Origin of the sequence: Halomonas sp. 141 (genome assembly GCF_002810305.1) — a bacterium.
GTDB lineage: Bacteria > Pseudomonadota > Gammaproteobacteria > Pseudomonadales > Halomonadaceae > Vreelandella > Vreelandella stevensii.
On the sequence record NZ_PINZ01000021.1, the window covers coordinates 1 to 50,404 of the forward strand.

A 50,404-nucleotide genomic window follows, 5' to 3' on the forward strand; every position below is an offset into this window, starting at 1 on the left:
ACGTGAATGCGGCCCGGAATATCCTCAGCCTCGGGGCAGGACGTTGCCCTCAAGAAGTTGGAATCCCCGTCCTTTAGGGCGGGGAGGACGTCAAGGGTAGCCAGTGGTTGGTGTGGCAGGCAGCGTTAGCTCGCGACCCGGCACGGCGGCCATTGCGGTTCAAATTGAGCCGAAGGGTGTAATCTGCTATTCTGTCGTCCCATCCTGGTGTGGCTTTCTGTTACGCCTTTTGATCACGTTTCGACAGGTTTTCCATGACACGATATATCTTCGTGACCGGCGGCGTTGTGTCCTCTCTTGGCAAGGGCATCGCGTCGGCCTCGCTGGCGGCGATTCTCGAGGCTCGCGGCCTTAAGGTCACCATGCTCAAGCTCGACCCGTACATCAACGTGGACCCGGGCACCATGAGTCCTTTCCAGCACGGCGAGGTGTTCGTCACCGAGGATGGCGCCGAGACGGATCTGGACCTGGGGCACTACGAGCGCTTCATCCGTACCAAGATGACCCAGCGCAACAACTTCACCACCGGCCGAGTGTACGAGCACGTACTGCGCAAGGAGCGTCGTGGTGACTACCTGGGCGGCACGGTACAGGTCATTCCCCATATTACCGATGAGATCAAGCAGCGTGTCTACGCTGGTGGCGAAGGCTTCGACGTAGCGCTGGTGGAGATCGGTGGCACGGTCGGCGATATCGAGTCGCTGCCCTTCCTGGAATCCATTCGTCAGATTCGCAGTGAGTTGGGCGCCAGCCGCGCCATCTACATGCACCTGACCCTGGTGCCCTATATCAAGACCGCTGGCGAAACCAAGACCAAGCCGACCCAGCACAGCGTCAAGGAGCTGCGCTCCATCGGTATCCAGCCGGACATTCTGATTTGCCGCAGCGAAGTCGAGCTGGAAGAGAGCGAACGTCGCAAGATTGCGCTGTTCACCAACGTGGAAGAGCGTGCGGTGGTGCCGCTGCAAGACGCCGACACCATCTACCGCATTCCGCTGATGCTCCACGAGCACGGTCTGGACGATATCGTCTGCGACAAGCTGCGCCTGGAGGCGGCACCGGCCGATCTGTCCGAGTGGATCAAGGTGCTCGATGCCAAGCTCAACCCGCTGAAATCCATCAGCATCGCCATGGTCGGTAAGTACATGGAGCTGCTGGATGCTTACAAGTCACTGAACGAAGCGCTGATCCACGCCGGTATCCAGGGGCGTATCAAGGTCAACGTGGACTACATCGATTCCGAAGATATCGAGCGTCACGGTACCGAGCGTCTGGCTGGCAAGGACGCCATTCTGGTGCCGGGCGGCTTTGGTGAGCGTGGCGTCGAAGGCAAGATTCTGACCGCCCAGTTCGCCCGTGAAAACAACATCCCCTACCTGGGTATCTGCCTGGGCATGCAGGTGGCGGTGATCGAGTTCGCACGTAACGTGGTAGGCTGGAAAGACGCCAACTCCACCGAGTTCACCCACGACACCCAGCACCCGGTAGTGGGGCTGATTACCGAGTGGATCAACGCCGAAGGCAAGATCGAACTGCGCGATGCGGCCTCGGATCTGGGCGGCACCATGCGTCTGGGGGGGCAGGTATGCCACCTGGCGTCAGGCAGCAAGGCGCGCGAGGCGTACGGTTCTGATGAGATCGTCGAGCGTCATCGCCATCGCTTCGAAGTCAACAACCAGTTCATCGATGAACTGGAGCGTGCAGGCCTGGTGATTTCAGGCAAGAGCGTGGATCAGTCGCTGGTGGAGATGGTCGAGCTTGCTGACCACCCCTGGTACGTGGCGTGTCAGTTCCATCCGGAATTCACCTCCACGCCGCGCGATGGCCACCCGTTGTTCTCCGGGTTCGTCAACGCCGCGCTCGAGTACAAGACGGCACGTACCCGTGCCCACGCCACATCTCAGGAATAAAGGGGGAAGCATGTCTTCTCAATCCCCATTCCCAGAGCATCACATCCACGTTGCCGGCTTAACCGCCGGCAATTCTTTGCCTCTCATGCTGCTGGGTGGCATGAACGTGCTGGAGTCGGCGGAACTGGCCGATGAAGTCGCGCAGGCTTACGTGGCCGTGACGCAAAAGCTGGGCATGCCGTATGTTTTCAAGGCCAGTTTCGACAAGGCCAACCGCAGCTCGATTCACTCATATCGTGGCCCTGGGCTGGAAAAAGGGCTGCAGATCCTGGCCGATATCAAGGCGCGCTACAACGTGCCCATCATTACCGATGTGCACGAGCCCTGGCAGGCTGCGCCAGTGGCCGAGGTAGCCGATATCATCCAGCTTCCAGCTTTTCTGGCGCGCCAGACCGATCTGGTGGTGGCCATGGCCAAGACGGGCGCTGCTATCAACATCAAGAAGCCTCAGTTTCTGGCACCCCATGAAATGCGCCATATCCTCAGCAAGTTTCAGGAAGCGGGCAATGACCGCCTGATGCTCTGCGAGCGCGGCACCAGCTTTGGCTACAACAACCTGGTGGTGGACATGCTGGGCTTTGGCGATATGAAGCACACCGGCTATCCGGTGTTTTTCGACGTGACCCACGCTTTGCAGCGCCCCGGTGGCCGTGCCGACAGCGCCGACGGCCGCCGTGCCCAGGTGGCCGAGCTGGCCCGAGCAGGCGTGGCGGTAGGCCTGGCGGGGCTGTTTCTGGAAGCCCACCCGGACCCGGACAACGCCAAATGCGACGGCCCGTGTGCGCTGCCGCTGGACCAGTTGGAGCCCTTCCTGACGCAGCTGGCGCAGTTGGATGCCTTGGTGAAAGGCTTCGACCCTTTGACCATCCGTTAATCGCTGCGATAAACCGTGGTATACATTGGACCTAACCTCCATCAGACCGACAACCAAAGGACACTGTCATGACCAAAATTGTTGAAATCAGTGCGCTGGAAGTGCTCGATTCGCGCGGCAACCCGACCGTTCAGGCAACCGTGCGTCTGGAAAGCGGTGCCGTAGGCAGCGCCTGCGCGCCCAGCGGTGCCTCTACCGGCTCCCGCGAAGCACTCGAGCTGCGTGATGGCGACAAGGCGCGTTACCTCGGCAAAGGCGTGTTGAAAGCCGTGGACGCCGTGAATGGCAAGATCCGTGATGCGTTGTTGGGGATGGATGCACGGGACCAGCGCGGTCTGGATGACGCCATGCTGGCGCTGGACGGCACCGACAACAAGGCCACTCTGGGCGCCAACGCCATTCTGGCCGTGTCGCTGGCCGCTGCCAAAGCCGCTGCCAACGCCAAGGGCGTACCGCTTTATGCGCACATTGCCGAGCTTTACGGTCAGCCTGGCCAGTACAGCATGCCGGTACCGATGATGAACATCCTCAACGGCGGTGAGCACGCCGACAATAACGTGGATATTCAGGAGTTCATGGTGCAGCCGGTCGGTGCTGCCAACTTCCGTGAAGGCCTGCGCATGGGCGCGGAAATTTTCCACGCGCTGAAGAAAGTGTTGTCTGCCAAGGGGCTGTCTACCTCGGTAGGGGATGAGGGTGGCTTCGCGCCCAACCTGACATCCAACGCCGAGGCACTGGCCGTCATCAAGCAGGCGGTGGCCGATGCCGGTTATACCCTGGGCAGCGATGTCACCCTGGCGCTGGACTGTGCTGCCTCCGAATTCTACAAGGAAGGTCAGTACGACCTGGCCGGAGAAGGCAAGCGTTACGACTCCGCAGGGTTTGCCGACTACCTGGCGGGCCTGTGTGCGGACTACCCCATCGTCTCTATCGAAGACGGCATGGACGAATCCGATTGGGCGGGCTGGAAAGCCTTGACCGACAAGCTGGGCGACAAGGTGCAGCTGGTGGGCGATGACCTGTTCGTGACCAACACCAGGATCCTCAAGCGTGGCATCGACGAGCAGATCGGTAACTCGATCCTGATCAAGTTCAACCAGATTGGCTCGCTCTCCGAAACCCTCGATGCGATCAAGATGGCCCAGGACGCTGGCTTCACGGCGGTCATCTCTCACCGCAGTGGTGAGACCGAAGACACCACCATTGCCGACCTGGCCGTGGGCACTTGTGCAGGACAGATCAAGACCGGCTCGCTATGTCGTTCTGACCGTGTGGCCAAATACAACCGTCTGCTGGTCATCGAAGCAGAGCTGGGGGAAGTGACTTACCCTGGTTTGAAGGCCATCAAGGGCCAATAAGCGAAAAACCAGAGGCGGCGTGTAAGAGATCTCTCAAAAATTTGTAAGAGATCTCTTACAAATGCCGACGACATTCGCTCGGTACCTTGTAAGAAAAAGCGAATTTTTTCACTAATCCAACTTTAAGTGATTGTCTTAGTTGGGTTTTATGAAAAAAAGGCGAGCCCCTTGGGCTCGCCTTTTGCGTATTGGGTCCGCTTGAGAAATTGCGCTGTTCTGCCACAATGCATCCAGGACAAGGGGAGGCAAGGATGCTTCAGGCAGGATGCAACGGGATGTAGGCAGGTGCGCTGGGTGACACAGTGATGTGAGCCTTGGCAAGGAAGTCACCTGAGGAGGTTGACCCAAGGAGTGGTCAGAGGAAGTGCTTGGAGCGGGCGGCCTACGGGCCGCCTTTTTTTGCCTGCGCATCAGTCAGGTCCAAAAAAACCAGCGCGAACGCTGGTTCTCAGGCCATGCCGTGTCGCTGCGATCAGCGCTCCAGCTTTTCGAGCTTGCCAGGCTTGCCGTCCCACTCTTCTGCATCGGGCAGCGGGTCTTTCTTCTCGGCAATGTTGGGCCACACCTCGGCCAGCTCGGCGTTGATCTCGATGAACTGCTCTTGCCCATCCGGTAGCTCGTCTTCCGAGAAAATGGCCTCGGCGGGGCACTCCGGCTCGCAGAGGGCGCAATCGATGCACTCATCCGGGTGGATGACCAGGAAGTTGGGGCCTTCATAGAAACAGTCGACCGGGCAAACTTCCACGCAGTCGGTGTACTTGCATTGGATGCAGTTCTCGGTAACGACAAACGTCATCTCACTATCCCTCTTGCGGGACCGGAGCGTTCTCCGGTCGTGTTTAATCGCGAATGGTTATAGATTAGCCGTTTTTTATAAGCTAAATGTGGCGCCATTTTAGTAGTGCTGCCCCATGGCGGCAAGCGCCAGGCATCAATCTCACCCGTGTTTACAGCATCGAGCGCCACTGGTAGAGCAGATCCAGCGCCTCGCGCGGTGATAAATCGTCGATGTCGGTGCTGGTCAGTGCGTCCACCACCGGATGTGGCGCGCTGGCAAACAGGTCGTTCTGCTGAGGGGCCTGGGAGCCTGACAAGGGCCGCTGCTGGGTGTCCACGTCACGCTGTTCCAGCGTCATCAGCTTCTCCCGTGCGCGACGAATCACCGGCCCCGGTACGCCTGCCAGTTGCGCTACCTGTAGCCCGTAGCTCTGGCTGGCGGGGCCGGCTTCGATGCGGTGCATGAAGACGATGCCATCTCCGTGCTCGGTAGCCGTCAGGTGAATGTTGGCCACCCCCTCGGCCTGCTCGGGCAGCGCGGTCATTTCGAAGTAGTGCGTCGCGAACAGCGTCAGTGCGCGGGCCTGGGCCAAATGTTCGGCGCTGGCCCAGGCCAGCGACAAGCCGTCGAAGGTGCTGGTGCCGCGCCCGATCTCGTCCATCAGCACCAGGCTGTGCTCGGTGGCATTGTGCAGGATATTGGCGGTTTCGGTCATTTCCACCATGAAGGTGGAGCGCCCGCCTGCCAAATCATCGGAGGAACCGATACGGGTGAAAATACGATCGACGGGGCCAACCTCGGCGGCATCGGCAGGCACGAAACTGCCGCTGTGCGCCAGGAGGGCAATGAGGGCCGTCTGGCGCATGTAGGTCGATTTACCCCCCATGTTGGGGCCGGTAATGATCAGCATGTGCTGTTCCGGCGTCAGCATGACATCGTTGGGCACGAACGGTTTGTCGCTGACCTGCTCCACGACCGGGTGGCGGCCCGCGGTAATGGTAATGCCCGTGGTGGCGACCAGCCGTGGGCGCACCCAGTTGAGCGCCTCGGCACGTTCGGCAAAGGCGCACAGCACGTCCAGCTCGGCCAAGGCCCGCGAGGTGGCTTGCAGGGCATGCAGCTGCTCATTCAGGGTGGCCAACAGCTGGTCGTAGAGCCATTTCTCTCGAGTCAGTGCGCGTGACTTGGCGGACAGTGCCTTGTCTTCGAACTCTTTCAGCTCGGGAATGATGAAGCGTTCGGCGTTTTTCAGCGTCTGGCGACGAATGTAGTCTGCGGGCGCCTGCTGGGCCTGGGAGCGGGGCAGCTCAATGAAGTAGCCATGGACGCGGTTATAACCCACTTTGAGGTTGGCCAGGCCGGTGCGCTCGCGTTCGCGCAGTTCGAGCTGGACCAGGTAATCGCCCGCATTTTCGGCCATGCCCCGGTGTTCATCCAGCTCGGCATCGAAGCCATCGGCAATCACGCCGCCGTCACGAATCACCACCGGTGGGTTGTCGACCAGGGCTCGGTTCAGCGTATCGGCCAGCGTCGGGTAGGGGCGGATGTTCGGTGTCAGGCCGTCCAGAGCGCTGCCGGTATCGATATCGGCCAGCAGCGCTTCCAGGGTAGGCAGCGTGGCGAGGGCGTCACGCAGTCTTGCCAGGTCACGTGGGCGAGCGCTGTACAGGGCAACCCGGGCGAGAATCCGCTCCACGTCGCCTACATCGCTCAGCGTCTCGCGCAGGCTCATGTAAGCGGCATCGATGGAGAGCAGGGCAACGCCCGCCTGGCGTCCTTCGACGATGTCTCGTTGGCGCAGGGGGCGGTTCAACCAGCGTTTAAGCAACCGTGAGCCCATGGCGGTGGCGCAGGTATCCAGTACGCTGGCCAGGGTGTTGTCGCCGTTGCCGCCGAGGTTGATGTCGATTTCCAGATTGCGGCGACTGGCCGCGTCGATCACCACCGCGTCGTCGCGATTCTCCACGCTGATGGACGTGACATGGGGCAGCCGCGAGCGCTGGGTGTCCCGGGCATAGTCGATCAAGACGCCTGCGGCCACCAAAGCGGTAGAGAGATGCGCGCAACCAAACCCGCGCAAGTCGCTGACTTCGAACTGGTCGCACAGGCTGCGCGTGGCGCTTTCCAGGTCGAATAGCCATTCACCCTGGCGGCGCAGGCTGCGCTTTTGCGACCAAGCGTCGGGCAGGGAAAGGCTTTCAGGCACCAGCAGTTCGGCAGGTGACAGGCGGGTCAGCTCGGCCAGCATTTCGGCCTCGCTCTCTACCTCCAGCACGTTGAAGCGCCCGCTGGAAAGCTCCAGCCAGGCAAGCCCCCAGCCTTCCTTGCCCGGGGCCACGGCCACCAGCACGTTGTCGCGGCGGGCATCCAGCAGCGCCTCGTCGTGCAGCGTCCCGGGGGTCACGATGCGCACCACCTGGCGCTCGACAGGGCCTTTGCTGGTGGCGGGGTCGCCAATTTGCTCGCAAATGGCCACCGATTCGCCACCCGCTACCAGCCTGGCAAGGTAGCCCTCGGCGCTGTGATAAGGCACGCCCGCCATGGGGATCGGCTTGCCGCCCGACTGGCCGCGCTGGGTCAAGGTGATATCCAGCAGCGCTGCTGCCCGTTTGGCGTCGTCAAAAAACAGTTCGTAGAAGTCCCCCATGCGGTAGAACAGCAATACCTCGGGGTGCTCGCGTTTGATTTTCAAATACTGCGCCATCATCGGCGTATGGGCGGGGCTGGCCTGTGACATGAGCGTCCTGATTGAGCGTGGCGCAGACCTGAACGGCATGCGGCATGTTCGTTGGGCAATTTCGTTGAGAAAGCTAAACGCAGTATTCTACGCTACCCTAAGGTCTTACATGAAGGAGTCACCATGGCCCCCAGTGTTTCCAGTCTCAAGAACCTCGATTTATCACTGTTGGCTCAACGACTTGGACGGCTGTGCCAGCAGTTGCATGTCGAAGTGACCACCGCCGAGTCATGCACGGGAGGTGGCATTGCCAGCGCCATTACCTCCGTGGCTGGCAGCTCGGCGTACTTCACCGCAGGCTATGTGACCTACTCCAATGCCGCCAAGACCCGCCTGCTGGGGGTCGAACCTGCGCTGCTGGAAGCCCACGGCGCGGTCAGTGAAGCGGTCGTGGGTGCCATGGTGGCGGGCGCCTGTCGTGAGAGCGGTGCCGACCTGGCCGTGGCCGTTAGTGGTGTGGCCGGGCCGGAAGGCGGTAGCGAGGAGAAGCCGGTGGGCACCGTATGGCTGGCCTGGGGCGATGCCGAGAGCCAGCAGGCCGAATGCTTTCATTTTCCGGGTGACCGGCAGGCGGTGCGCGAGCAGGCGGTACGTGAAGCCCTGGCAGGGTTGGTCGCTCGGCTTTCCGCGCAGGCCACCAGGAAATAATCGTTAAAGTTGCCGCCGAGGATTTGTTTCATCGCCGATCTTTGGCATACTACTGGCTAATTATACAGCTTGTTATGAGGAATCTCTGCATGGCTCAGGAAGACAACCGCACCAAAGCGCTGAATGCGGCACTCAGTCAGATCGATCGTCAGTTCGGCAAAGGCACCGTTATGCGTCTGGGCGATGCGCCCCGTGTTGTCATGCCGTCTGTCTCCACCGGTTCGCTGGGGCTGGACATTGCGCTCGGCATTGGCGGGCTGCCGTTTGGTCGTGTGGTCGAAATCTTTGGCCCAGAGTCCTCCGGTAAAACCACGCTGACCCTGTCGGTCATTGCCCAGGCGCAAAAGCAGGGCAAAGTGTGTGCCTTCGTAGACGCCGAGCACGCGCTGGACCCCAGCTACGCCGAAAAACTCGGCGTCAACCTGGACGACCTGCTGGTCTCGCAACCCGATACGGGTGAGCAGGCGCTGGAAATCACCGACATGCTGGTCCGTTCGGGCGGCGTGGACGTGATCATCATCGACTCCGTGGCGGCCCTGACGCCCCGTGCCGAGATCGAAGGCGAAATGGGCGATTCCCACGTAGGCCTGCAGGCCCGCTTGATGTCCCAGGCGCTGCGTAAAATCACCGGTAATATCAAGAACGCCAACTGTCTGGTGATTTTCATCAACCAGATCCGCATGAAGATCGGCGTGATGTTCGGCAGCCCCGAAACGACCACCGGGGGTAATGCCCTGAAGTTCTACTCCAGCGTGCGTCTGGATATCCGCCGCACGGGCTCCGTGAAGTCCGGCGACGAAGTCACGGGTAACGAAACCCGTGTCAAGGTCGTGAAGAATAAGGTGGCTCCACCGTTCCGCCAGGCCGAGTTCCAGATCCTCTACGGCAAGGGCATTTATCACGCAGGCGAGGTCGTCGACCTGGGCGTGCAGTGCGGCCTGGTGGACAAGGCGGGCGCTTGGTATAGCTACAAGGGCAGCAAGATTGGCCAGGGCAAGGCCAATGCGGCCCAGTACCTGGAAGAGCATCCTGCGATCATGGAAGAAATCGAATCTCAAATCCGTGAGCAACTGCTGGCCAAGGTAGAGCCAAAGAAAGAAGAATCCCCTGCAGCAGATGTGGCAGCCGAGGGTGATGACGATCTGCTTTGAACCAGGCCGTCGAGCAGGAGGCGTGAGTGTTCTCTACTAACGCCGACGCTTCGCCCAGAGAGTGGGCCATTCAGTGGCTGGCTCGGCGTGAGTACTCCCGCGCCGAGCTGGCCCGCAAGCTTGAGCAAAAGGCCTTCGATGCCGACGAGATCAGCGCCTGTCTCGATGGGTTGGCCGAGCAGGCGCTGCAGTCGGATGAGCGCTTTGCCGAAAGCTTCATCCGTTCACGCATCGCCCGCGGGCAGGGAGTGATTCGCATCAAGGGCGAGCTGCGTCAGCGCGGTGTCGACGCGCAAACCTGTGCCGCTGCGCTGGCAGTGGTAGAAGAGCGCGAAGCCGTAGACTGGTTCGAGCTGGCCCGCCAAACGCTGGAGCGACGCTTCAGCTCGCCGGGCAAGACGCCCAAGGAGCGCGCCAAGCGAGAACGTTTTCTGGCTGGGCGTGGCTTCGATTTTGAGCAAATCCGCTATGCCATCTCCTGTTTGTCGCCCTCTTCTTAACCCGTGCAGGGGGGGGCATCTGCCCGCTCAGGGTTGTTTATAAGCCCGCTCTGGGCTGTTCACCACGTGGTTCCTGCCCTCTATTTATCGTGCCAGTAGGGGCTCTGTCACTATCTGCGGCTTTAGTCGTTTGACAACTGCGTTATAATGGGCGTTTTGCGACCCCAGCGGGTAGCGGCGACAGCGCCCTGGGGCATCACGCTTTCTTGTCACGGATACCCTATGAAAAGCGCAGAACTCAGACAGGCCTTTCTCGATTATTTCGAACAGCAGGGGCACACCGTCGTGCCCACCGGCTCACTTGTGCCGGGCAACGACGCGACGCTGCTCTTCACCAATGCGGGCATGGTGCCCTTCAAGGACGTTTTTCTAGGCCGAGATCCGCGTCCCTACGTTCGTGCGGCATCTGCGCAGCGCTGCGTGCGTGCTGGCGGCAAGCACAACGACCTGGATAACGTTGGCTACACCGCGCGCCACCACACCTTCTTCGAAATGCTCGGCAATTTCAGCTTTGGCGACTATTTCAAGCGTGATGCCATTCGCTTTGCCTGGACGTTCCTGACCGAGCGTCTGGGGCTGCCTGCCGAAAAGCTGTGGGTCACGGTGTTCACCGAAGATGAGGAGGCCTACGCCATCTGGGCCGATGAGATTGGCGTGCCGCATGATCGCATTGCGCGCATTGGTGCCAAGGACAACTTCTGGCAGATGGGTGACACCGGCCCCTGTGGCCCGTGTTCCGAGATATTCTTCGATCACGGCCCGGAAGTCTGGGGTGGCCCGCCCGGAACGCCTGAGGAAGACGGTGACCGTTTCATCGAAATCTGGAACCTGGTCTTCATGCAGTACGACCGTTCAGCCGATGGCACGCTGCACCCGCTGCCCAAGCCGTCGATCGATACCGGCATGGGGCTGGAGCGTGTGGCGGCGGTGATGCAGGGCGTACACTCCAACTACGAGATCGATCTGTTCCAGAACCTGCTACAAGCCGCGGCCAAGGCCACCGGGCATCAGGATACGACAACGCCCTCGCTGCGCGTGATTGCCGACCATATTCGCTCTTGCGCCTTCCTGATTGCCGACGGCGTCCTGCCTTCCAACGAAGGGCGCGGCTACGTACTGCGTCGTATCATCCGTCGCGCCATTCGTCATGGCCACAAGCTGGGCGCGGCCGAGCCGTTCTTCCACAAGCTGGTGAGTGCACTGGATGCCGAAATGGGCGACGCCTACCCCGAGCTGCGCGAGGCCAGCGAGCAGATTGCCCGCGTGCTGCTGAAAGAGGAGGAGCAGTTCGCCCGTACGCTGGATCACGGCATGGGGCTGCTGAATGCTGCGCTGGAAGAGCTGCAAGGCGACGTGCTGCCCGGTGAGACTGTGTTCAAGCTGTACGATACCTACGGTTTCCCCTTCGATTTGACCGCCGACGTGTGCCGCGAGCGGGAAGTCACCCTGGATGAAGAGGGCTTCCAGCGTGAGCTGGAGGCGCAGCGTGAACGTGCCCGCGCCGCCAGCCAGTTCGGTGCCGACTACACCGCCTCCATCGACCTGGAAGGCGAGACGCAGTTTACCGGCTACGAGCAGCTGGTCGATCAGGCCACCGTGACGGCGCTCGTGGATAGCGAAGGCAATGCACTGGCGGCCCTGGAAGCGGGCCAGAAGGGCACCGTGGTGCTGGATCGCACGCCTTTCTACGGCGAGTCCGGCGGCCAGGTAGGCGACACAGGCTACCTGCACGTCGACGGTGGCCGCTTCCAGGTCACCGATACCCAGAAGCAGCGCGGCCATCACCTGCATCAGGGAGTGATGGTGGAAGGCTCGCTGAGCGTGGGTGCCAGCGTGCGCGGCGAGGTGGATGCCAGCCTGCGTACCGCCACGCTGCGCAACCACTCGGCGACCCACCTGCTGCACGAAGCACTACGCATGGTGCTGGGGGATCACGTTCAGCAGAAGGGCTCGCTGGTCAACGCTGAGCGCCTGCGCTTCGACTTCAGCCACTTCGAGCCGATGACCGCTGAACAGATTGCCGAAGTGGAGCGCATCGTCAACGCCCAGATTCTGGCCAATGCGCCAACGAAAATCGAACACATGAGCCTGGCTGAGGCCAAGGCCAAAGGCGCGGCGGCGCTGTTCGAAGCGAAATACGCCGATAGCGTGCGCGTACTGACCATTGGTGCCGATGACTTCTCCATCGAACTGTGTGGCGGTACTCACGTAAGCCGCAGTGGTGACATTGGCTGCTGCCATGTGGTCAGTGAGGTGGGCATCGCTTCCGGCGTGCGCCGTATCGAAGCGATTACCGGGGAAAATGCGCTGGCCTACTTCCGCGAGCAGGAGGCCCGCGTACAGCGCCTGAGCGAGCGTCTGAAAACCAAGCCCGAGCAGGTGGAAGCACGCGTGGAATCGCTGGTCGAGCGCAACCGCAGCCTGGAGAAAGAGCTGGAGCAGCTGAAGGCCAAGCTGGCCAGCGCGGCAGGGAGCGACATGCTCAGCCAGGTGCAGGAAGTGGCGGGTGTAAAGCTGTTGGTCACCCAGCTCGAAGGCGTCTCTGGCAAGGACCTGCGCGGCGTGTTGGATCAGCTCAAGAACAAGCTTGGCTCGGGCGTCATCATGCTGGGCGTAGCCGATGCCGATGCTGGCAAGGTCAGTCTGATTGCAGGTGTCACGGCTGATCTGACCGGTCGTGTGAAGGCTGGCGAGCTGGTCAACCATGTGGCGTCGCAGGTTGGCGGCAAAGGAGGCGGTCGCGCCGACATGGCTCAGGCGGGTGGTAGCCAGCCCGATGCGCTGCCCGGAGCGTTGAATGGCGTTCCGGCCTGGTTGGAAAACACGCTTAGCTAAATGAGAAGGCCGGTGGCATTATTTGCTACCGGCCTTTTTGTACGTCAGGAAAATTGGCAATAACAACATTCACCCTCCATTCCCGAACGTAAAGGAAAAACGGCATATGGCACTATACGTACAGAAGTTCGGCGGCACTTCGGTGGGCTCTGTCGACCGTATCAAAGCCGTGGCGGAAAAGGTCAAAGGCTTTCGTGATCAGGGGCACCAGGTCGTCGTCGTCGTCTCTGCGATGAGTGGCGAAACCAACCGCCTGACCGATATGGCGCATGCCCTGAACGAAGATCCCGCCCCGCGTGAAATGGATATGCTGCTCTCGACAGGCGAGCAGGTCACCATCTCTCTGCTGGCTATGGCGCTGCAGCACATTGGCGTCTCGGCAACCTCGCACACCGGCGCACAGGTAGGCATTCATACCGATAGCGCGTATACCAAAGCGCGTATCCAGCGTATCGAAACCGACGATCTGAAAGCCGATCTGGACGCTGGCAAGGTCGTGGTGGTCGCCGGTTTCCAGGGGGTGGACGAAAACGGCAACATCACCACGCTGGGGCGTGGCGGCTCGGACACCACTGGCGTGGCGCTGGCAGCGGCCCTGGGGGCTGATGAGTGCCAGATCTATACCGATGTGGACGGTGTTTACACCACCGACCCGCGTGTCTGCTCCAAGGCTCAGCGCCTGGAGAGCATCACGGTAGAGGAAATGCTGGAACTGGCCAGCCTGGGCTCCAAAGTGCTGCAGATTCGCGCGGTGGAATTCGCTGGCAAGTACAACGTACCGCTGCGGGTTCTGTCGAGCTTTGAAGATGGCCCTGGCACCCTGATTGTTGCAGACTCTGACCAAGACGAGGACTCTATGGAAGAACCGCTAATCTCCGGTATCGCGTTTACCAAGAACGAAGCCAAGCTGACGCTGCTGAATACCCCCGATGTGCCGGGCGTTGCCTCGCGTATTTTAGGTCCGATTGCCGACGCCAACATTGAAGTGGACATGATTGTCCAAAATGTAGCACCGGCAGGTGATTACACCGATTTCACCTTCACGGTGGCAAAAGGTGACTACAAGGCCACCAAGAAGCTGCTGGAAGAGACCGTCATTCCCGATCTGGGCGGCGGTGAACTGCGCGGCGACGACAACATTGCCAAAGTGTCGCTGGTAGGTGTCGGTATGCGTTCACATGCCGGCGTAGCATCGAAGATGTTTCGCGTGCTGGCCGAAGAGAACGTGAATATTCGTATGGTATCGACGTCTGAAATCAAGATTTCCGTGGTGATCGACGAAAAACACATGGAACTTGCGGTCAATGCCTTGCACAAGGCATTTGGCTTGGATAAGGCCGATAGCGAATCTGAATAACACTTGTCCCTCAAACCTTCTACGCTGAGGGTACTCGCTGCCGTGTGGTGGTGGGCTTCCATTCAACGGGAGGTTAAGGTGTCATAGGGTTAAAGCCATTGGTAGCAGGGGTCACCATGCCGCATAATGGCGTGGTGGCGCTACCGGCGGACACATCCCGTTGTATCAAACGTCTGAGAAGGAGATCAGCCATGCTCATCCTAACCCGCCGCGTTGGCGAAACGCTGATGATCGGTGATGAAGTCACCGTCACAGTGTTAGGTGTGAAAGGTAATCAAGTGCGCATTGGTGTCAACGCACCAAAAGATGTCGCGGTACACCGTGAAGAGATCTATCAGCGCATTCAGCGTGAACGCAATAGCGAAAGCGAAGTGGAATAAATGGCCGCCAGTGTTGTGCTAAAAAAGGGCGCTGTAGCGGTAACTATCAGGGCGGCGTGAAAAAAAATCGGCACAGGGGTGGACACCAGTCCCCATAATCGGTAACATTCGCGCCGTGCTGTTGAGGAGAGGTGGCCGAGTGGCTGAAGGCGCTCCCCTGCTAAGGGAGTATAGGGTTTATAGCCCTATCGAGGGTTCGAATCCCTCTCTCTCCGCCAACCGCACCATGTAACATCGTTAGACACGTAGCATCGTTAGCTATGCGCCCGTAGCTCAGCTGGATAGAGTACCTGACTACGAATCAGGTGGTCGGAGGTTCGAATCCTCCCGGGCGCGCCAAGTTGCAAACGTAAGGTTTTGATGTTACAGTAGTTTCATTGCTTTTCGAGAAAAGCATGACTGTCAAGCGCCCGTAGCTCAGCTGGATAGAGTACCTGACTACGAATCAGGTGGTCGGAGGTTCGAATCCTCCCGGGCGCGCCAGATTTTAAAACCCGCTCTCTAATAAGAGAGCGGGTTTTCTGCTTCTAGCCTGACCAACGTGGCTCGCACGTTGCTCTTGCGATCGTGTAAAGCGCCCCCCGCATCTTGCGGAAGGGTGCTTTTTTTTGGTTCGTAAGCGTTGGGGTCTGAGTCAGAGGGCGAAGCGTTACGGCACCAGGCTGTCGAGCAGTATGTCCAGGTCCGTGACCCGCTTCAGGCGCTGAAAGTGCTGCTCGGCTTCGCCATTGCCCTGGCGCATTTGTGCCAGCCACTGTTTTACCAGAGAAACCACGACGCGATCCGGTAGCTGTTGGCGTTGATGCTCGGCGTACTCTTGTAGCACGCTGGCACGCATTGCCCAGGTGGTATCCGGCAGCCGCTCGCCGGTTTCCTGCCAGTGGCGAATGCGGGGTGCCAGCCAGGGGTCAGCCAGGGCGCTGCGGCCCAGCATGACGTCATGGCAGCCCGACAGCGTGCGCGCCTTCCAGTAGTCTTCCAGCGTCCAGATATCGCCGTTGGCCACCACGGGGATGTCCACGTGGTGACGAACTCTGCCGATCCACTCCCAGTGCGCGGGCGGGCGGTAGCCCTCGTCTCGGGTTCGTCCATGCACCACCAGCCGTGCGGCGCCGCCTGCCTGGGTCGCCTGGGCGCAGGTTACCGCCATGCGTCGATTGGCGAAGCCCAGGCGTATCTTGGCGGTGACCGGAATCTCGCCGGCCAGGGCATCAGCAACCGCCCTGACAGCCTGGTAGACACGCTCGGGCTGGCGCAGCAAGGAGGCGCCGCCGTCGTGACGGTTGACCAGCTTGGCCGGGCAGCCAAAGTTGAGGTCGACGCTGATGGCGCCCAGTGCTAGCGCCTGACGGGCATTCTCGGCCAGCGCGCTGGGGTCGGAGCCGAGTAGCTGCAGGTGCACCGGGATGCCGCTGGGAGTAGCCACAGGGCGCTGTTGGAGCTCAGGGCAGTGCTTGTAAAACACCCTGGGGGGAAGGCGGGTATCCACCACCCGCACGAACTCTGTCACCGTCCAGTCGAAACCGGGCTGGCGGGTGAGCAGGTCGCGGGTGAGTGCGTCGATGACCCCTTCCATTGGCGCAAGGCCAATCTTGCCTTTATGTAGTAAATTAACAACCATGACTTCCACTATGGCGCGATTGCATTCTATGCTGGATGTGGCAGGTTAGTGTATTACCCTTACTCCGCCAAGCGCCGCTGGAGGCGTTTGGTGTGCCAACCACCTTACACAACAAGGAGAGCGCGCTATGCAAGGGTCGGAGTTGCTCCAGGAGGGGCTCGCCCTGATGGGGCTTGGTATGGGGTTTGTTTTTGTTTTTCTTACGGTTTTGGTGATCGGTGTCACGCTGATGTCGAAGCTGATTGGGCGTTTTCAGCCCGCACCGGTGGCACCGGCTGCCAAGCGGAAAGGCCGTCAGACCGCTGCTCAGGCAGGCCTTGACGATGAGGTGGTGGCCGTGATCAGTGCTGCAGTGCACCGTTATCGGGCTGCGCATCGCCGTTAACGGCGGAATGGATAACGAATACACTCCCTCTTCAAGAATGAATTTTGCTAAATTTACTACAAATCAATAAAGCTAAACGGTGAGTCACGACCATGAACGATGTAAAACGTCCGCTAGGAATCACTGATGTTGTGTTGCGCGATGCCCACCAGTCGATATTCGCGACCCGGCTGCGGCTCGACGACATGCTGCCTATCGCCGAAAAGCTCGATAAGGTCGGGTACTGGTCGCTGGAGACCTGGGGCGGCGCCACCTTCGATGCCTGTATTCGTTATCTGGGTGAAGACCCTTGGGAGCGCATTCGTGCCCTGAAAGAGGCAATGCCCAACACGCCGCAGGCAATGTTGCTGCGCGGGCAGAACCTGCTGGGCTACCGTCACTATGCCGACGATGTAGTCGACAAGTTCGTCGAGCGTGCCAAAACCAACGGCGTGGATGTATTCCGCGTGTTCGACGCCATGAATGACCCGCGCAATCTGGAGCGTGCCATCAAGGCGGTGCGCGCTGTGGGTGGTCATGCCCAGGGGACCATTTCCTATACCGTCAGTCCGGTACATACCCTGGATAGCTGGGTAGATCTTGCGAAAACCATTGCCAACATGGGCGCGGACTCTCTGGCTATCAAGGATATGGCGGGGCTGCTGACGCCCTACACGGCGTTCGAGCTGGTGACGCGTCTGAAGAAAGAGCTTTCCATTCCTGTTCACCTGCACTGCCACGCGACGACAGGACTCTCGACATCCACCATTTTGAAGGCTGTGGAAGCCGGGATCGATAACGTGGACACGGCTATCTCCTCGATGTCGATGACCTATGGGCACAGCCCTACTGAATCCGTGGTGGCAATGCTCAAGGATACGGACCGTGACACGGGGCTGGACCTGGAGTTGCTGGAGGACATCGCCGGTTATTTCCGTGAGGTACGCAAAAAGTATGCGGCGTTCGAGGGCTCGCTGCGGGGGATCGACTCACGCATTCTGGTGGCGCAAGTGCCGGGCGGCATGCTGACCAACATGGAGAGCCAGCTGAAAGAGCAGGGCGCTGGCGACAAGCTGGACGACGTGCTGAGTGAAATTCCGCGTGTGCGTGAAGACCTGGGATTCATCCCGCTGGTAACGCCGACCTCGCAGATCGTGGGCACCCAGGCCGTGATGAACGTCATGATGGGCGAGCGCTACAAGTCGATTTCCAAGGAGGTCCAGGCGCTGTTGAAAGGTGAATACGGCTCAGCGCCTGCCCCCTTCAATGTGGAGCTGCAAAAGCGCGTGCTGGAAGGTGGCGAGCCGATCACTTGTCGCCCTGCGGACAACCTGTCACCGGAAATGGAGCGCCTGGCCTCGGAACTGAAAGAGAAAGCCAGTGCCGACAAGCTGCGCCTGGCAGAAGGCGAGCGGCAGGTGGATGACGTGCTGACCTACGCGCTCTTCCCGCAGATTGGCCTGAAGTTCCTCAAGAACCGTGACAACAAGGAAGCCTTCGAGCCCGCGCCACAAGCAGCAACAAACGCGGCCATGCCTGCCAAGGCAGAACCGGCGGTACCTGCCACCGTGGTCAACAGCGGCCCGGAAACCTATACCGTCAAGCTCAACGGCAAGGCCTATGTGGTCGAGGTGGCCCAGGGCGGCGATATTGGCGAGATCAAGGAGCAGGCTGCCGCCAGTGGAGGCGCTAGTGCTGGAGCGGCAGAAAGCGCTGGAGGAAGCGGTGAAAGTATCGATGCGCCGCTGGCAGGCAACATCTTCAAGGTCAACGTACGCCCTGGCGATCAGGTGGCCGAGGGCGATGTGGTGATCATTCTCGAAGCCATGAAGATGGAGACCGAGGTGCGTGCCAGCAGCGCCGGAACGGTGTCCAAAGTCAATGTCAGCGAGGGCGATAGCGTCGCCGTTGGCGATGCGCTGATCGAGCTTTAAGGGCACCGGTATGGAAAAACTAATCACCTTATGGGAAGGCTCCGGGCTTTATAACCTGCAGCCTGGTCAGGCGGTCATGGTACTGGTAGGGCTGGGGCTTCTTTACCTGGCGATCTACAAGAAGTTCGAGCCTTTGCTGCTGGTGCCCATCGGCTTTGGCGGCATTCTGGCCAATATCCCGGAAGCGGGATTGGCCATTTCAGCGCTCGATCAAGCCATCGAAGTGGCCAGGCCCGCCGTGCTACAGCAGATGGCGGCTGCACTGGGCGTCACGCTGGACCCGTTGTCAGGTGTTGAGGGGTGGCGCGAAGTGCTGAAAGCCGTCGCTCACGACACGGCAGCCTACGACCAGCTACGCGCCGCCAAGGACATTGCCTTGGGGGCAGGCTACAGCGATGGTGTGCTGTATAGCTTCTATAGCGTTGCCATTGCCTCGGGCATTGCGCCGCTGCTCATTTTCATGGGCGTGGGGGCCATGACCGATTTTGGCCCCCTGCTGGCCAATCCGCGTACGCTGTTTTTGGGCGCGGCGGCTCAGTTCGGGATTTTTGCTACGCTGTTTGGGGCGGTGCTGCTTACCTCTCTGGGCGTCATGGACTTTTCGCTCAATCAGGCGGCCGCCATCGGCATCATCGGCGGGGCGGACGGGCCGACGTCGATCTATGTGTCCAGCATGTTGGCGCCAGAACTGCTGGGTGCCATTGCCGTGGCGGCCTATGCCTACATGGCACTGGTGCCGCTCATTCAGCCACCCATCATGCGGCTGTTGACCACCGAAAAAGAGCGCAAGATTGCCATGACGCAACTGCGTCCGGTCTCCAAGCTGGAGAAGGTGATCTTCCCGCTGATGCTGCTGATTGCCGTGGCGCTGTTCCTGCCTGACGCTGCGCCACTGCTGGGCATGTTCTGCTTTGGTAACCTGATGCGTGAGTGTGGCGTGGTGGAGCGACTGTCGGATACTGCGCAGAATGCGCTGATCAATATCGTGACCATCATTCTCGGCCTGTCCGTAGGTTCCAAGCTCATGGCTGAGAGCTTCTTGAGCTTCGAAACGCTGGGCATTCTAGGGCTGGGTATGGTTGCCTTCGCTATCGGCACGGCAGCAGGCGTGTTGATGGCAAAGCTCATGAACATGGTCAGCAGGATGCCCATCAACCCGTTGATTGGGGCAGCAGGGGTGTCGGCGGTGCCGATGGCCGCACGGGTCGCCAACAAGGTAGGCCTGGAGGCAAACCCGCATAACTTCCTGCTGATGCACGCCATGGGGCCGAACGTGGCCGGGGTGATTGGCTCGGCGGTGGCCGCCGGGGTCATGATCAAGTACCTGGGATAGAGCTGGTACTTATAGATAGAACGGGTACTTGGCGATAGAACTGGGCTGAACCCGAGTCTGAGCTGTGTCACGGCTTGCCGAGCCTTCATAGGCAGGCCGTGAACTTACAGTGCTTCGAATGCCACGGCCGTTTTCAGGCGATTCTCCAGACCGCTGATATCCAGCGCCACGTCGCTGGGCCAGCCGATGGTCAGGCACACGCCATGCCCGTCGTACTCAGCCTGTTCCACAGGCAGTGCCTGCTCTTCACACCAGGCTCGGGCCTGCGCTTCATGGGCGAAGCCTACACGTAACCGATAGCTGTCGCGCTCGATCACCTCCCGGGTAGGCAGTGTTTCCAGCCCCGCGTTGACGGCTTGGGCGTAGGCTCTGGCCAACCCACCGGTGCCCAGCTTGGTACCGCCAAAGTAGCGAATGACCACGCAACCCACTTCCCCTAGCTGGCTACCTTGCAGCGCCTGAAACATGGGGCGACCCGCCGTGCCGCCGGGCTCGCCGTCATCCGAAAAGCCAATGCGGGTCTGCTCCCCCGGTGGGCCGACGATAAAGGCGGTGCAGTGGTGGCTGGCATTGGGGTGGGCCGATCTGGCGGCCTGTAACAAGGCGTCGAAGGCGCTGGTGCTGGGGGCATGGCATAGCCAGGTCAGAAACTGACTTTTCTCTACTTCAATCTCGGTAGAGTGCCACGCCTCGGGAGCGATGTCAGGAATGTGGTAACGCAAACAGAACTCCTCGCCAACATAAGGACGAATCAGTGATGCTGAGTCTGCCGGGTGTGGTGCGCCACGCCCATGACCATGCCCAGCACCTGGATATCACCATTATGCAGGAATAGCACGGGCATCGCTGCATCTTCCGGGCACAAGTGGACCCCCAGGCGGGTAATCGATAAATGCTTCAAGGGAAACTGGTGGTCGTTGATGGTCAGGGTGGCCGTTTCCTGCTGGGTGTCGTGCTGATGGCGATGAATGATGAGCAGATCACCGTCGAAGAGCTGGCTGGCCTGCAAGCGGTCGCCACGAATGCGTAGGGCATAGGTGTTGTGCCGGGTCACTTGACCGTCCTGGTTTACCTGGCGAGGGGGAGAAGCAAGGCGCTGACGCAGGTTAGACGGTGGCAGCGGTTGAGAAGGTACGTGAGACGTTATCTGGGGGGTGAGGCAGATCGTCATTGTGTGTTCTCCCATGCAGCGCCTGTGCCAAGGCGGTCGAGTGAGCGAATGGATAAGCGTGGTTGAAGAGGTGTCTATCCATACAGTGGTTATAGTATAAGCCTGTTTTTGCATACAGTGCTAGTGCTGTTTGAAGCGTGGCTTTTGTGGCGAGGGCTTGAGCTGTGTCATGCTGCGACCCCAGGCCGCAGAGCGTGACTGGCGAGAAAGCGCCTTTCCGTGTAGAGTTCGACCCAAAATTAATGCGTCTGGAGAGTCTCTTGAGCCTGTGCCTGCAAGCCCGACAACTGGCCTGTGAACGCGATGATCGTTGGCTATTTGAAGGACTTGACCTCGACATCAAGGGCGGCGAGATCGTCCGCATCGAAGGCCCCAACGGCAGTGGTAAAACCACGTTGTTGAAGATCCTCTCCGGCCAACTGACCGACTACCGTGGCGAGCTATTCTGGAACGGTGCCCCCATGCACCAGGCCCGTGAACATTTTCTCGCAAACCTACTCTATCTAGGGCACGCCCCCGGCGTTAAAGCGGGTCTCACGCCGTTGGAAAATCTGGCGTGGTATCAAGCGCTCAATGGCGAAAAAGGCAGCGATCAACAGCGTGAGCAAGCGCTGTTCGAGGTTGGTCTGGTGGGCTTTGAAGATGTCCCGGCAGGACAACTTTCCGCTGGTCAGCAGCGGCGTATTGCCTTGGCAAGGTTGACGCTGACGCCGCGCGCGCTATGGGTCCTGGATGAGCCTTTCACGGCGATTGACCGCCACGGTGTCATGGCGTTGGAAGCGCAGCTGGTCGCACATGCTCAGTCTGGCGGCTGTGTTCTGGTGACGACCCACCATGCACTGACCGAATCATCGGTGCTGAGACGTATTCAGCTGGGCTAAAAAGGAGTCAGCGTTGCAACGTTCACACGCCCTATCTTCACACGCCCTGTCGAGTGCCCCTGAGGTGGTCCTGCATACCCCGCAGGGGGGGCTTGGAGTGGCCATTCATGCCACGCTCAAGCGCGACCTGACGCTGATGTTGCGGCGCAAGGGTGAGGTGCTGAACCCGCTGGTGTTCTTTGCACTGGTCATCACGCTGTTTCCCATTGGCATCTCGCCTGACCCTGTCTTGCTGGCCAGCATTGCGCCGGGACTGCTGTGGGTAGCGGCGTTGCTGGCGGCCCTGCTGTCGCTGGATAGCCTGTTTCGCAGCGATTACGAAGACGGCAGCCTGGAGCAGCTGCTGTTGGCCCCTCAGCCGCTGGCGGCGCTGGGGCTTGCCAAGGTGGCCGTGCATTGGCTGTTGACCGGGCTGCCGCTAGCGCTGATGGCGCCGGTGTTGGGCATCATGCTGTCGCTACCAGCAGGCAGCTACGGGGTGCTGGCGCTGTCGTTGGCGCTGGGCACCGCGAGCCTGAGCCTGATAGGGGCTATTGGCGCGGCGCTGACCGTGGGGCTGGCCAAGGGCGGGGTACTGCTGTCCCTGCTGGTGCTGCCGCTGTATATCCCGGTTCTGATTTTTGGGGCGGGCGCGGTACAGGCCGCCATTCTGGGTGATGGGATGGCCGCTCACCTGGCCATACTGGGGGCGCTGCTGGCGGTGTCGCTCATGCTGGCACCCTGGGCGATTGCCGCGTCGCTACGCATCAGCATTAACGGTTAAAGGATGGGAAGACCATGTGGGGCTTTATAAACAAACTGCGATCTCCCAAGTGGTTTTATGCGATCAGTGCCAAGCTGCAACCCTGGTTTTGGGTGGCAGCCGCGCTGTTGCTGGCCGTGGGCAGCGTATGGGGGCTGGTGTTCGCCCCGGCCGACTATCAGCAGGGCAACAGTTTTCGCATCATCTATGTGCATGTGCCTGCTGCGTTTCTGGCCCAGTCCATCTTTGTCTCCATGGCTATCTCCGGGCTGGTGTTCATGGTCTGGAAAATCAAGGTCGCCGACATGTTGGCCACCGTGATTGCGCCGCTGGGCGCTGCCATGACCTTCATCGCGCTGTTTTCCGGCGCCGTCTGGGGCGTGCCTACCTGGGGCACCTGGTGGATGTGGGATGCTCGGCTCACCTCGATGCTGATCCTGCTGTTCCTCTATCTTGGGGTCATCGCCCTGCGTGGCGCCTTCACCAGCCGTGACAGCGGGTCGCGGGCAGCTTCCGTGCTGGCCATGGTGGGTGTGATCAATATTCCGATCATCAAATACTCCGTCGATTGGTGGTACACCCTGCACCAGCCCGCTACGTTCACCATCACCGGGCGCGCGGCCATGCCCATGGAAATGTGGGCACCGCTGCTGATCATGGTGCTGGGCTTCTACAGCTTTTTTATCGCGCTTGCCTTGATGCGTACCCGCAGTGAAATTCTGCGCAGGGAAGCCAACAAGCGCTGGGTGCGTGAACTCGCCGAGGAGGTGAGCCAGTGACCTTTGCCTCGCTGAACGAATTCTTTGCCATGGGCGGCCACGGTCTCTATGTGTGGGCCGCCTGGGGCGTAACTGCGCTTCTGATGTTAGGGATCCTGCTGCATGCTCGCCTGGAGCGGCGCCAGTTGATCAAGGGAGTCAAACGCCGCATGCGTCGTGAAAAAGCGCAGCGCACGGCTTCCCCCTACGGTACTACGGCTGCGCAGAACCCGGTTAACTCTGCTCAAGGGGATGTTCGCAATGACGCCTAAACGCAAGCAAAAGCTGTTTATCTTTCTGGGCCTGGTCTCGCTGACCGCCATCGCCGTGGGGCTCACGCTGTATGCGCTGCGCGCCAACATCAACCTGTTCTTCAGCCCGGTACAAATCGCCCAGGGGGATGCCCCTCTGGACCGCCAGATTCGTGCCGGTGGCATGGTCCGAGAGGGCTCGGTACTGCGTGACCCCGACAGCCTCGACGTAGCGTTCACGGTGACCGACTACGTGGACGATGTCGAGGTCTACTACAGCGGCATCCTGCCCGACCTGTTCCGTGAAGGGCAGGGCGTGGTGGTGGTGGGCCAGCTGCAGGCCGATGGCCGACTCTACGCCGATAAAGTGCTGGCGCGTCACGACGAAAACTACATGCCGCCGGAAGTCGCCCAGGCACTGAAAGAAGCGGGCTATTCGCCCGCTGATTTCCAGGCCAAGGCCGCCGAAGTGGGTAAGCGCCTGGAGCAGCAGGGCGTTCCACAAGCAAGCGATTACTAACGGCTTATCCCTGCAATATTCGGTAATGCTTACTGCCAATGCGGAGCGCTCATGCTGATTAAAATGATTCCTGAAATTGGCCACTTTGCGCTGGTTATCGCGCTATTGATGGCGATCGTGCAGGCCGTGATGCCGCTGCTGGGAGCCGCTACCCGCCGCCCCCTCTGGATGGCCTATGGTTACCCCATGGCAACCGGCCAGTTCCTGTTCGTGGCCATTGCCTACCTGTGCTTGACCACCAGCTACATGCTGGATGATTTCAGCGTGGCCAACGTGGCCAACAACTCCAACTCCCTGCTGCCTTGGTACTACAAGTTCAGCGCCGTCTGGGGCAACCATGAAGGTTCGGTCCTGCTCTGGAGCCTGATGCTGGCAGGCTGGGGCTATGCGGCTTCGGTGTTCTCCAAGGAGTTGCCTCGGGACATGGTGGCTCGGGTGCAGAGCGTCATGGGCATGGTGTGTGTCGGCTTCCTGTTGTTCATCCTGATGACCTCCAACCCCTTCGAGCGGCTGCTGCCCAACATGCCCGCCGACGGCGCTGACCTGAATCCGCTGCTGCAGGACTTCGGCCTGATTGTTCACCCGCCGATGCTTTACATGGGCTACGTGGGCTTTTCGGTGGTGTTTGCGTTTGCCATTGCGGCGCTGCTGGGGGGGCGTCTGGATGCCGCCTGGACCCGCTGGGCGCGCCCCTGGACCAACATTGCCTGGGCGTTTTTGACCGTGGGCATCGCGCTGGGTAGCTGGTGGGCCTATTACGAGCTTGGCTGGGGCGGCTGGTGGTTCTGGGACCCGGTGGAGAACGCTTCGCTGCTGCCCTGGCTGACGGGCACGGCGCTGGTACACTCGCTGGCGGTGACCGAGAAGCGCGGCTCGTTCAAGAGCTGGACCGTACTGCTGGCCATCGCGACCTTCTCGCTCTCCTTGCTGGGTACGTTCCTGGTGCGTTCGGGCGTGCTCACCTCGGTCCACGCATTTGCCAACGACCCGTTCCGTGGCTTCTTCATCCTGATGTTGCTGGCCATCACGGTCACCCTGTCGCTGCTGGTATTTGCCCTGCGTGCTCCGCGGGTCAGCCACAAGGTGGGCTTCAACTGGCTCTCTCGGGACTCCTTGCTGCTGATCAACAATGTCCTGCTGGTCATCATGACCGTGACGGTACTGCTGGGCACCGTGTATCCGCTGATTCTGGATTCGCTGGGGCTGGGCAAGATCAGCGTCGGGCCTCCCTACTTCAATGCCCTGTTCGTTCCGCTGACCGTGGTGATGTGTATCTTCATGGGCCTTGGCCCGCTGGCCCGCTGGAAGAGCATGAGCGGCAAGGAGCTGTGGCGCAAACTGTGGCTGGCGGGCGCAGCTTCGCTGGCGCTGGGCATCGCCATGCCGCTGGTGTATGGCCGTGAATGGAACCTGTGGGTAGCGCTGGGCATCATTTCGGCGCTGTGGATCGTGCTGTCCATGGTGCGCGACCTGTTCGACAAGACACGCCACGCCAGTTCGTTCGTGGCGGGCCTGCGCAAGCTGTCGCTCTCCTATTGGGGCATGGTGCTGGGCCACCTGGGCGTGGCGGTCACCATCGTGGGCGTGGCCGTGGTGTCGAACTACAACATCGAGCGTAACGTGCGCATGTCGCCGGGTACGACGGTGGAAGTTGCCGGGTACCAGTTCACCATGACCGAACTGACCAATCGTCGTGGCCCCAACTTCCTGGCCGATACCTCGATCATTCAGGTTCAGCGCGGTGAAGAAGGACGCAGCTTCGTCATGCGGCCGGAAAAGCGCCTCTACCTGGCCACCGGCATGCCCATGACCCAGGTAGCGCTGCGCCCCGGTTTCTTCCGTGACCTCTACGTGGCCATGGGCGAAGACCTGGGCGATGGCAGCTACGCCATGCGCGTGCAATACAAGCCCTTCGTGCGCTGGCTATGGCTGGGTGGCCTGCTGATGGCCTTCGGCGGTCTGCTGGCCGTCATCGACAAGCGCTACCGCCGAGTCAGCGTACGCCAACCTGAGACTGCCCGAGCCCAGCCCGCTCAGGAGGCGCCGGTATGACGCGACGTTTGCTACTGTTACTGCTGCCCATCGGTTTCCTGGGCATTGCGCTGTTTCTCTATCAAGGGTTGGGGCAGGACCCTTCCCAGCGGGATTCGGCCCTCATGGCGCGGGAGTTTCCTGAGTTTCAGGCCACTACCTTGCGTGACGCCGAACGCCAGGTCGACCAGTCGCTGTTCATCGGCGAAGTGACGCTGGTCAACGTCTGGGGCGAGTGGTGTCCGGCCTGCAAGCAAGAGATGCCGCAGCTGCTGTCACTGGCGGATCACGGTATCCGCATGGTGGGCATCAACTATCGGGATACCCGCGAGAAAGGCCTGGAGTTTTTGACCGAATTCGGCGACCCCTTCGAGATCAACATCTTTGACCCGGATGGCAGCCTTGGTTTCGACCTGGGCGTGTACGGCGCGCCGGAAACCTTTCTGGTGGATGCCGAGGGCGTGATCCGCTATCACCACAAGGGCTATGTCTCCCCGGAAGATGTCCGTGACCGTATCCTGCCGGAGGTAGAAAAATGGCGATAATTCGTTGGATAGTGACGGCCATGCTGCTGGCCACCGCCGGTAGCGTCATGGCCGGCGGAATCGAAGTGCGCGAGTTCGATGATCCGGTACTGGAAAAGCGCTACCGCGACCTGACCGCCTCCATGCGCTGCCCGCTGTGTGAAAACCAGGCCATCGACGACTCCGATGCGCCCATCTCGGCGGACATGCGCGAGCGCGTCTACGTGCTGCTGAACGAAGGCCAGGCCGATATCGAAATCATCAACCACATGGTGCAGCGTTTCGGCGATTACATTCTCTACAACCCGCGTCTGGAGAACCGCACCTATTTGCTGTGGGGGTTGCCCATCGTTCTGGTGGTGATTGGCCTGGTGGTCGTCATCATGGTGGTGCGTGCCCGCCGCAACGCCTCTGCCAAGGCCCTGAGCGCAGAAGAACGCGCCCGCCTGAATGCCCTGATTAACCGCGAGAGGTCGTCATGACACCGGTCTGGATTGCGATTGCTTTACTGCTGATACCTGCGCTGTGGCTGCTGGTGGCACCCATGCGCGGCGCTCGCACGCTGCGTGACCAGTTGGAAACCTTCGAGGCCAACGACACCACGGCCGAGCAGAACGTGGCGATTTTTCAGCGCCGGCTGGCCTCGCTGGAGGCCGCCCGGGATCGGGGAGACATCGACGACGCGCGCTACCAGGAAGATCGTCTGGAGCTGGAGCGTAGCCTACTGGAAGACACCGTCGTCGAGACCCGTCGGCCGCTGAAGTCTGCCAGTGCTGGCCGCCTGATGGTGCCGCTGGTGATGGTGGCCGTGGTCGGTGCCAGCACGTTCTGGTACCAGCAGTATGGTGCCGAAGGCGACCTGACGCTGTACGCCATCCAGCAGGAAGTGCGTCAGCACCCTGAAGGCTCGCTGAGCATGTTCACCGAGCGGATGGAAGCCGAAGCCGAGCGCCAGCCCAACAACCCCAACGTGTGGAGCGCGCTGTTTCCCATTTATCGCGACACCGGCCAGACCGATAAGGCCGTGGATGCGCTGGAACGTTTGCTGGATATCGATGGGCGTATCCCGCCGCTGTTGGCACAAATGGCACAGCTGCAGTTCTTCATGGCCGAGCGTCAGTTGACGCCGGAAGTGCAGGCGCTGGTAGATGAAACGCTGGCGCTCGACCCACGCCAGCCCACGGTGCTGGGCCTGCTGGGCATTCACGCCTTCGATAGTGGTGATTACGAAACGGCCATCGACCGCTGGCGCCGAGCCGTGGCCAACATCGAAAATCCGGAAACGGCGGCCTCCCTGCGCGACGGTATCCGTGTAGCTCAGGAGCGGATGGGTGTCGTGCCGGAAAGCGCCGATGCCGAGGCTGCACAGAGCCAGGGTATACGGGTGAATGTCTCGCTGGACGCCGAGCTGGAAGGCAGTGTCAGTGATGACGCCACGGTGTTCATTACCGCTCGCGATATGGATGGCGAGCTGCCACCGCTGGCGGTGATTCGTGCCCAGGTCGCGGAGCTGCCGATGACGGTAGTGCTGGATGATACGGCGGCCATGTCGGCGGACGCCCAGATCTCCCAGGTGCGTGAAGCGCGCCTGATGGTGCGCGTATCGCCCTCGGGCCAGGCTACACCGCAACCCGGGGACCTGTTCGGTGACCTGGAGAGCGTCACCGTAGGCCCGATCAGCGATGATCAAGCAGCCGAGGTGGTCATCAACCGCGTTTTTGAGTAACCTCCGCGACTTTCGCTGCAGGAAAGGATCACAATGCGCTTAACCTCCATTCGTCTTGTCGGGTTCAAGTCCTTTGTCGATCCGGTCACCGTCCCCTTCGATGGCAATATGACCGCCATCGTGGGGCCCAACGGGTGCGGCAAGTCCAATATCATCGACGCCGTGCGCTGGGTCATGGGCGAGTCGTCTGCCAAGACCCTGCGCGGCGAATCCATGGCCGACGTGATCTTCAACGGCTCGACGGGGCGCAAGCCCGTCGGGCAGGCCTCTATCGAACTCAAGTTCGACAACCGCGACGGCGGCATGGGCGGTGTCTATGCCCAGTACGCTGAAATTGCCGTCAAGCGCCTGGTCACCCGAGACGGGCAGTCCAACTACTTCTTCAACGGCCAGAAGTGCCGCCGCCGGGACATCGCCGACCTGTTCATGGGGACCGGCCTCGGCCCGCGTTCGTACGCCATCATCGGCCAGGGCATGATTTCGCGGCTCATCGAAGCGCGCCCCGACGACCTGCGTGCCACCCTCGAAGAGGCTGCCGGTATCTCCAAGTACAAGGAGCGTCGCCGGGAAACCGAAAACCGCATGCGCCGGACCCAGGAGAACCTGGAGCGACTGGACGACATCCGCGACGAGCTGGACAAGCAGCTGGAGCGCCTCAAACGCCAGGCCGAAGCCGCCAAACGCTATCAGGAACTCAAACAGCAGGAGTATCGCCTCAAAGGCGAGCTGGCGCTGCTGCGTGGGCGCACCCTGCGTGCCGAGCAGTCGCATCAGGAAAGCCGGGTGCGCGAGCTGGAAATTGCCGTCGAGAAAGACGTGTTCGGCGTGCGCCAGTGCGAGACCCGGCTGGAGCAGGCCCGCGAACAGCATGACGAGCTGGCCGATGTGCTGGAGCGTCACCAGCAGCAGTTTTTCGAGACCACCACCCGCATCGCCCGGCTGGAACAGGACCAGGCCCACCGTCGCAGCCGTGAAGCGCAGCTGGCCAGCGACATCGCCACGGCCCGCCGCGACCTGGATGAGCAGCGGCTGGTCAGCGAAGGCGACCGCGAGCGACTGTTCGCCATCGACGAACGCCTGGAAGACGTACTGCCCGAATACGAAGCCCTCGAAGAGCAGCTGGCGGAGCTGGAAGAGACCCTGGCGTCGGCCAGCCCCGCCCTGGAGGCCGCCGAGCAGCAGTGGAGCGATGCCGAAAATCGCTGGCGCGAAGCCAGCCGCGATGCCGACCGCCGCCAGGATCAGCTGCGTGATCTGGAGCAGCGAATTGCCCGCCTTCAGGCCGAAGGCCAGCGCCGCCGCCAGCAGCGCGGCGAGCTGGCCGACATGGCCGCCCTGCGCCAGGAGCACGCCGAGCATCACGCTCGGTTGACCGAGGCCGACCAGCGCGCCGCCACGTTCCAGAGCCAGCGCGAGCAGTGGCAGCAGCGCTTCAGCGATGCCAAGGCGGCTTACCAGCAGGCCCAGCAAGCGCGAGACCAGCAGCGTCAGGCGCTCAGCCAGCAGCAGGGCGAGTTGGCATCGCTGCAAGCATTGATCGATGCCGCCCTGGCGGACCACGACCCTCAATCTGGTGAGGCGCTGGCAGCATACGGTTTGGCCGAGGCACCGCGGTTGGGCGAGGCCATCGACGTGTCGGCGGGCTGGGAGCGAGTGATCTCCTGGCTGTTGGCCCCCTGGCTCAACGCGCGGCTGGTGGCCACCCGACAGCTGCAGGCGCTACCCGAAGCACTGGCCACCGACTGGTGCCTGATCGACCAGGCGCTGCCCGCCGGGCTGCCCAATACGGGCCAGCGGCTGCACACACTGGTCACCGGGGCGGGGGCCTTGAGCGAGTGGTTGGCGAGCATTCACTTCGTCGACAGCGCGGATGACATTGAGGCGCTGCTGCCCAGCCTGGCCAAGGGTGAAAGCGTGGTCAGCCGCGATGGCGTCTGGCGTGGGCGGGGGTGGCTGCATCAGCAGGCCAACGGCGAAGGTGTGGATGCCCTGCTGGTGACCCGCCGCCGCTTCACCGAGCTGGCCGAGCAGCGCGCCCAGGCCGAAGAGGCGCTGGCGCTGCTCGATGCGCAGTGCGACACGGCCAGCGAGGCGCTGGACGCGCTGGAGGAGCAGCGCGAGCAGCAGGCCGAGCAGGAGCGTGATCACGCCAGCGCCCGCCAACAGCTGGCCATCCAGGAGCAGCGCCTGGCCCAGCGGCTGGAGCATCTGCAAGGCCGTGCCGCCGAGCTGGACGATGAGCTGGCCCAGCTGCAAGAGGATGAGGCGGAGTTAACGCTGACGTTGGAAGAGCAGCGTGCCCGCTGGCACACCGCCATGGAGCAGCTGGAAGCCGCCTCCGAAGCCCGAGAAACCAGCGCCGAGCAGCGCCATCAACAGCGTGAGCAGCGCGAGCGGCTCAATCAGCAACACGCCCCGCTCAAGGCACGGCAACAGGCGCTGGCGCTGGAGCGGGAAAGGTTGAAGGCCGAGCGTGACAGCCTTCAAGCCCAGCAGGCCCGCTCCAGCGATAGCGAGGCGCGGCTGACCCTGCGCATTGCCGAGCTGGAAGAGTCCCGGGAAATGCTGGTAGAGCCGGATGAACTCGCCAGCGAAGAGCTGGAAGAGCTGCTGCATCAGCGCGAGCAGCAGGAGCGCCGCCTGAACGAGACGCGCCAGCAGGCCCAGGCCCTGGCCGAGCAGCTGCGCAATGACGAGCTGGCCCGCCAACAGCACGAGCGTAATCTGGAGCAGAGTCGCGAACAGCTACAGCAGCGGCGCATGGAGGTGCAGGCGCTGGCACTCAAGGCGGCCACTCAGGACGAGCAGTTGGCGGAACTGGGGCACAATGCCGATGAACTGGCCGAGACGCTGCCCCAGGACGCCAGCGAACCCACCTGGCAGGAGCGGCTGGAGAATACCTCCGAAAAAATTCGTCGCCTGGGCGCCATCAACCTGGCGGCTATCGAAGAGTATGACCAGCAGGCGGAGCGGCGTAACTACCTGGAAGCCCAGCATGCAGAGCTCAGCGAAGCGCTGGAGACCCTGGAGCGCGCCATCAAGCGCATCGACCAGGAAACCCGGGTGCGCTTCAAGGAAACCTTCGAACAGGTCAATACCGGGCTGCAAACCCTGTTCCCCCGAGTGTTCGGTGGCGGGGCTGCCTGGCTGACTCTGACGGGAGACGACCTGCTGGAAACCGGTGTGGCGATCATGGCACGCCCACCGGGCAAGAAGAACAGCACCATTCACCTGCTGTCCGGTGGCGAAAAAGCGCTTACGGCGCTGTCGCTGGTGTTTGCCATCTTCCAGCTCAACCCCGCGCCGTTCTGTATGCTCGACGAGGTGGACGCGCCGCTGGACGATGCCAACGTGGGGCGCTATGCCAAGCTGGTCAAGGAGATGTCGGAGAACGTCCAGTTCATCTACATCACCCACAACAAGATTGCCATGGAAGCCGCCGAGCGCCTGATGGGGGTGACCATGCAGGAGCCCGGCGTCTCGCGGCTGGTGTCGGTGGGCATCGACGAAGCCGCCGCGCTGGTGGATTAGCCTTCGCCCAGCTCCCGCATCACCGCGTACAGCGCCGATTTTGCTTCGAAACCCACGCCGGGAATGTCCGGTAACCCCACGTAGCCATTCTCGACGCGAATGCCGTCGGCAAAGCCACCGAAGGGCTGGAAAACATCCGGGTAGGACTCGTTGCCTCCCAGGTGCAGCCCCGCCGCGATATTCAGCGACATTTGGTGGCCACCGTGAGGCACCACACGGCGTGAGGACCAGCCAAGCTCATCCATGACTTGCAGCGTGCGCATGTACTCCACCAGGCCATAAGAAAGCGCGCAGTCGAACTGCACGAAATCTCGGTCTGGGCGCATGCCGCCATGACGGAGCAGGTTGCGCGCATCCTGATGGGAGAACAGGTTTTCGCCGGTGGCCATGGGCAGGCTGTAATGGTTGGCCAGTTCCGCCTGCAGCGCGTAATCCAGCGGGTCTCCGGCCTCTTCGTACCAGAACAGTCGGTAAGGCTTCATTGCCTCGGCGTAGGCAATGGCCGTTGGCTGGTCGAACCGCCCGTTGGCATCGACCGCCAAGCGGCTGCCATCGCCCACCACCTCCAGCACGGCCTCGATACGGCGCAGGTCTTCATCCAGAGAGGCCGCGCCAATTTTCATCTTCACTACCTCGTAACCGCGGTCCAGGTAGCTACGCATCTCATCTTGCAGCTTGGAATGGTCTTTGCCGGGGTAGTAATAGCCTCCTGCTGCATAGACCCACACCTTGTCATCGGCCTGCCCGCCGCGATACCGGTCGGCCAGCAGACGATATAGCGGCTTGCCCTCGATTTTCGCGACGGCATCCCAGATGGCCATGTCGATCGTGCCTACCGCCACGGAACGCTCGCCGTGGCCGCCTGGCTTCTCGTTGGTCATCAGGGTTTTCCAGATCGCGAACGGGTCCAGGTTGTTGTTCGCATGGTCGATCAGGCTGTCCGGGTCGGCCTCCTTGAGGCGATCCAGGAAACGGTCGCGCATCAGAGCACCCTGGCCATAGCGTCCGTTGGAGTTGAATCCGTAGCCAATCACAGGCTTACCGTCACGGATGACGTCGGTGACGACCGCCACCACCGAACAGGTCATCCTGGAAAAGTCGATGTACGCATTGGCGATGGGGGAGGCGATAGAGACGGTTTTCTCACGAATTTCCAGAATACGCATGGGAGGCTCCTCACACAGTGGTCGCCTCACCATAGGGGGTGACAGTGGCGGCTGACTAATGCTATTAGTCAGCTACCCCATGCTGAAATGGCATTGCCCGCGATGGAACTGAACTGGTTGGAAGACTTCAATGCCTTGGCCGAACACGGCAGTTTCATCCGTGCCGCCCAGGCGCGCCATGTGACGCAACCCGCGTTCAGCCGCCGAGTCAGAGCGCTGGAGCAGTGGATGGGGGTGGCTCTTTTCGTGCGCACGCCCCAAGGCACCACGTTGACCGAGGCGGGCCAGCATATTCAGGCTAGTGTCATCGATGCCGCAGGGCGACTCTATCGTTTACGCAGTGAAGCCCAGGAAGTTGCCCAGCGCGCAACGGCGGCGCTCCAGTTTGCGGCCACTCATTCACTCTCGTTTACTTTCTTTCCGCGTTGGATACGCCAACAAGAGCAAAGTGCCGCGCTGCATGCCGTACAACTTCACTCCGATAGCATGACCAACTGCGAGCAGCTCTTACTGCGCGGAACGGCACAGTTTTTATTGAGCCATCGAGACCCCGCCGTCGACTCGCCTCTGGAAGCGAAGCACTTCGAGAGTCTCACCGTCGGTCAGGATCGATTGATTCCTCTGGTGGGGCGCGAGCTGGGGCTTGGCGCGGCTTCCTCGTTTTTTCCTTATTTAGCGTACACTGACGCCTCGGGGCTAGGGCGCATTTTGCGCCATCGTCTGGGTCAGCGGCAGCCAGCCACACTCTCTTCCCAGGCCCATTTCAGCAGCCATCTGGCCGCCGTGCTGATGTCCATGGCCATCGAGAACAAGGGGTTGGCCTGGCTGCCTGAAAGTCTTTCCGAACAAGAAGTTGCGGAAGGGCGCCTGGTGCGCGCGCTGCCCCCGGAGTGGGACGTGCCGGTGGCCATACAGCTGACACGGCCGCGCCAGTTGGCCAGCCCTTTCGCCAGCGCGTTTTGGCAAACGCTGGTGGCTACTCAGAGAGGTCAGAAAGTGACCACTCGATAGCGGCACTTTATGGGCTTGATAAGGTCTTTAGATTGGCCTAAAAAGCGTATATGCAAGTTTAAAAGTGCAAATGCCTGCAAAAAGTGGCCCTTTTTGTAATAATCGCGCTATGCTTGGCACTAAACGTATCTTGATAAGAAGGTCCCCCATATTTGGGTGCCGCGCACGCGCTGCATCTGGTAACCGGTTAGTTGACCCATGGAATGCTCGACATGGAATTAAGAGAGTGGTTAATCATTCTAGGACTGGCTCTGGTGTCGCTCATCGTCGTTGATGGTGCGCGAAGGCTTCAGCGTCAACGGCGTGTCCCGCAGCTGGACCAGGCTGGCAAGGATCTGCCCGCCGTCAAGCCGGAAGAGTTGAGTGACGAGGCCAAGGAAGCGGAAATCAACTGGGAACTGCCCAATGGCGGTGCTCGGGTCGTCAAACCCGCCGATTACAGTGGCCTGGGCCAAAAGCCCAAGTTGAAGCGTCAGGACCACCCCGGGCCTTCCAAAGTCCTTTCTGACTTCCGCCGCTCGTTTGCTCAATCCGTGACCGCAAACGCAAAGTCGTTTACTTCGAAGTCTTCCAAACCTGCCGTGGCCCAAGCGGCAGCAGCGAACGGTGAGACCGCCAAGCGCAGCGAGCCCCCAAAGGCGGCTCCATCACGTGCCGAACCGTCGATGTCCCCGTCGCCCGTCTCAACACCAGTTGCACACAGTGTCATGCCCGAGGCAGCGTCCGCTGCTTCCCGAGAAGCCGCCCATAGCGAGCCCCGCCGTGAGCCCAGCCTGTTCGCGGGTGAGCCGACGTCTCAGCATGAAGCTGTAGCTCCAGAAGCCACTGTTTCAACTGTTTCAGAAGCCACTGCTCCAGAAGCCATCGCTTCAAAAGCCATTGTTTCAGAAAGCACCGTCTCAGAAGCCAAGACTCCAGAATCTCTGGTGTCAGAAGAAACTGCAGCCCCAGAAGCTGTGGCTCCTGAAGCTATCGCCGTGGCGTCTGCTGCTCCGGTTCCCGTCGAGTCAGCCATCCAGCAGCAGCCTTCTCCAGAAACGGCTGCTCCTACGGTGTCCGAGCCTGCGGTTGAGCCCGTATCCACCACACCGGCTGCCGAAGACGAACACCAAGCCACGGCGGCCGCTGCCGCTGAGAGCGTCGAGCCTGTTCTGTCCGCCACGGACACGCCGGAAAGCACGCCGCTGAGCGCCGTAGAGCTGGAACCCGATGCCGAGCCGGTGCTGCGCGCCGAGCCGGAAGATGCCGTCTTTGCCAAGTCCTCCGAGACGCCCAGGCGTCGGCAGCTGCGTTCGGATATCGCAGGCGACGTGGACGAGCTGGACGACGACGAGGTAGATCGTTACCGCCTGGTCGATTTCGAAGGCATTGGCCGCTCCTTCAAGCGCCGTATTATCGAGCGTCGCAAACAGAAAGCGATCAAGAAAGCCGAAAAAGCCAAGCGCGCCGAAGCGCTGGCCAAGCAGAAAGCCGAGCGCAAAGCGCTGGAAGCCGAGCAGCGCCGCGTGGCCAGGGAAGCGGCAGAAGCAGAGAAAGCGCGCATCGCACAGGAAAAAGCCCAGGCCCGCGAGTTAGCGGCGACGGAAGCTGCCGCCAAACGCACTACGCGTGGCAAGGCTCCGGCTCTGGACAGCTACGAGGCTGCCGAGCGCTTCGATGCACCGCTTAGCGCCCATGATGATGCCTCGCCGCGCTATGATGCTCATTATGCCGACGATGCTCATTATGCCGATAGCGCCGCCGAGACAGGTTACGACGCTGCTTACGCGGATATCGACGCGGGCTACGATGAGTCCTACGAGGCTCGGGACAGCGTGGTACGCGCCCACCCGACGCTGGAGAAGGCGCTGCGTCACGACGTCAACGGCGAGCACGCACGAGAAACTCTGGCAGATGCCGAAGAGATGATCGTCATCAGCGTGCTGTCTCGCGACCCGGAAGGGTTCGATGGCAGCAAGCTGCTGGAGCTGATGATGGCGTGTGGCCTGCGTTACAGCCGGACCATGGGCGTGTTCAACCGGTTTGAAACCGAAAGCGAGGAAAGCGAGCTGCAGTTCTCCATGGTGAACGTGCTGAAGCCCGGCACTTTCCCCATCGAAGAGATGGACGAGTTCGTTACCCCGGGCATCACCTTCCTGATGCCGCTGCCTGGCGCGCTGGATAGTGCCGCTGCCTTCGAGGCCATGGTGGAAACCGCCATGGTGGTGGTGCGCCACATGGGCGGCGAATTGAAAGATGAGAACCGCAGCGTCATGACGGCACAAACCATCGAGTTTGCCCGCCAGCGGGTGCGCGATTTCGAGCGGCGCCATCGGCTGCATCGCCAGCTACAGGCACGCTAAACGTTTCTGTCATGGCCACACCCGCCTTCTACCCGAAGGCGGGTGTTTTTGTTATTGCCGTTTCGATTGCTGCGCGTTTTTAATACTGCCCATTTTTATGTCGCACTGACCCCTTTTTTTCATCTGTTTCGGAATGCCCGCATGAGTTCGCTAGACCCCGCCCTGCTAGAAGAGATTGGCCAACTGCGCGCTGATCTGGATGACGCCAATTATCGCTACTATGTGCTGGACGAGCCAACGCTGACCGATGCCGACTACGACCGCAAACTGCAGCGTTTGCAGCAGATCGAGGCAGAACACCCTGACCTGATATCACCAGATTCGCCCACCCAGCGAGTGGGCGCGGCCCCGGCGGAAGGCTTTCCGGAAGTGGCCCACGCCATTCCCATGCTGTCGCTGGACAACGCCTTCAGCCGGGAAGACATCGTGGCCTTCGCCCAGCGGGTGGCCGAGCGCCTGGAGTGCCAGCCCGAGGAGATCGAATTCAGCTGCGAACCCAAGCTGGATGGCGCAGCGGTCTCGCTGGTGTACGAACAGGGTGTGCTGGTCAGCGGGGCAACGCGTGGCGATGGGCGTACGGGCGAGGGTATTACCTCCAACCTGCGCACCTTGCGCTCGGTGCCGCTCAAGCTGATGGGCGGCACGTTGCCCGAGCTGGTGGAGGTGCGTGGCGAGGTCATCATGCGCCACGCCGGGTTCGAAGCGCTGAACCAGCGTGCCCGAGACGAGGGCAGCAAGGTATTTGCCAACCCGCGTAACGCGGCAGCAGGCAGCCTGCGCCAACTCGACCCGCGCATCACTGCAACGCGACCGCTGGAGTTCCACGCCTATCAGGCGGCGCGGTTGGAGCCCGATATGGGCGATACCACCCACAGCGCCTTGATGGCCAGGCTCTCCCAGCTGGGGTTCAAAACCAGCACCGAGCTGAGCGTGTTGCAAGGGCCAGACGCCGTGGCCGACTACTGTGAACGGCTGGGCGAAAAGCGTGACCAGCTGGGCTACGACATCGACGGCGTGGTGATCAAGGTCAACGACCTGCGCCACCAGCGGGAGCTGGGCTTCGTGTCCCGCGCGCCACGCTGGGCGGTGGCCTTCAAGTTCCCTGCCCAGGAAGAAGTCACGCTGCTCAACGACGTGGAGTTTCAGGTAGGCCGTACCGGCGCGATTACCCCGGTGGCACGGCTGGAGCCGGTCACGGTGGCGGGGGTGACGGTGTCCAACGCCACGCTGCACAATGCCGATGAGATCGAGCGCCTGGGCGTCATGATTGGCGACACCGTGGCGATTCGGCGGGCGGGGGACGTGATTCCTCAGGTGGTGCGTGTCGATGTCGAGAAGCGCCCAGCCGAAGCCCGCGCCATTGTATTCCCTGACCAGTGCCCGGTGTGCGGCTCAGAAGTCGAGCGCCTGGAAGGCGAGGCGGTGGCCCGCTGTTCCGGCGGCCTCTACTGCGCGGCCCAGCGCAAGGAAGCGCTCAAGCACTTTGCCAGCCGCAAGGCCATGGACATCGACGGCCTGGGGGAGAAACTGATCGAGCAACTGGTCGAGCAGGACTGGGTCAAGACCCCCGCCGAGCTGTTCCACCTGACCGTCGAGCAGCTCAAAAGCCTGCCGCGCATGGGTGAAAAGTCCGCCACCAATCTGGTCAATGCGCTGGAAAAAGCCAAGCAGACCACGCTGCCACGGTTCATTTACGCACTGGGCATTCGTGAAGTGGGCGAAGCCACCGCTGCCAACGTGGCCAACCACTTTGGCACGCTGCAAGCCCTTCAGGAGGCCGACACGCCCGCGCTGGAAGCGGTCAACGACGTGGGGCCCATCGTGGCGAAACACATCCATACCTTTTTCCGGCAGCCGCACAACCTCGACACCCTGGATGCGCTGATTGCGGCGGGGGTTGTCTGGCAGGAAACCGAGGTGGCCCAGGGGCCCACGCCGCTGGAAGGCCAGTCCTGGGTGCTGACCGGCGCCATGGAGAGCATGACCCGTGACGAAGGCAAGGCACGTTTGCAGGCGCTGGGAGCCAAAGTGGCGGGCAGCGTGTCCAAAAAGACCACCTGCCTGGTGGCCGGTGAGGCTGCGGGCAGCAAGCTCACCAAAGCCGAGGAACTAGGCGTCGAAGTGATCGACGAAGCCACCTTTATCGAGCGTTTGAGCGCGTGGGAGCAGAGCGAATGAGCCGTTTCATAGAAGTCCCCGCCCGCATGCTGCCGCCCGAGACGCTGGATGCGCTGCTGGAAGCGTTCGTGACCCGCCAGGGTTACGACACCACCGATACCGGCGAAGGCATGCGCGGCTGGGTCGCCGAGGTCAAGCGGCAGCTGGAGCGTCACGAGCTGATCATCGCCCATGACCTGGAGCTGGAAATGACCGAAGTGATGACGCTCGCCCAATGGCGTGCCTTTGGGCGAGAGCTGGCCGATGACGAGGAAGAGGGCGATTACTGAGCGCGGATCAGCGCACTGATCAGGCGCCTTCCCGGGTGCAGGTGGTCCACCAGCGGCTGCTCCAGAGGGAGCGGCTCATCGCACAGGCTGGAAGCCAGCACTTCGGCGCACAGCGGCGCGCTGGCCAGCCCACGAGAGCCATGGGCAGTGGATATCCACAGCCCGCTATGGTGTTGGCCTGGGGTCTCCGGCACCTTCGAGGCATCCTTGGCCAGCGCCGCGTAGGCCGTGCGCCACGCCGCTGCGTCGGGCACTGGCCCGGCATAGGGGGTCTTGTCGGGGCTGGCGGCGCGCACGGCGGCTCGGCCCGTCAAGGCGCTGGGCGTCAGCGGCCCTGTGGCGGCCTCCAACGCCGCGACCCAGTCGGGCAAGGCCTGGCGCAGCTCGTCGAGATTGCGCTGATGGTCTGCGTCGGCGGTGTGGGTGGTGGCATCGTTGGGCACGAAGCTGGCGCCGAAGGTGAGCACGCCCTCCAGCGGCGGCGAGACATAGCCCCCCGCACACACCACGCGCTGGGGAGCCGCCGTGCCTTCCGGCAGCGGCAGCTCGCTCACCTGGCCACGCACCTGCTGCAGCGGCAGCTCCGATGTCTGGGCGAAACCATTGGCCAATGACGCCGTGGCAATCACCACCTGGTCGGCGGCCAGGGTGTCTCCGTTGGCCAGGGTAATCTGCCAGCCCGCTGGCGTGGGGTGCAGCGCCGTGGCTTCCCCGTGGTGCAGGGTGATGCCGGGGTGTTGCAGTAGTTGCTCGCACAGCCGTTTGGGCTGTACCCATCCCGCCTGTGGGTAAAAAAGGCCCTGTGCCGCTGCCGTGGGCACCCCGGCCAGTGCGTCGGGGGCCTCGCTGGCCGCGACCAGCGTTTCCGGCAGCGGGTGGTGGGCCATGAAGCGCTGCTGGCGGCTCGCCTCTTTCTCGCTCAAGGCCAGCTGCACCACGCCGCAGGGCTGCCAGAGCGGCGGCTGCTGTGGCCCCGCGGCCGCGAGTTGGCCCAGCCAGCGCTGGCTGTAGAGCAGCCCCGCCAGGTAGAAGCGGCTCTGCAGGTTGGTTTCCACCGCAAGCTTCACGTATAGCGCCCCCTGCCGATTACCCGACCCGCCCGCGCCGGGTTGCTCACGCTCCAGCACCGTTACCTGGCGGCCGCGCCGTGCCAGGGCGGCCGCCACGCTGCTCCCGGCCATGCCTGCGCCAATCACCACGATGTGCTGTGAGCGAAGGGGGGGCGGTGGCGTAAACCACGGCGTCCGCTGGCGGCGGTTGTCCACAGGCGGTGCGGCAATACTGCCAGCCAGCATTTCCCGCTTGCGACCGAAGCCAGGCACCTTCTGCCAGGCGAAGCCTGCGGCTTTCAGGCCGCGCTTGACGATCCCCGCGCAGGTGAAGGTGGCAAAGGTGGCCCCGGGCCGCGAACGGGCCGCCATGGCAGCAAACAGCTCGGGCTGCCACATCTCAGGGTTTTTGGAAGGAGCAAAGCCATCCAGGAACCAGGCATCCACCTGGCCTTGCAAGGCTTCCAGCCGTTCGGTGGTGTCGCCAAAGTGCAGGTCCAGGGTGACGCGTTCGCTCAGGTGCAAACGGTGAACGCCGCTGACGGGATCGGGCCACAGGGCGCAGAGCGCCTGTGAATAACTGGCCAACGATGGCCAGGCGCTCAGGGCACGCGCCAGGGCTGTGTGGCCCAACGGGAATTTTTCGGTAGAGAGCAGGTGCAGCCGTGCCCCTGGTGGGGCGTGGCGTTCGAAGCAGGCCCAGGCACACAGCATGTTCAGCCCGGTGCCAAAGCCGGTCTCTCCAATCACGAATGCTCGGGGGGCCTGCCACTCGGCAAACCGCTGGGGCAGGTGGTTGGCCGCCAGAAAGACGTGTTCGGTTTCCGCGCGACCGTCCTCCCGGGAAAAATAGACGTCACCGAAGGCATCAGAGTGCGGGGCATCGTCGTTCCAGGAGAGCGTCGGGGCGGTCATGGCCGCCAGCGGGGGCAGGTCAGTGGGGCGCTGGGTCACGCGAATATCCGTGGTGGTCGAAGGGTGAACGAAGGTGGTCAAAAAATGATCAATTTGTTCAGCAGGGCGCTATCTCTGGCTTATAGAAAAGCGTCCGCCGTGTTTTCACAGAGTTTTCCACAGGCTCTGTGAAAAAGCAGGCGGACCCTCCACAGTCGCCCTTGTGGGTCAAGGCAAAACTTTCTTGAACGGCTTAACAATTACCTTGGCATAGACCCCGGCAATGATGTAAGGGTCGGCATCCGCCCAGGCCTTGGCCGCTTCCAGGCTGTCGAATTCGGCCACCACCAGGCTGCCGCTAAAGCCCGCTTCGCCGGGGTTGTCGGTGTCGATGGCCGGGTGGGGGCCAGCCAATACCAGACGGCCTTCGTCACGCAGCGCTTCCAGCCGTGCCAGGTGGTCCGGGCGGGCGGCCAGTCGGCGCTCCAGGCTATTGGCCACATCTTCACTGATAATTGCATACAGCATGGGGATAACTCCTTGAAGGCAGTGCGGTTGGGGAAGCCTTGCAATCGCTCCCGGCATTGACCGCGTGCTGGTTAACGCGCACCATGGCGAGCTATTGTACCACACGCCTATTCTGACAAACTCGCCACACGGCGTCATGCTAATGCCACGACTTCCTGAAGCTTTTCCCCCTGCACTGCCCCGTGTGTTCGATGCCGATCAGCGTTACCCGGTCGATTTGCACATGCACTCTACCGCCTCGGATGGGGCGCTGCCGCCTGACGAGCTGGTGGCGCTGTGTGCCGCCCGAGGCATGACGCACATTGCCCTCACCGACCACGACACCATGGACGGCACGGCAGAAGCCAGCCTGGCCGCCGAGCAGGCGGGCCTGTGCCTGGTGCCCGGCTGCGAGTTATCCACGCGCTGGCAGGGCATCGGTATTCACGTGGTGGCGTTGATGCCGGGCGGCTTGCAGGGAGCGCTGGTGGAGGGCCTGGAGCAGCAGCGTCAGGCGCGTATCCAGCGGGCTGAAGTGATTGCCGAGCGGCTGGAGAAAATGGGCCTGCCCGATGCGTTGGCCAAGGCCCGCGCCCAGGCAGGCAGCGACCGCCCGTTGGGGCGCCCGGATTTTGCCCGTGCCTTGGTGGCGGAAGGCGTGGTGGCCGACTGGGCCGGAGCCTTCAAGCGCTACCTGGGCAGCGGCAAGAAGGGCGATGTGAAAGCCCACTGGCCCGAGATTGCCGATGTCGTGGGCTGGGTGGTGGCGTCCGGCGGCGTCGCGGTGCTGGCCCACCCGCTGCGCTACGGGCTGACCCGGCGCAAGCGTGGCCTGTTGCTGGATGCTTTCACCGCCGCAGGGGGCGAGGCGGTCGAGCTGGTCAGCGGCCAGCAGAACCCGGACAGCACCCGTGACCTGGCGCGTCAGCTGGTGGAGCGCTCGCTGTACGCCTCGCTGGGCAGCGATTTTCACTTTCCCGGCAGCCACGCCGCCCCGGGCAGCATGAGCGTGGTGCCACGTACCGCCGCGCCGCCCATCTGGGAACACCCTCGGCTGGCGCACATGCGCGATGCCGCGCCGGGCATGCTGGTGGCTGGGTGATCACGCGCCGTATCGGCTAAGCTGTAGGTATCGCGCCAACGAATGTGCAACGAACGGACCGCCGAACGGCAGGAGCAAGCGATGAGCCAATATTTCCAGATTCACCCCGAGAACCCGCAAAAACGGCTGATCGATCAGGCCACCGAGATCATTCGCAAAGGGGGCGTGGTGGCGTACCCCACCGACTCCGGCTATGCGCTGGGCTGCCACCTGGGCGAAAAGAAGGCCATCGAGAAGATCAAATGGCTGCGCTCGCTGGACGACAAGCACAACTTTACCCTGATGTGTTCGGACCTTTCCGAGATCGGTACCTACGCCAAGGTAGACAACGCCGTGTTCCGGCTGCTGAAAGCCCACACGCCGGGGCCTTACACCTACATTCTGGATGCCACCACGGAAGTGCCGCGCCTGCTGCTGCACCCCAAGCGCCGCTCGATAGGCGTACGCGTGCCGGACCATCGGATTACCCACGCCTTGCTGGAAGCGCTGGGTGAGCCGCTGATGAGTGTGACGCTGATTCCGGTGGGAGAAGCGCTGCCCATGAACGACCCGGAAGAGATCCGTGAGCGCTTTGGGGCGCATCTGGATCTGATCATCGACGGCGGCGCTTGCCACCTGGACCCGACCAGTGTCATCGACCTGCGCGAACTGCCGCCGACCATCGTGCGGGAAGGGCGCGGCGACACCACGCCTTTCCAGTAGTGTTTCACTCGTTCTCTTTCACAAGCCCTTTTTCCAGCTGCCATGACGCCAGCACCTCCCGGCGCTGGCGTTATTGTTGGGGGGCTTCCTCGGGCGGTTCTTCCTTGGGCTTGCGCGGGTCTTCGCTCTCTTCGTCCAGCCAGGTGCCACAGCGTAGGCAGTAGCGGGCGCGTTTTTCGTGGCGGTCGTGGCCGCAGCCGGGGCAGGCTTCTTCCGAGTAGCGGTCTTCGCGGATGGAGCGGATCACCTGGGCCGAGAATACCCCGGTGGGCACGGCAATGATCGAGTAACCAATCAGCATCAGGATGACGGTGATGGCCTTGCCCAGCGGGGTGGCGGGCACGATGTCGCCGTAGCCCACCGTGGTCATGCTGACGATGGCCCAGTAAATGGAGATCGGGATGCTGGTGAAACCTGCCTCGTCGGACTCGATGGTGTACATCAGTGCGGCAAACAGCGTCACCAGCATCAGAATGCTGAAAAAGAACAGCAAAATCTGGCGCAGGCTGCGCTTCAGGGCATCCAGCAGCAGCCGTGCTTCCCCGACGAACTCCATCAGGCGCAGGATGCGGAAAATGCGCAGCACGCGCAGAATCCGCACGATCACCAGCGCATGGGCGCCGGGCAACAGCAGCACCAGCCAGGTGGGGATGATCGCAATCACATCGACCACCCCGTAAAAGCTCTTGAGGTAGACGGTGGGCCGCTCCAGGCAGTAAAGACGCACCAGTAGCTCAAGGCTGAACAGCAGCGTGAACGTCCACTCCATGTAGAAAAACAGTGTGTCATAGCGCTGGGCGTACTGCTCTACGCTGCCCAGCAGAATCACCGCCACGCTCAGCAGGATGGCGATGATCAAGGCGATATCGAACGCTTTGGCCCCCGGGGTATCCGACTCGAAAATCACGTGGAATAACCGCGTGCGCAATCCTTCGGCACCGGGGCTGAGGTCAAAGCTCATGGTTTCGTCCTGAAATAAGCGGCCAAGGGGGATGCGTTTCAGCGTAGCGCGGTTTGCTGACCAAGGCGACGGGCCAGCGTCAACGCTGCAACGCCGTACGCCGCTGTGGGCTGGCCGGTAGTGCCCAGCTCGGCCGTCAGCGTGAGGGCCTCGCGCCGTGCGGTGTCATCCAGCGCCGTGTGCTGGGCCAGTTCTCTCAGCGCCTGTTGGGCCGCCGCCAGGTGCTCGGGGTGGCCACTGTCATGGAAGGCATCTAGCGCCACGGTGGCGCGATGCAGCCATGCGCTGGGGGTGCTGGCCTCGGGCAGCGTCCACTGCTGCTGGCCCAGGGCATTGCCTCGGGCGGCCTTGCTGCTGTCGGAAGGGCGCAGTGCTACCTGCTCTGCCAGTGCCAGGGCCAATCCCCATAGTGCATGGGCGCTGCCCTCTTTCAGCTCCAGTTCGACCTCGCCAATAGGGGCGCGGGCACTACCCGCCACGATTTCCCCTTCGTCCACCACCAGCTCGATGGCGCTGCCTTGCCATGCCAACGGCCAGGTACGGCGGTGGAAATCGGTGCTCAGCGTGGGTTGCAGCGCCGCTATCTGCTCGGCCAACGGCCCTTGAAACGGCGGCAGCTTGGCCAGCCCGGCCTGGTCGAGAGCGTGCTCGTCCAGCGGCCACTCCCACTCTTCACGACGCGATAGCCCGCCGCCGCCCTGGCCTGCGGTCTTGACCGTTTGCAGCACGCGCTGGCCCAGTCGGCGCAGCCGAACGGCGACCCGGCCAGCGGCCAGATGGCCCTGTGGAGTATCGAAATAGGTGTTGGTCAAGGCCTGCTGCTGGGGCGGCTCTGCCAAGAGCGGATGGGCCAGCAGCGCGTCGAGCGCGCCGGGCCCCAGGGCCAGCTTCAGTTCGACTTCCTGAGGGGCCGCCGGATGAGGGTGTTGGGTCATGACGCTTCCTGCCAAGTGGTCTATGTTGCGTATTGATGACGGTTAAATGAACTTTTTATGACGAAGCCGAGCGCACTCTTTATACTGTCGCCCGCCATTTCCAGGCTCCCCGAAAACAGGCTAAAGGCTCTATGGTAACCTCCAACCCTTTTTCCGCGATGTTTGGCCGCTCGCCATTCCAGCCGCTGCTGGCCCACATCGTCAAGGCCAATGAATGCGCCGACCTTCTCCTGCCGTTCTTCGAAGCGACCCTTGCCGGTGACTGGGACGCCGCTGCCGAGCTGCGCGAGCAGGTGACCTCGCTGGAGCACGAAGCCGACACCCTCAAGACCGAGCTGCGGCTCAATCTGCCCAATAGCATGTTTCTGCCGGTCTCGCGCTCGGACCTGCTCGATTTGATCAGCGTACAGGACAAGATCGCCAACAAGGTGCGTGACATTACCGGCATCATGCTGGGCCGTAAAATGCGCGTGCCCGACGAGCTGGCCGATTTGATGCGTGAGTACATGGCCACCAGTGTGGCCTGCGTGGCCCAGGCGCGCCAGGCGTTGGAAGAATTGAAGGACCTGCTGGAGTCCGGCTTTGGGCGCAACGTCTCGGACGTGATGCAGAACATGATCCGCGAGCTGCACGTGCTGGAGCACCAGGCCGATGATCAGCAGGTGGCGATTCGCCGCCGTCTTTTCGAGCTGGAAAGCCAGCTTCCCCCCGTGGATGTGATCTTTCTATACAAGATCATCGACTGGGTCGGCGAAGTCTCCGACCGCGCCGAACGCGTGGGCAGCCGCCTGCAGATCCTGACCGCACGCTAAGGGGCTCCCATGCAGATTATTGTCCAGCACGGCGACATCTTTATCATTCTGGCCTGCCTGTTTGGCTTCTTCATGGCCTGGGGGGTGGGTGCCAACGACGTGGCGAACGCCATGGGCACCTCGGTGGGATCGAAAGCGATCACCATCAAGCAAGCCATCATCATTGCGGTCATCTTCGAGTTCCTGGGGGCCTGGCTGGCCGGGGGCGAAGTCACCGCCACCATTCGTGGCGGCATGCTGGACCCGGCACTGCTGGAAGCCAACCCGCAGCTGCTGGTATACGGCATGTTGTCGGCCCTGCTGGCGGCGGGTATCTGGCTGATGATTGCCTCGGCCCGAGGCTGGCCGGTGTCGACCACTCACTCGATCGTGGGCGCCATCGTGGGCTTTGGTGCCGTGGGCCTGGGCGTGGAAGCCGTGGCCTGGAGCCGCGTGGGCACCATTGCTTCCAGCTGGGTCATTTCGCCGCTGCTGGCGGGCACCATCGGCTTCGTGTTGTTCAAATCGGTGCAGTACCTGATTTTCGAGAACAAGGACCCGTTTGCCGCCGCCAAGCGCTACGTGCCGGGCTATGTGTTTCTGGTAGGCTTCATCGTCTCCATGGTCACTCTCACCAAGGGGCTGACCCACGTGGGGCTCGACCTGGGCTTTGGCCAGAGCTTCCTGCTGTCGATGCTGATCGGCATCGTGATCATGGGCGTCGGGGTGGTCATGCAGCGGCGTATCAAGTACGTGCAGAGCGCCAGCGACCACTTCGGCTATGCCAACGTGGAGCGGGTGTTCGGCGTGCTGATGATCTTCACTGCCTGTGCCATGGCGTTTGCCCATGGTTCCAACGACGTGGCCAATGCCGTTGGCCCGCTGGCGGCGGTGATCAGCGTGGTGCGCAGCGACGGCGTGATCGACAGTGCCGCGCTGGTGCCCTGGTGGGTGCTGGTGCTGGGCGGTGGCGGCATCGTGGTGGGCCTGGTGACCTACGGCCATAAGGTGATTGCCACCGTGGGCACCGGCATTACCGAACTGACCCCCAGCCGTGGCTTTGCCGCCACGCTGGCGGCAGCCACCACCGTGGTGCTGGCCTCCGGCACCGGGTTGCCCATCTCGACCACCCATACTCTGGTCGGGGCGATCCTCGGCGTGGGCCTGGCTCGTGGCATGGCGGCGCTGAACCTGCGGGTGATCGGCACCATCGTCATGTCCTGGCTGATTACCCTGCCCGCCGGGGCGGGGTTGGCCATCGTGTTCTTCTTCATGTTCAAGGGCATGTTCGGCTGATACACCTCTCCCCAGGCTAACGCTTGGCGGGTATACGGCGGCACCTTCGACAGCCGGTCTCGAGAGGAGATCGCTGCAATAGAAGGTGCCGCTGTTTTTTATGCTCTGTTAAAGTAAGCGTGATCACTTTCATTCACCTGCTGCCGGAGAGCGGCCCTTGGACACACGTTTCCCCTTTGTCGACTGGTTTCGTAATGCCTCCCCGTACATCAATGCCCACCGGGGGCGAACCTTTGTCATCCTGATTGAAGGCGAAGCCATGGCGTCGGGCCGAGGAGAGCAGCTGATTCAGGACCTGGCCTTGCTGCACACCCTGGGCGTGCGCCTGGTGGTAGTGTTCGGCATTCGCCCCCAGGTGCATGAAGCGTTGACGGCCGCAGGTGTGGAGCCCACTCGGGTGGATGGCCGCTGGGTCGCCGACCGCGCCGTGATGGCCCATGTGGAGCAGGTAGCGGCGCACCAGCGGCTCTGGCTGGAAGCGCGGCTCTCGTTGGGGCTGCCCAGCACGCCATTGCACGGCGTAGAGCTGAGCGTGATTTCCGGCAATCTGGTCACCGCCAAGCCGCTGGGCGTGCGTGAGGGCGTGGACTTCGATCACAGCGGTGAGGTGCGCCGGGTGCGCGCCAGCGCCATCGAAGGGTTGCTGGAGAAGGGCTCGCTGGTGCTGCTGCCGCCGCTGGGGTTCTCCAGCACCGGAGAAGTGTTCGACCTGGATGCCTCGGAAGTGGCCCAGCACGCCGCCGTGGCGCTCAAGGCAGACAAGCTGATTCTGCTGGGCGAATCCGAAGGCCTGGAAGACGAGCAGGGTGCGCTGCTGCGCCAGCTTTCACCTTTCGAAGCCGAACCGCGCTTGCAGCAGGCCGTGCCCGGCAGCGAGCTGGCGCGCCATCTCAACGCCGCCTGCACCGCCGCCCGGGAAGGCGTGGCCCGCACGCACCTGCTCTCCTGGCGCAACCATGATGCGCTGCTGGGGGAGCTGTTCACCCGTGACGGTGTGGGCACCATGATCACCCAGCACCGCTACGAGCAGCTTCGCCCGGCCACGCTCAATGACGTGGCGGGCCTGCTGGAGCTGCTGGAACCTCTGGAGCGGCGTGGCATGCTGGTGGCCCGCTCCCGGGAGCGCCTGGAGCATGAAATCGACGACTACATGGTCATCGAGCGCGACGGCATGGTGATCGGCTGTGCGGCGCTGCACGTCTTCCCCGAGACCACCGTGGGCGAGCTGGCCTGCGTGGCCGTGCATGGCAACTACCGGGGCGGCGAGCGCGGCGAGCGTCTGGTCGAAGCCCTGGAGCGACGCGCCCGCCAGCGGGGGCTTTCCGATATGTTCGTGCTCACCACCCATACCGCCCACTGGTTCGTGGAGCGCGGCTTCCGCGCCGCCAGCCTGGAAGACCTACCCCCCCTCAAACGCGAGGCCTACAACCACGCCCGTAAATCCAAGGTGCTGGTGAAAAATCTGGCGGGTTAGTGGGGAAAACCGGCACCACGCGCGCTATCGACTACCTAACGAGAGTCACTTTGCGCTATGGTAAAAGAAACTAACCGAGGGATGCCGTAATGAACCTCAAACGTATCGCACACATTGCCAGTGTCACTACGATCTTTCCGCAAAAGCGGCAGGCAATCCAACCTGTCGAGTTTGTCGTGCACGAGAGCGATGCAGAGGCATTGAGCAGCGATTTTCTGAAGGTTGGAAAAGATATGCAAAAGGCGATGGAGCAATATGACCGACTCCCCAGACTCTCACACTCGTGATTCATCGCAGCAATCACCAGCCTCCTCTAACAATCAGAGCATTATTGCTCAACAATTGACCTACTCAGGTCCCTTGCCACCCTCTGCGGAAATGGAAAAATACGAGCGCATCAGCCCCGGCGCGGCAGATCGTATTTTAGCCATGGCCGAGAAGGAGCAAGCGCATCGCCACGCGCAAGAAGAGAAAGAAAACGCCGTCAACTCTCGTATTGCTGAGTCCAATATACGCTCGCAGGATGCCAGTATCAGCGAGATCAAGCGCGGGCAGTGGATGGCCTACAGCCTTGGTCTTATCTTTCTGGGTATTACAGTCATGCTCGGGCTGAACGGGCATGAAGTTGCCGCGTCAACACTAGGACTTGGCGGGGTTGCGGCAGTGGCGACTGTATTTATAAAGGTGCGTAACAAGCAGTAGGGTAGGCAGTGATAGTCGTGTTCTATGGGTGAGGCGGCATTGCCGCCTCAGAGGGTTGGCTAGGTATTCAGAATCACGCCACCGTTCAGGTGCAGCGTTTGGCCGCTCATGTAGGATGACTCTTCACAGGCCAGGTACACGTAGGCCGGGCCGATTTCACTGGGCTGTCCGGCACGTTTCATCGGCACCTGATTGCCGAACTCCGCGACTTTCTCTTCATCGAAGCTGGCCGGAATCAGCGGTGTCCAGATGGGGCCGGGAGCCACGGCGTTGACACGGATGCCTCGGTCCATCAGCGACATCGCCAGCGAGCGTATCAGCCCCTGAATAGCGCCCTTGGTGGCGGTGTAGTCGATCAGCGTGTCATTGCCCTTGAAGGCATTGATGGAGGAGGTGGCGATGATGGTGTCGCCTTCGCTCAGATGGGGCAGCGCCGCTTTGGTCAGATAGAAGTGGCTGAACACGTTGGTCTGGAAGGTGCGCTGTAACTGGTCGTCCGGGATATCGGTGATGTCGTCCCAGTCGTACTGCTCGGCTGCGTTATGGATCACGATATTGATCTTGCCGAATTCCTGCCGGGTGCGGTTGACGATTTCTCGGCAGAAGCTGGGCGCGGCCACATCGCCTTTCAGCACCAGGCAGCGGCGGCCTTCGGCCTCTACCAGCCGCTTGGTCTCTTCGGCGTCGCGGCTCTCCTTGAGGTGCACGATCACACTGTCGGCCCCTTCACGGGCGTAGTGCACCGCAATGGCTCGGCCGATGCCGCTGTCGCCACCGGTGATGATCGCCACTTTGTCCAACAACTTCTCGGCACCGCGATAGCTGTCGCGAATGTACTCGGGCTCGGGGCGCATGGCATGCTCATCGCCCGGCTGTTTTTGCTGATGCTGTGGGGGTTGCTGTTGGTCGCTCATGTGCGGTCACTCCTTTTTAGGCACAGACACGTAACTCCTTCCATGAAGGCAAGTACACACGACGCTGCGGTGAGCGCTACCACCCGCATCCTGAGGTGCAGAGCGCTCCAGCGCCGTGCTTACCAAACAGCGCGTAAAGCATCGCCCAGTCGGGCGGTGATACAAGCGCGCACCGCGTAGCGGTGCCAGATTGACT

The 50,404-nt window shown here is 61.8% G+C and carries 44 protein-coding genes and 3 tRNA genes; 36 read left to right on the forward strand and 11 right to left on the reverse strand.

Annotation, left to right across the window (positions count from 1 at the left end; genetic code table 11):
- Window positions 1–254 precede the first annotated feature (254 nt).
- The 3 genes from CWI66_RS10685 to eno all read left to right on the forward strand — a co-directional run bounded on the left by CWI66_RS10685 (window position 255) and on the right by eno (window position 4,142).
- A complete protein-coding gene (locus CWI66_RS10685) occupies window positions 255–1,910 on the forward strand; it encodes a CTP synthase (RefSeq protein ID WP_100731647.1) in 1,656 nt (551 codons plus the stop codon).
- Between the two features lie 10 nt (window positions 1,911–1,920).
- Complete coding sequence (gene kdsA / locus CWI66_RS10690) at window positions 1,921–2,784, forward strand: 3-deoxy-8-phosphooctulonate synthase (RefSeq protein WP_100731648.1); 864 nt, start codon at window positions 1,921–1,923, stop codon at window positions 2,782–2,784.
- A 68-nt stretch (window positions 2,785–2,852) separates the two neighbouring features.
- Window positions 2,853–4,142 (forward strand): phosphopyruvate hydratase, encoded by a 1,290-nt coding sequence (eno, locus tag CWI66_RS10695; RefSeq protein WP_081136470.1) that lies wholly within the window; start codon window positions 2,853–2,855, stop codon window positions 4,140–4,142.
- 472 nt (window positions 4,143–4,614) lie between these two features.
- On the opposite strand, the gene fdxA is transcribed toward eno, so the two are convergent.
- A complete protein-coding gene (gene fdxA / locus CWI66_RS10700) occupies window positions 4,615–4,938 on the reverse strand; it encodes a ferredoxin FdxA (protein WP_081136468.1) in 324 nt (107 codons plus the stop codon).
- A 151-nt stretch (window positions 4,939–5,089) separates the two neighbouring features.
- Window positions 5,090–7,657, reverse strand: coding sequence for a DNA mismatch repair protein MutS (mutS, locus tag CWI66_RS10705; RefSeq protein WP_100731649.1), 2,568 nt, complete (start codon window positions 7,655–7,657; stop codon window positions 5,090–5,092).
- Window positions 7,658–7,780: 123 nt separating this feature from the next.
- Here mutS and CWI66_RS10710 point away from each other — a divergent pair, with 123 nt between their 5' ends.
- The 9 genes from CWI66_RS10710 to CWI66_RS10750 all read left to right on the forward strand — a co-directional run bounded on the left by CWI66_RS10710 (window position 7,781) and on the right by CWI66_RS10750 (window position 15,011).
- Entirely contained in the window at window positions 7,781–8,305 is a 525-nt protein-coding gene (locus CWI66_RS10710; RefSeq protein WP_100731650.1) for a CinA family protein, read from the forward strand.
- 89 nt (window positions 8,306–8,394) lie between these two features.
- On the forward strand, window positions 8,395–9,456 hold the full coding sequence (gene recA, locus CWI66_RS10715) for a recombinase RecA (protein WP_100731651.1): 1,062 nt from the start codon (window positions 8,395–8,397) through the stop codon (window positions 9,454–9,456).
- A 26-nt stretch (window positions 9,457–9,482) separates the two neighbouring features.
- Entirely contained in the window at window positions 9,483–9,956 is a 474-nt protein-coding gene (locus CWI66_RS10720) for a regulatory protein RecX (protein ID WP_100731652.1), read from the forward strand.
- Window positions 9,957–10,178: 222 nt separating this feature from the next.
- Entirely contained in the window at window positions 10,179–12,791 is a 2,613-nt protein-coding gene (gene alaS / locus CWI66_RS10725; protein ID WP_100731653.1) for an alanine--tRNA ligase, read from the forward strand.
- A gap of 106 nt (window positions 12,792–12,897) precedes the next feature.
- Complete coding sequence (locus CWI66_RS10730; RefSeq protein ID WP_016914838.1) at window positions 12,898–14,148, forward strand: aspartate kinase; 1,251 nt, start codon at window positions 12,898–12,900, stop codon at window positions 14,146–14,148.
- Window positions 14,149–14,339: 191 nt separating this feature from the next.
- Window positions 14,340–14,528 carry a carbon storage regulator CsrA gene (gene csrA / locus CWI66_RS10735; protein WP_016914837.1) on the forward strand — a complete coding sequence of 63 codons (189 nt, stop codon included), beginning with the start codon at window positions 14,340–14,342 and terminating at the stop codon, window positions 14,526–14,528.
- A 125-nt stretch (window positions 14,529–14,653) separates the two neighbouring features.
- Window positions 14,654–14,746 (forward strand) — tRNA-Ser (locus tag CWI66_RS10740).
- Between the two features lie 44 nt (window positions 14,747–14,790).
- Window positions 14,791–14,867: transfer RNA gene (locus CWI66_RS10745), tRNA-Arg, on the forward strand.
- A gap of 67 nt (window positions 14,868–14,934) precedes the next feature.
- Window positions 14,935–15,011, forward strand: a tRNA-Arg gene (locus tag CWI66_RS10750).
- Window positions 15,012–15,177: 166 nt separating this feature from the next.
- On the opposite strand, the gene CWI66_RS10755 is transcribed toward CWI66_RS10750, so the two are convergent.
- The gene (locus CWI66_RS10755) at window positions 15,178–16,149 is read right to left on the reverse strand and encodes a tRNA dihydrouridine synthase (RefSeq protein ID WP_232710848.1); all 972 of its coding nucleotides are present in this window, start codon (window positions 16,147–16,149) and stop codon (window positions 15,178–15,180) included.
- A 127-nt stretch (window positions 16,150–16,276) separates the two neighbouring features.
- Between CWI66_RS10755 and CWI66_RS10760 the strand changes: the two genes are divergently transcribed.
- The 3 genes from CWI66_RS10760 to CWI66_RS10770 all read left to right on the forward strand — a co-directional run bounded on the left by CWI66_RS10760 (window position 16,277) and on the right by CWI66_RS10770 (window position 19,780).
- Window positions 16,277–16,534: an OadG family protein gene (locus CWI66_RS10760; protein ID WP_100731654.1), complete on the forward strand. Its 258-nt coding sequence runs from the start codon at window positions 16,277–16,279 to the stop codon at window positions 16,532–16,534.
- A 92-nt stretch (window positions 16,535–16,626) separates the two neighbouring features.
- The gene (gene oadA, locus CWI66_RS10765) at window positions 16,627–18,447 is read left to right on the forward strand and encodes a sodium-extruding oxaloacetate decarboxylase subunit alpha (RefSeq protein WP_100731655.1); all 1,821 of its coding nucleotides are present in this window, start codon (window positions 16,627–16,629) and stop codon (window positions 18,445–18,447) included.
- Between the two features lie 10 nt (window positions 18,448–18,457).
- Window positions 18,458–19,780 (forward strand): sodium ion-translocating decarboxylase subunit beta, encoded by a 1,323-nt coding sequence (locus CWI66_RS10770; protein WP_081137329.1) that lies wholly within the window; start codon window positions 18,458–18,460, stop codon window positions 19,778–19,780.
- Between the two features lie 104 nt (window positions 19,781–19,884).
- Here the strand turns inward: CWI66_RS10770 and CWI66_RS10775 are convergent, their stop codons facing one another.
- Together CWI66_RS10775 and CWI66_RS10780 are read right to left on the reverse strand one after the other, a co-directional pair.
- Window positions 19,885–20,502: an IMPACT family protein gene (locus CWI66_RS10775; protein ID WP_100731656.1), complete on the reverse strand. Its 618-nt coding sequence runs from the start codon at window positions 20,500–20,502 to the stop codon at window positions 19,885–19,887.
- Window positions 20,503–20,531: 29 nt separating this feature from the next.
- A complete protein-coding gene (locus CWI66_RS10780) occupies window positions 20,532–20,951 on the reverse strand; it encodes a LexA family protein (protein WP_232710850.1) in 420 nt (139 codons plus the stop codon).
- 260 nt (window positions 20,952–21,211) lie between these two features.
- Here CWI66_RS10780 and ccmA point away from each other — a divergent pair, with 260 nt between their 5' ends.
- The 10 genes from ccmA to smc are packed head-to-tail and all read left to right on the forward strand — an operon-like array spanning window position 21,212 to window position 31,915.
- Window positions 21,212–21,832: a cytochrome c biogenesis heme-transporting ATPase CcmA gene (ccmA, locus tag CWI66_RS10785; protein WP_016914830.1), complete on the forward strand. Its 621-nt coding sequence runs from the start codon at window positions 21,212–21,214 to the stop codon at window positions 21,830–21,832.
- A 46-nt stretch (window positions 21,833–21,878) separates the two neighbouring features.
- A complete protein-coding gene (gene ccmB, locus CWI66_RS10790) occupies window positions 21,879–22,595 on the forward strand; it encodes a heme exporter protein CcmB (RefSeq protein ID WP_189462842.1) in 717 nt (238 codons plus the stop codon).
- A gap of 14 nt (window positions 22,596–22,609) precedes the next feature.
- Window positions 22,610–23,353 carry a heme ABC transporter permease gene (locus CWI66_RS10795; protein ID WP_096922364.1) on the forward strand — a complete coding sequence of 248 codons (744 nt, stop codon included), beginning with the start codon at window positions 22,610–22,612 and terminating at the stop codon, window positions 23,351–23,353.
- Window positions 23,350–23,604, forward strand: coding sequence for a heme exporter protein CcmD (gene ccmD, locus CWI66_RS10800; protein ID WP_016914827.1), 255 nt, complete (start codon window positions 23,350–23,352; stop codon window positions 23,602–23,604). Before CWI66_RS10795 ends, ccmD begins: the two co-directional genes overlap by 4 nt.
- A complete protein-coding gene (gene ccmE, locus CWI66_RS10805; RefSeq protein ID WP_016914826.1) occupies window positions 23,594–24,103 on the forward strand; it encodes a cytochrome c maturation protein CcmE in 510 nt (169 codons plus the stop codon). Before ccmD ends, ccmE begins: the two co-directional genes overlap by 11 nt.
- 51 nt (window positions 24,104–24,154) lie before the next feature.
- The gene (locus tag CWI66_RS10810) at window positions 24,155–26,155 is read left to right on the forward strand and encodes a heme lyase CcmF/NrfE family subunit (protein WP_100731657.1); all 2,001 of its coding nucleotides are present in this window, start codon (window positions 24,155–24,157) and stop codon (window positions 26,153–26,155) included.
- Complete coding sequence (locus CWI66_RS10815; protein ID WP_016914824.1) at window positions 26,152–26,679, forward strand: DsbE family thiol:disulfide interchange protein; 528 nt, start codon at window positions 26,152–26,154, stop codon at window positions 26,677–26,679. Before CWI66_RS10810 ends, CWI66_RS10815 begins: the two co-directional genes overlap by 4 nt.
- Window positions 26,670–27,140: a cytochrome c-type biogenesis protein gene (locus CWI66_RS10820; protein ID WP_026001813.1), complete on the forward strand. Its 471-nt coding sequence runs from the start codon at window positions 26,670–26,672 to the stop codon at window positions 27,138–27,140. The genes CWI66_RS10815 and CWI66_RS10820 overlap by 10 nt, the downstream gene beginning before the upstream one ends.
- The gene (gene ccmI, locus CWI66_RS10825) at window positions 27,137–28,384 is read left to right on the forward strand and encodes a c-type cytochrome biogenesis protein CcmI (protein ID WP_100731658.1); all 1,248 of its coding nucleotides are present in this window, start codon (window positions 27,137–27,139) and stop codon (window positions 28,382–28,384) included. The genes CWI66_RS10820 and ccmI overlap by 4 nt, the downstream gene beginning before the upstream one ends.
- 33 nt (window positions 28,385–28,417) lie before the next feature.
- The gene (gene smc / locus CWI66_RS10830) at window positions 28,418–31,915 is read left to right on the forward strand and encodes a chromosome segregation protein SMC (RefSeq protein WP_100731659.1); all 3,498 of its coding nucleotides are present in this window, start codon (window positions 28,418–28,420) and stop codon (window positions 31,913–31,915) included.
- On the opposite strand, the gene CWI66_RS10835 is transcribed toward smc, so the two are convergent.
- A complete protein-coding gene (locus CWI66_RS10835) occupies window positions 31,912–33,081 on the reverse strand; it encodes a mandelate racemase/muconate lactonizing enzyme family protein (RefSeq protein ID WP_100731660.1) in 1,170 nt (389 codons plus the stop codon). The two genes, smc and CWI66_RS10835, sit on opposite strands and share 4 nt — an antisense overlap.
- A gap of 102 nt (window positions 33,082–33,183) precedes the next feature.
- Between CWI66_RS10835 and CWI66_RS10840 the strand changes: the two genes are divergently transcribed.
- The 4 genes from CWI66_RS10840 (at window position 33,184) to CWI66_RS10860 (ending at window position 38,881) form a co-directional block, all read left to right on the forward strand.
- Window positions 33,184–34,092, forward strand: a complete 909-nt coding sequence (locus tag CWI66_RS10840; protein ID WP_100731661.1) for a LysR family transcriptional regulator — start codon at window positions 33,184–33,186, stop codon at window positions 34,090–34,092.
- Window positions 34,093–34,304: 212 nt separating this feature from the next.
- Window positions 34,305–36,434: a cell division protein ZipA C-terminal FtsZ-binding domain-containing protein gene (locus CWI66_RS10850; RefSeq protein WP_198517539.1), complete on the forward strand. Its 2,130-nt coding sequence runs from the start codon at window positions 34,305–34,307 to the stop codon at window positions 36,432–36,434.
- Window positions 36,435–36,575: 141 nt separating this feature from the next.
- A complete protein-coding gene (ligA, locus tag CWI66_RS10855; protein WP_100731668.1) occupies window positions 36,576–38,612 on the forward strand; it encodes an NAD-dependent DNA ligase LigA in 2,037 nt (678 codons plus the stop codon).
- Window positions 38,609–38,881 carry a YheU family protein gene (locus tag CWI66_RS10860; RefSeq protein WP_016914817.1) on the forward strand — a complete coding sequence of 91 codons (273 nt, stop codon included), beginning with the start codon at window positions 38,609–38,611 and terminating at the stop codon, window positions 38,879–38,881. Before ligA ends, CWI66_RS10860 begins: the two co-directional genes overlap by 4 nt.
- Here CWI66_RS10860 and mnmC read toward each other — a convergent pair.
- Both mnmC and CWI66_RS10870 read right to left on the reverse strand, forming a co-directional pair.
- A complete protein-coding gene (gene mnmC, locus CWI66_RS10865; RefSeq protein WP_232710853.1) occupies window positions 38,875–40,845 on the reverse strand; it encodes a bifunctional tRNA (5-methylaminomethyl-2-thiouridine)(34)-methyltransferase MnmD/FAD-dependent 5-carboxymethylaminomethyl-2-thiouridine(34) oxidoreductase MnmC in 1,971 nt (656 codons plus the stop codon). The genes CWI66_RS10860 and mnmC overlap by 7 nt on opposite strands.
- 207 nt (window positions 40,846–41,052) lie before the next feature.
- Complete coding sequence (locus CWI66_RS10870; protein ID WP_016914815.1) at window positions 41,053–41,352, reverse strand: YciI family protein; 300 nt, start codon at window positions 41,350–41,352, stop codon at window positions 41,053–41,055.
- Between the two features lie 142 nt (window positions 41,353–41,494).
- Between CWI66_RS10870 and CWI66_RS10875 the strand changes: the two genes are divergently transcribed.
- Window positions 41,495–42,433, forward strand: coding sequence for a PHP domain-containing protein (locus CWI66_RS10875; protein WP_100731662.1), 939 nt, complete (start codon window positions 41,495–41,497; stop codon window positions 42,431–42,433).
- An 81-nt stretch (window positions 42,434–42,514) separates the two neighbouring features.
- Window positions 42,515–43,135, forward strand: coding sequence for an L-threonylcarbamoyladenylate synthase (locus tag CWI66_RS10880; protein ID WP_100731663.1), 621 nt, complete (start codon window positions 42,515–42,517; stop codon window positions 43,133–43,135).
- A 70-nt stretch (window positions 43,136–43,205) separates the two neighbouring features.
- On the opposite strand, the gene CWI66_RS10885 is transcribed toward CWI66_RS10880, so the two are convergent.
- The gene (locus tag CWI66_RS10885; RefSeq protein ID WP_100731664.1) at window positions 43,206–44,096 is read right to left on the reverse strand and encodes an ion transporter; all 891 of its coding nucleotides are present in this window, start codon (window positions 44,094–44,096) and stop codon (window positions 43,206–43,208) included.
- 38 nt (window positions 44,097–44,134) lie between these two features.
- Window positions 44,135–45,031, reverse strand: a complete 897-nt coding sequence (locus CWI66_RS10890) for a CYTH domain-containing protein (RefSeq protein WP_100731665.1) — start codon at window positions 45,029–45,031, stop codon at window positions 44,135–44,137.
- Window positions 45,032–45,162: 131 nt separating this feature from the next.
- On the opposite strand from CWI66_RS10890, the gene CWI66_RS10895 reads away from it, so the two are divergent.
- From CWI66_RS10895 to CWI66_RS10915, 5 genes are all read left to right on the forward strand, one after another.
- Entirely contained in the window at window positions 45,163–45,843 is a 681-nt protein-coding gene (locus CWI66_RS10895) for a TIGR00153 family protein (RefSeq protein ID WP_039183511.1), read from the forward strand.
- A 9-nt stretch (window positions 45,844–45,852) separates the two neighbouring features.
- Window positions 45,853–47,118: an inorganic phosphate transporter gene (locus CWI66_RS10900; RefSeq protein ID WP_081137353.1), complete on the forward strand. Its 1,266-nt coding sequence runs from the start codon at window positions 45,853–45,855 to the stop codon at window positions 47,116–47,118.
- A 157-nt stretch (window positions 47,119–47,275) separates the two neighbouring features.
- A complete protein-coding gene (argA, locus tag CWI66_RS10905; protein WP_039183507.1) occupies window positions 47,276–48,592 on the forward strand; it encodes an amino-acid N-acetyltransferase in 1,317 nt (438 codons plus the stop codon).
- 89 nt (window positions 48,593–48,681) lie between these two features.
- Window positions 48,682–48,879 (forward strand): hypothetical protein, encoded by a 198-nt coding sequence (locus CWI66_RS10910; protein ID WP_081195371.1) that lies wholly within the window; start codon window positions 48,682–48,684, stop codon window positions 48,877–48,879.
- Window positions 48,848–49,294: a DUF2335 domain-containing protein gene (locus CWI66_RS10915; protein WP_100731666.1), complete on the forward strand. Its 447-nt coding sequence runs from the start codon at window positions 48,848–48,850 to the stop codon at window positions 49,292–49,294. The genes CWI66_RS10910 and CWI66_RS10915 overlap by 32 nt, the downstream gene beginning before the upstream one ends.
- A gap of 59 nt (window positions 49,295–49,353) precedes the next feature.
- Here the strand turns inward: CWI66_RS10915 and CWI66_RS10920 are convergent, their stop codons facing one another.
- On the reverse strand, window positions 49,354–50,208 hold the full coding sequence (locus CWI66_RS10920; RefSeq protein ID WP_039183505.1) for an SDR family oxidoreductase: 855 nt from the start codon (window positions 50,206–50,208) through the stop codon (window positions 49,354–49,356).
- Between the last annotated feature and the right edge of the window lie 196 nt (window positions 50,209–50,404).

Excerpts from the sequence above, each read along its gene's own strand:
- CWI66_RS10685 (WP_100731647.1), top strand. The coding sequence starts at position 255 with ATGACACGATATATCTTCGTGACCGGCGGCGTTGTGTCCTCTCTTGGC.
- kdsA (WP_100731648.1), top strand. The coding sequence starts at position 1,921 with ATGTCTTCTCAATCCCCATTCCCAGAGCATCACATCCACGTTGCCGGC.
- eno (WP_081136470.1), top strand. The coding sequence starts at position 2,853 with ATGACCAAAATTGTTGAAATCAGTGCGCTGGAAGTGCTCGATTCGCGC.
- fdxA (WP_081136468.1), bottom strand. The coding sequence starts at position 4,938 with ATGACGTTTGTCGTTACCGAGAACTGCATCCAATGCAAGTACACCGAC.
- mutS (WP_100731649.1), bottom strand. The coding sequence starts at position 7,657 with ATGTCACAGGCCAGCCCCGCCCATACGCCGATGATGGCGCAGTATTTG.
- CWI66_RS10710 (WP_100731650.1), top strand. The coding sequence starts at position 7,781 with ATGGCCCCCAGTGTTTCCAGTCTCAAGAACCTCGATTTATCACTGTTG.
- recA (WP_100731651.1), top strand. The coding sequence starts at position 8,395 with ATGGCTCAGGAAGACAACCGCACCAAAGCGCTGAATGCGGCACTCAGT.
- alaS (WP_100731653.1), top strand. The coding sequence starts at position 10,179 with ATGAAAAGCGCAGAACTCAGACAGGCCTTTCTCGATTATTTCGAACAG.
- CWI66_RS10730 (WP_016914838.1), top strand. The coding sequence starts at position 12,898 with ATGGCACTATACGTACAGAAGTTCGGCGGCACTTCGGTGGGCTCTGTC.
- csrA (WP_016914837.1), top strand. The coding sequence starts at position 14,340 with ATGCTCATCCTAACCCGCCGCGTTGGCGAAACGCTGATGATCGGTGAT.
- CWI66_RS10755 (WP_232710848.1), bottom strand. The coding sequence starts at position 16,149 with ATGGTTGTTAATTTACTACATAAAGGCAAGATTGGCCTTGCGCCAATG.
- CWI66_RS10760 (WP_100731654.1), top strand. The coding sequence starts at position 16,277 with ATGCAAGGGTCGGAGTTGCTCCAGGAGGGGCTCGCCCTGATGGGGCTT.
- oadA (WP_100731655.1), top strand. The coding sequence starts at position 16,627 with ATGAACGATGTAAAACGTCCGCTAGGAATCACTGATGTTGTGTTGCGC.
- CWI66_RS10770 (WP_081137329.1), top strand. The coding sequence starts at position 18,458 with ATGGAAAAACTAATCACCTTATGGGAAGGCTCCGGGCTTTATAACCTG.
- CWI66_RS10780 (WP_232710850.1), bottom strand. The coding sequence starts at position 20,951 with ATGACGATCTGCCTCACCCCCCAGATAACGTCTCACGTACCTTCTCAA.
- CWI66_RS10795 (WP_096922364.1), top strand. The coding sequence starts at position 22,610 with ATGTGGGGCTTTATAAACAAACTGCGATCTCCCAAGTGGTTTTATGCG.
- ccmE (WP_016914826.1), top strand. The coding sequence starts at position 23,594 with ATGACGCCTAAACGCAAGCAAAAGCTGTTTATCTTTCTGGGCCTGGTC.
- CWI66_RS10810 (WP_100731657.1), top strand. The coding sequence starts at position 24,155 with ATGCTGATTAAAATGATTCCTGAAATTGGCCACTTTGCGCTGGTTATC.
- CWI66_RS10815 (WP_016914824.1), top strand. The coding sequence starts at position 26,152 with ATGACGCGACGTTTGCTACTGTTACTGCTGCCCATCGGTTTCCTGGGC.
- CWI66_RS10820 (WP_026001813.1), top strand. The coding sequence starts at position 26,670 with ATGGCGATAATTCGTTGGATAGTGACGGCCATGCTGCTGGCCACCGCC.
- ccmI (WP_100731658.1), top strand. The coding sequence starts at position 27,137 with ATGACACCGGTCTGGATTGCGATTGCTTTACTGCTGATACCTGCGCTG.
- smc (WP_100731659.1), top strand. The coding sequence starts at position 28,418 with ATGCGCTTAACCTCCATTCGTCTTGTCGGGTTCAAGTCCTTTGTCGAT.
- CWI66_RS10835 (WP_100731660.1), bottom strand. The coding sequence starts at position 33,081 with ATGCGTATTCTGGAAATTCGTGAGAAAACCGTCTCTATCGCCTCCCCC.
- CWI66_RS10840 (WP_100731661.1), top strand. The coding sequence starts at position 33,184 with ATGGAACTGAACTGGTTGGAAGACTTCAATGCCTTGGCCGAACACGGC.
- CWI66_RS10850 (WP_198517539.1), top strand. The coding sequence starts at position 34,305 with ATGGAATTAAGAGAGTGGTTAATCATTCTAGGACTGGCTCTGGTGTCG.
- ligA (WP_100731668.1), top strand. The coding sequence starts at position 36,576 with ATGAGTTCGCTAGACCCCGCCCTGCTAGAAGAGATTGGCCAACTGCGC.
- CWI66_RS10860 (WP_016914817.1), top strand. The coding sequence starts at position 38,609 with ATGAGCCGTTTCATAGAAGTCCCCGCCCGCATGCTGCCGCCCGAGACG.
- mnmC (WP_232710853.1), bottom strand. The coding sequence starts at position 40,845 with ATGACCGCCCCGACGCTCTCCTGGAACGACGATGCCCCGCACTCTGAT.
- CWI66_RS10870 (WP_016914815.1), bottom strand. The coding sequence starts at position 41,352 with ATGCTGTATGCAATTATCAGTGAAGATGTGGCCAATAGCCTGGAGCGC.
- CWI66_RS10875 (WP_100731662.1), top strand. The coding sequence starts at position 41,495 with ATGCCACGACTTCCTGAAGCTTTTCCCCCTGCACTGCCCCGTGTGTTC.
- CWI66_RS10880 (WP_100731663.1), top strand. The coding sequence starts at position 42,515 with ATGAGCCAATATTTCCAGATTCACCCCGAGAACCCGCAAAAACGGCTG.
- CWI66_RS10885 (WP_100731664.1), bottom strand. The coding sequence starts at position 44,096 with ATGAGCTTTGACCTCAGCCCCGGTGCCGAAGGATTGCGCACGCGGTTA.
- CWI66_RS10890 (WP_100731665.1), bottom strand. The coding sequence starts at position 45,031 with ATGACCCAACACCCTCATCCGGCGGCCCCTCAGGAAGTCGAACTGAAG.
- CWI66_RS10895 (WP_039183511.1), top strand. The coding sequence starts at position 45,163 with ATGGTAACCTCCAACCCTTTTTCCGCGATGTTTGGCCGCTCGCCATTC.
- CWI66_RS10900 (WP_081137353.1), top strand. The coding sequence starts at position 45,853 with ATGCAGATTATTGTCCAGCACGGCGACATCTTTATCATTCTGGCCTGC.
- CWI66_RS10910 (WP_081195371.1), top strand. The coding sequence starts at position 48,682 with ATGAACCTCAAACGTATCGCACACATTGCCAGTGTCACTACGATCTTT.
- CWI66_RS10915 (WP_100731666.1), top strand. The coding sequence starts at position 48,848 with ATGACCGACTCCCCAGACTCTCACACTCGTGATTCATCGCAGCAATCA.
- CWI66_RS10920 (WP_039183505.1), bottom strand. The coding sequence starts at position 50,208 with ATGAGCGACCAACAGCAACCCCCACAGCATCAGCAAAAACAGCCGGGC.